This window comes from Sphingobacteriales bacterium, from assembly GCA_016711285.1.
Lineage (GTDB): Bacteria > Bacteroidota > Bacteroidia > Chitinophagales > UBA2359 > JADJTG01.
In genome coordinates this window covers 1-57,671 of record JADJTG010000010.1, presented here as the reverse complement: position 1 = coordinate 57,671, position 57,671 = coordinate 1, and the positions used below count along the sequence as shown (strand labels likewise).

51 protein-coding genes, 2 tRNA genes and 1 pseudogene are annotated in these 57,671 nt (G+C 42.5%); 28 read left to right on the top strand and 26 right to left on the bottom strand.

The genetic code is table 11. From position 1 onward, the window contains the following. The first annotated feature begins 154 nt into the window (after window positions 1-154). Both IPL35_06100 and IPL35_06095 read left to right on the top strand, forming a co-directional pair. Window positions 155-229 (top strand) — tRNA-Val (locus tag IPL35_06100). A 75-nt stretch (window positions 230-304) separates the two neighbouring features. Further along, window positions 305-379: transfer RNA gene (locus IPL35_06095), tRNA-Val, on the top strand. Between the two features lie 52 nt (window positions 380-431). On the opposite strand, the gene IPL35_06090 is transcribed toward IPL35_06095, so the two are convergent. The 3 genes from IPL35_06090 to IPL35_06080 form a co-directional block, all read right to left on the bottom strand. Continuing rightward, window positions 432-629, bottom strand: coding sequence for a transposase (locus IPL35_06090; protein MBK8442995.1), 198 nt, complete (start codon window positions 627-629; stop codon window positions 432-434). Continuing rightward, on the bottom strand, window positions 599-901 hold the full coding sequence (locus IPL35_06085) for a hypothetical protein (protein ID MBK8442994.1): 303 nt from the start codon (window positions 899-901) through the stop codon (window positions 599-601). The genes IPL35_06090 and IPL35_06085 overlap by 31 nt, the downstream gene beginning before the upstream one ends. A 112-nt stretch (window positions 902-1,013) precedes the next feature. Further along, window positions 1,014-1,166 (bottom strand): hypothetical protein, encoded by a 153-nt coding sequence (locus tag IPL35_06080; GenBank protein MBK8442993.1) that lies wholly within the window; start codon window positions 1,164-1,166, stop codon window positions 1,014-1,016. 460 nt (window positions 1,167-1,626) lie between these two features. Here IPL35_06080 and IPL35_06075 point away from each other — a divergent pair, with 460 nt between their 5' ends. From IPL35_06075 to IPL35_06065, 3 genes are all read left to right on the top strand, one after another. After that, complete coding sequence (locus IPL35_06075; protein MBK8442992.1) at window positions 1,627-2,271, top strand: hemolysin III family protein; 645 nt, start codon at window positions 1,627-1,629, stop codon at window positions 2,269-2,271. Between the two features lie 367 nt (window positions 2,272-2,638). Next, window positions 2,639-2,848 (top strand): DUF2892 domain-containing protein, encoded by a 210-nt coding sequence (locus IPL35_06070; GenBank protein MBK8442991.1) that lies wholly within the window; start codon window positions 2,639-2,641, stop codon window positions 2,846-2,848. A 172-nt stretch (window positions 2,849-3,020) separates the two neighbouring features. After that, on the top strand, window positions 3,021-4,031 hold the full coding sequence (locus tag IPL35_06065; GenBank protein ID MBK8442990.1) for a flippase-like domain-containing protein: 1,011 nt from the start codon (window positions 3,021-3,023) through the stop codon (window positions 4,029-4,031). Here IPL35_06065 and IPL35_06060 read toward each other — a convergent pair. From IPL35_06060 to gcvP, 3 genes are all read right to left on the bottom strand, one after another. Further along, window positions 4,026-4,787 carry a polysaccharide pyruvyl transferase family protein gene (locus tag IPL35_06060; GenBank protein ID MBK8442989.1) on the bottom strand — a complete coding sequence of 254 codons (762 nt, stop codon included), beginning with the start codon at window positions 4,785-4,787 and terminating at the stop codon, window positions 4,026-4,028. The two genes, IPL35_06065 and IPL35_06060, sit on opposite strands and share 6 nt — an antisense overlap. Before the next feature lie 506 nt (window positions 4,788-5,293). Continuing rightward, a complete protein-coding gene (locus IPL35_06055; protein ID MBK8442988.1) occupies window positions 5,294-7,237 on the bottom strand; it encodes a DNA primase in 1,944 nt (647 codons plus the stop codon). A gap of 226 nt (window positions 7,238-7,463) precedes the next feature. Beyond that, complete coding sequence (gene gcvP / locus IPL35_06050; protein ID MBK8442987.1) at window positions 7,464-10,367, bottom strand: aminomethyl-transferring glycine dehydrogenase; 2,904 nt, start codon at window positions 10,365-10,367, stop codon at window positions 7,464-7,466. 420 nt (window positions 10,368-10,787) lie between these two features. On the opposite strand from gcvP, the gene clpX reads away from it, so the two are divergent. Beyond that, the gene (gene clpX / locus IPL35_06045) at window positions 10,788-12,032 is read left to right on the top strand and encodes an ATP-dependent Clp protease ATP-binding subunit ClpX (protein ID MBK8442986.1); all 1,245 of its coding nucleotides are present in this window, start codon (window positions 10,788-10,790) and stop codon (window positions 12,030-12,032) included. Between the two features lie 201 nt (window positions 12,033-12,233). Here clpX and IPL35_06040 read toward each other — a convergent pair whose 3' ends face one another. From IPL35_06040 to IPL35_06030, 3 genes are all read right to left on the bottom strand, one after another. Continuing rightward, a complete protein-coding gene (locus tag IPL35_06040) occupies window positions 12,234-12,872 on the bottom strand; it encodes an RDD family protein (GenBank protein ID MBK8442985.1) in 639 nt (212 codons plus the stop codon). 293 nt (window positions 12,873-13,165) lie between these two features. After that, window positions 13,166-13,993 carry a hypothetical protein gene (locus IPL35_06035; protein ID MBK8442984.1) on the bottom strand — a complete coding sequence of 276 codons (828 nt, stop codon included), beginning with the start codon at window positions 13,991-13,993 and terminating at the stop codon, window positions 13,166-13,168. A 34-nt stretch (window positions 13,994-14,027) separates the two neighbouring features. Continuing rightward, window positions 14,028-14,399 carry a hypothetical protein gene (locus tag IPL35_06030; GenBank protein MBK8442983.1) on the bottom strand — a complete coding sequence of 124 codons (372 nt, stop codon included), beginning with the start codon at window positions 14,397-14,399 and terminating at the stop codon, window positions 14,028-14,030. Between the two features lie 285 nt (window positions 14,400-14,684). Here IPL35_06030 and IPL35_06025 point away from each other — a divergent pair, with 285 nt between their 5' ends. Further along, window positions 14,685-16,607 carry an alpha/beta hydrolase gene (locus IPL35_06025; protein MBK8442982.1) on the top strand — a complete coding sequence of 641 codons (1,923 nt, stop codon included), beginning with the start codon at window positions 14,685-14,687 and terminating at the stop codon, window positions 16,605-16,607. Here the strand turns inward: IPL35_06025 and IPL35_06020 are convergent. From IPL35_06020 to IPL35_06005, 4 genes are all read right to left on the bottom strand, one after another. Continuing rightward, complete coding sequence (locus IPL35_06020) at window positions 16,604-17,014, bottom strand: transposase (protein ID MBK8442981.1); 411 nt, start codon at window positions 17,012-17,014, stop codon at window positions 16,604-16,606. The two genes, IPL35_06025 and IPL35_06020, sit on opposite strands and share 4 nt — an antisense overlap. Before the next feature lie 144 nt (window positions 17,015-17,158). Beyond that, a complete protein-coding gene (locus IPL35_06015; GenBank protein MBK8442980.1) occupies window positions 17,159-17,656 on the bottom strand; it encodes a winged helix-turn-helix domain-containing protein in 498 nt (165 codons plus the stop codon). 271 nt (window positions 17,657-17,927) lie between these two features. Further along, window positions 17,928-19,160, bottom strand: a complete 1,233-nt coding sequence (locus IPL35_06010) for a hypothetical protein (GenBank protein ID MBK8442979.1) — start codon at window positions 19,158-19,160, stop codon at window positions 17,928-17,930. A gap of 88 nt (window positions 19,161-19,248) precedes the next feature. Next, window positions 19,249-19,785 carry an RsmD family RNA methyltransferase gene (locus IPL35_06005; GenBank protein ID MBK8442978.1) on the bottom strand — a complete coding sequence of 179 codons (537 nt, stop codon included), beginning with the start codon at window positions 19,783-19,785 and terminating at the stop codon, window positions 19,249-19,251. Between the two features lie 182 nt (window positions 19,786-19,967). On the opposite strand from IPL35_06005, the gene IPL35_06000 reads away from it, so the two are divergent. The 6 genes from IPL35_06000 to IPL35_05975 all read left to right on the top strand — a co-directional run bounded on the left by IPL35_06000 (window position 19,968) and on the right by IPL35_05975 (window position 26,790). Further along, window positions 19,968-20,150, top strand: a complete 183-nt coding sequence (locus tag IPL35_06000; protein ID MBK8442977.1) for a hypothetical protein — start codon at window positions 19,968-19,970, stop codon at window positions 20,148-20,150. Between the two features lie 14 nt (window positions 20,151-20,164). Then, window positions 20,165-23,635, top strand: a complete 3,471-nt coding sequence (locus tag IPL35_05995; GenBank protein ID MBK8442976.1) for a hypothetical protein — start codon at window positions 20,165-20,167, stop codon at window positions 23,633-23,635. Window positions 23,636-23,929: 294 nt separating this feature from the next. Then, the gene (locus tag IPL35_05990; GenBank protein MBK8442975.1) at window positions 23,930-24,703 is read left to right on the top strand and encodes a ParA family protein; all 774 of its coding nucleotides are present in this window, start codon (window positions 23,930-23,932) and stop codon (window positions 24,701-24,703) included. Between the two features lie 134 nt (window positions 24,704-24,837). Continuing rightward, entirely contained in the window at window positions 24,838-25,728 is an 891-nt protein-coding gene (locus IPL35_05985; GenBank protein ID MBK8442974.1) for a ParB/RepB/Spo0J family partition protein, read from the top strand. A 61-nt stretch (window positions 25,729-25,789) separates the two neighbouring features. Continuing rightward, window positions 25,790-25,948, top strand: coding sequence for a hypothetical protein (locus IPL35_05980; protein MBK8442973.1), 159 nt, complete (start codon window positions 25,790-25,792; stop codon window positions 25,946-25,948). Window positions 25,949-26,013: 65 nt separating this feature from the next. Beyond that, the gene (locus tag IPL35_05975; GenBank protein MBK8442972.1) at window positions 26,014-26,790 is read left to right on the top strand and encodes a hypothetical protein; all 777 of its coding nucleotides are present in this window, start codon (window positions 26,014-26,016) and stop codon (window positions 26,788-26,790) included. 309 nt (window positions 26,791-27,099) lie between these two features. Here the strand turns inward: IPL35_05975 and IPL35_05970 are convergent, their stop codons facing one another. After that, on the bottom strand, window positions 27,100-28,557 hold the full coding sequence (locus tag IPL35_05970) for a hypothetical protein (protein MBK8442971.1): 1,458 nt from the start codon (window positions 28,555-28,557) through the stop codon (window positions 27,100-27,102). A gap of 240 nt (window positions 28,558-28,797) precedes the next feature. Between IPL35_05970 and IPL35_05965 the strand changes: the two genes are divergently transcribed. The 8 genes from IPL35_05965 to IPL35_05930 all read left to right on the top strand — a co-directional run bounded on the left by IPL35_05965 (window position 28,798) and on the right by IPL35_05930 (window position 39,133). Then, window positions 28,798-29,667 (top strand): hypothetical protein, encoded by an 870-nt coding sequence (locus tag IPL35_05965; GenBank protein MBK8442970.1) that lies wholly within the window; start codon window positions 28,798-28,800, stop codon window positions 29,665-29,667. Between the two features lie 164 nt (window positions 29,668-29,831). Then, entirely contained in the window at window positions 29,832-30,716 is an 885-nt protein-coding gene (locus IPL35_05960; protein MBK8442969.1) for a tyrosine-type recombinase/integrase, read from the top strand. Window positions 30,717-30,864: 148 nt separating this feature from the next. Beyond that, entirely contained in the window at window positions 30,865-31,164 is a 300-nt protein-coding gene (raiA, locus tag IPL35_05955; GenBank protein ID MBK8442968.1) for a ribosome-associated translation inhibitor RaiA, read from the top strand. A 349-nt stretch (window positions 31,165-31,513) separates the two neighbouring features. After that, window positions 31,514-32,494, top strand: coding sequence for a substrate-binding domain-containing protein (locus IPL35_05950; protein MBK8442967.1), 981 nt, complete (start codon window positions 31,514-31,516; stop codon window positions 32,492-32,494). 210 nt (window positions 32,495-32,704) lie between these two features. Beyond that, entirely contained in the window at window positions 32,705-34,315 is a 1,611-nt protein-coding gene (locus IPL35_05945) for a tetratricopeptide repeat protein (GenBank protein MBK8442966.1), read from the top strand. Between the two features lie 404 nt (window positions 34,316-34,719). After that, window positions 34,720-35,211 (top strand): Lrp/AsnC ligand binding domain-containing protein, encoded by a 492-nt coding sequence (locus IPL35_05940; GenBank protein MBK8442965.1) that lies wholly within the window; start codon window positions 34,720-34,722, stop codon window positions 35,209-35,211. 92 nt (window positions 35,212-35,303) lie between these two features. Continuing rightward, window positions 35,304-36,587, top strand: coding sequence for a phosphopyruvate hydratase (gene eno / locus IPL35_05935; protein ID MBK8442964.1), 1,284 nt, complete (start codon window positions 35,304-35,306; stop codon window positions 36,585-36,587). Window positions 36,588-36,760: 173 nt separating this feature from the next. Next, a complete protein-coding gene (locus IPL35_05930) occupies window positions 36,761-39,133 on the top strand; it encodes a TonB-dependent receptor (GenBank protein MBK8442963.1) in 2,373 nt (790 codons plus the stop codon). Between the two features lie 195 nt (window positions 39,134-39,328). Here IPL35_05930 and IPL35_05925 read toward each other — a convergent pair whose 3' ends face one another. The 4 genes from IPL35_05925 to IPL35_05910 all read right to left on the bottom strand — a co-directional run bounded on the left by IPL35_05925 (window position 39,329) and on the right by IPL35_05910 (window position 43,121). Continuing rightward, window positions 39,329-39,787, bottom strand: a complete 459-nt coding sequence (locus IPL35_05925; GenBank protein MBK8442962.1) for an RES family NAD+ phosphorylase — start codon at window positions 39,785-39,787, stop codon at window positions 39,329-39,331. Beyond that, window positions 39,788-40,270, bottom strand: a complete 483-nt coding sequence (locus IPL35_05920) for a DUF2384 domain-containing protein (GenBank protein MBK8442961.1) — start codon at window positions 40,268-40,270, stop codon at window positions 39,788-39,790. Window positions 40,271-40,549: 279 nt separating this feature from the next. Further along, window positions 40,550-42,715 carry a helix-hairpin-helix domain-containing protein gene (locus IPL35_05915; GenBank protein MBK8442960.1) on the bottom strand — a complete coding sequence of 722 codons (2,166 nt, stop codon included), beginning with the start codon at window positions 42,713-42,715 and terminating at the stop codon, window positions 40,550-40,552. A gap of 55 nt (window positions 42,716-42,770) precedes the next feature. After that, window positions 42,771-43,121, bottom strand: a complete 351-nt coding sequence (locus IPL35_05910) for a MerR family transcriptional regulator (protein ID MBK8442959.1) — start codon at window positions 43,119-43,121, stop codon at window positions 42,771-42,773. Between the two features lie 289 nt (window positions 43,122-43,410). Here IPL35_05910 and IPL35_05905 point away from each other — a divergent pair, with 289 nt between their 5' ends. From IPL35_05905 to IPL35_05885, 5 genes are all read left to right on the top strand, one after another. After that, window positions 43,411-43,947 carry a hypothetical protein gene (locus IPL35_05905; protein MBK8442958.1) on the top strand — a complete coding sequence of 179 codons (537 nt, stop codon included), beginning with the start codon at window positions 43,411-43,413 and terminating at the stop codon, window positions 43,945-43,947. Between the two features lie 61 nt (window positions 43,948-44,008). After that, on the top strand, window positions 44,009-44,773 hold the full coding sequence (locus tag IPL35_05900) for a hypothetical protein (protein MBK8442957.1): 765 nt from the start codon (window positions 44,009-44,011) through the stop codon (window positions 44,771-44,773). After that, window positions 44,763-45,476 carry a hypothetical protein gene (locus tag IPL35_05895; GenBank protein MBK8442956.1) on the top strand — a complete coding sequence of 238 codons (714 nt, stop codon included), beginning with the start codon at window positions 44,763-44,765 and terminating at the stop codon, window positions 45,474-45,476. The genes IPL35_05900 and IPL35_05895 overlap by 11 nt, the downstream gene beginning before the upstream one ends. A 17-nt stretch (window positions 45,477-45,493) precedes the next feature. Continuing rightward, window positions 45,494-45,757, top strand: coding sequence for a hypothetical protein (locus tag IPL35_05890; protein MBK8442955.1), 264 nt, complete (start codon window positions 45,494-45,496; stop codon window positions 45,755-45,757). 461 nt (window positions 45,758-46,218) lie between these two features. Next, window positions 46,219-47,337 carry a serine hydrolase gene (locus IPL35_05885; GenBank protein ID MBK8442954.1) on the top strand — a complete coding sequence of 373 codons (1,119 nt, stop codon included), beginning with the start codon at window positions 46,219-46,221 and terminating at the stop codon, window positions 47,335-47,337. A 99-nt stretch (window positions 47,338-47,436) separates the two neighbouring features. Here IPL35_05885 and IPL35_05880 read toward each other — a convergent pair whose 3' ends face one another. The 8 genes and pseudogenes from IPL35_05880 to lon all read right to left on the bottom strand — a co-directional run bounded on the left by IPL35_05880 (window position 47,437) and on the right by lon (window position 56,653). After that, on the bottom strand, window positions 47,437-48,474 hold the full coding sequence (locus IPL35_05880; GenBank protein ID MBK8442953.1) for a HAMP domain-containing histidine kinase: 1,038 nt from the start codon (window positions 48,472-48,474) through the stop codon (window positions 47,437-47,439). A gap of 64 nt (window positions 48,475-48,538) precedes the next feature. Beyond that, the gene (locus IPL35_05875; GenBank protein ID MBK8442952.1) at window positions 48,539-50,446 is read right to left on the bottom strand and encodes a T9SS type A sorting domain-containing protein; all 1,908 of its coding nucleotides are present in this window, start codon (window positions 50,444-50,446) and stop codon (window positions 48,539-48,541) included. Between the two features lie 133 nt (window positions 50,447-50,579). Next, complete coding sequence (locus tag IPL35_05870; protein ID MBK8442951.1) at window positions 50,580-50,792, bottom strand: transposase; 213 nt, start codon at window positions 50,790-50,792, stop codon at window positions 50,580-50,582. A 470-nt stretch (window positions 50,793-51,262) separates the two neighbouring features. Next, on the bottom strand, window positions 51,263-51,808 hold the full coding sequence (locus tag IPL35_05865; GenBank protein MBK8442950.1) for a T9SS type A sorting domain-containing protein: 546 nt from the start codon (window positions 51,806-51,808) through the stop codon (window positions 51,263-51,265). Further along, window positions 51,805-52,653: a carboxypeptidase regulatory-like domain-containing protein gene (locus IPL35_05860; protein ID MBK8442949.1), complete on the bottom strand. Its 849-nt coding sequence runs from the start codon at window positions 52,651-52,653 to the stop codon at window positions 51,805-51,807. The genes IPL35_05865 and IPL35_05860 overlap by 4 nt, the downstream gene beginning before the upstream one ends. Further along, a complete protein-coding gene (locus tag IPL35_05855) occupies window positions 52,569-53,660 on the bottom strand; it encodes a choice-of-anchor B family protein (GenBank protein MBK8442948.1) in 1,092 nt (363 codons plus the stop codon). The genes IPL35_05860 and IPL35_05855 overlap by 85 nt, the downstream gene beginning before the upstream one ends. 120 nt (window positions 53,661-53,780) lie before the next feature. Next, complete coding sequence (locus IPL35_05850) at window positions 53,781-54,281, bottom strand: LptE family protein (protein MBK8442947.1); 501 nt, start codon at window positions 54,279-54,281, stop codon at window positions 53,781-53,783. Between the two features lie 12 nt (window positions 54,282-54,293). Further along, a pseudogene (gene lon, locus IPL35_05845) lies at window positions 54,294-56,653 on the bottom strand (endopeptidase La). A 412-nt stretch (window positions 56,654-57,065) separates the two neighbouring features. Between lon and IPL35_05840 the strand changes: the two are divergent. Both IPL35_05840 and IPL35_05835 read left to right on the top strand, forming a co-directional pair. Continuing rightward, entirely contained in the window at window positions 57,066-57,203 is a 138-nt protein-coding gene (locus IPL35_05840; protein ID MBK8442946.1) for a hypothetical protein, read from the top strand. Window positions 57,204-57,240: 37 nt separating this feature from the next. Further along, a complete protein-coding gene (locus tag IPL35_05835) occupies window positions 57,241-57,441 on the top strand; it encodes a hypothetical protein (protein ID MBK8442945.1) in 201 nt (66 codons plus the stop codon). Window positions 57,442-57,671 lie beyond the last annotated feature (230 nt).

The window sequence follows — 57,671 nt, the reverse complement described above, 5'->3', positions numbered from 1 at the left end:
AGATTTTCTTTCAAAGAATAAATAAAATTATCGCTACAAAATAAGGATAAAAGCTTGAATAGAAACAAGTGAAAAAATTTTTTTAAACTTTTTTTAAAAAAAATTTGCAGGATAAGAAAACGTCCGTATATTTGCACTCGCTTTTCGGCACAAGGGGCGCATAGCTCAGCTGGTTCAGAGCATCTGCCTTACAAGCAGAGGGTCCGCGGTTCGAATCCGTGTGCGCCCACCTTCTTGATAAAAGTGCTTATCGATCAACTCGGTAAGCACTTTTTTTATGTTTTAATCGCATAGCGAAAATGACGGAATCTTAGCTCAGTTGGTTTAGAGCACTACCTTGACAGGGTAGGGGTCATTGGTTCGAATCCAATAGGTTCCACATTCACTGCACCGCGCAAAAGCCGACAGTTGCTGTAATACCAAATAAACATCTAAAAGGCACAGTTTGTAAAAAGTTTCCAACCTGTAATGGATTGAATGATAACGTTACTCATATCGTTGATAATATCAGTGACTTTGGCGGAGAGTTCTTCCAGATCTTTGCAAATAATGTTAGCAGTTTTGCCCTTGATGAATCGCCATATCATCTCTGCGGGGTTTAATTCGGGAGAGTAAGGAGGAATAAACAACAGATGAATATTTTAGGAATTACCAATTGTCGGCTGTGGTGAAAAGCACCATTGTCAAGTAGAATTATCTTGAATTCTTCAGGCTTTTGTACGGAGAGTTTATCTATAAATATTTGAAAGCAGACCGTATTACAGTAAGGCATTTCTAAGGTAAGATTGTCTCCGTTGATGGGGGAATAGGCACCAAAGAGATAGAAGTTTTGGAAGCGATGTTGGTAAGCTACGATGGGTTTTACGCCCTTTGCGGTAAGGCATCGTCTTATATTGGGCAATAACCCGACCCTGCTTTCGTCAGCAACATAAATATTTATACACTGGCAGCCTGAAAGACGAAACTCCTTATTTTAATGCCTTCTAGCGTGTTTGATAAGTTTTTTAAAAGTATCAACCGCCGCTTCGTCCTTTTGATATGGCTTTTCTACCCACCTTGAGTTTTGTGCCAAAGTTTCGCTTCAGATACATCCTTACCGTATTGTATTGTTTTTCAATACCCAACTCCGACTTCAGCCACTGCTGTGCTTCTTTGTAGCTGCGCAACCCATTCTTGGGATCTTTTAGCTTTGCGATCCGCTCCTTGTCTGCTGTCTCGAGTTGGCTACGAAATCACCACCTCTATTGTCCCTGAGCAATCCATCAAGTCCTTGCGATTGGTAAGTAGATTTCCACCTGTTTATCGAACGCACAGAAGCCCCTGACTTGATGGCAAGAAGATGATTGTGGTGGATACCGCTTTGGATATTCATCAACATCTTTATTTTAGAAACGCCCTTCCTTTTGGCTTTTTATGTAGCTGTTTTAGGTAATCTGCTGACTCTTTTATGATAAGTTCTATGGGTAATGACATAATTACCATACCATAATAACTATGCCAAATAGTTGTTTTAATGGTATAATACATCATTATATCTTATATCGGCATTGATGGTATTTTTCACAACACTTCCTCAAAAAAAATACTATCTTGTTGCTTTCTAAATAAAAAGCGATACAAAAAAAGATGCGTCATCATCAGCCCTATCCTAAAAATGTAGAAATAGCCAACGTAATTACACACGGTGTAGGCATTATATTTGCTTTGTCGGCGATGCCTTTGTTGTGGTCGGCGGCGTGGCAAGTGCCGAGTATTACGTTTTGGGGAATTATTATATACGGTATTAGTTTTTTGGCAGTATTTACCACCTCTACTTTATACCATAGTTTTACGCATGTTCCCACCAAATTTTTATGGCGTAAACTCGACCATATTGCTATTTTTTATCTTATCGCCGGCACCTATACTCCTTTTTTATTGATTTTTAAAGCAGATGCCGCCGGCTATACGGTATTGGCAATACAGTGGGCTTTGGCGATAGGAGGTACTTTTTTCAAACTCTACGCCTCCATACGCTACGGCTATGTATCGGTTATTTTTTATTTGCTGATGGGGTGGTTAATAGTATTTTTGGGCAAAAGCCTTTTAGAGGTCATACCCGCTTCGGTTTTGTGGCTCATCGCTATAGGTGGTATATTATACACCATAGGAGTATTGTTTTACATCAATAAAAAATATCCCGTTATGCATGTAGTTTGGCATGTATTTGTGTTGGCTGCGGGTATTTTTCATTTTGCTGCTGTTTGGAAATCGGTGCAACTGATAGCTTGATGGGCAGAAGACGGACAGATTGATTTTTTACGCTGTATCCTTCCTGATTTTCTAAAAAAAACTCTTTTTATAATTTGGATAAGTATTGTAACTTTGTGCTTGATAAATACTCTTAAAAAATTATATATATAGAATTTTATTATTATGATATTTTTCTTTTTATCTCTTTTTGTTGCAGGTATTATAGCAGTTATTACTGCTTTGAGTTGGTTGAGCAAGCCGCGTCGTCGGGTTGGCAACTCAGGTGGCGGACATCATTAAAAAAAAACAGATTCGCTGATATGTGATGCGCATAAAGCATAATCGCAAGTATCACATATACAATAATACTGAGTATCTTTTAATAAAAAATATTTTTTCAAAAATTATGAAAAAAAATATGGGTACTACGGATAAGGCTGTCCGTATATTAGTTGCTGTTGTAATTGCTGCCTTGTATTATACCGGCACTATCAGCGGTACTTTGGCTATTGTATTATTGGCATTGGCAATTATTTTTTTGCTGACAAGTTTTCTCAATTTTTGTCCGCTTTATACGCTATTCGGTATTTCTACGCTCAAAGACAGAAATTCCTAGTGTATTGTTGATTACCTGTGTAATACTTTGTGTATATTAAAAAACACCACTTATTGTAAATTGTACAAATTTCAATGAGCAGTATTTTTGTGCGTATTTCTTTGAATGCACAAATCAATATGCTTTTGAGTACAGCTTTATTAGTTTTTGATATTATTTTTGAATAACCAAAATGAAAAAAATACGCACACAAGCGTTAAATATCGGGAAATTTGTATTGTTTTTGCTGTTAGGATTAGGCATCGCCTACTGGTCGGTGAAAGATATTGCTCCCGACAAACGGGCAGAAATGCTGGCTTCTTTTAAAGAAGTCAATTATTATTGGATGTTTTTATCTTTATTCGCGGTTTTTTTGAGTAATTGGAGTCGCTCGGTGCGCTGGCAGATGTTGTTGGAGCCTGTATCGCACAAACCACATTTATATAATACTTTTTTATCGTTGTTGGTGGCTTATTTCGTCAATCTGGCATTTCCGCGCTTGGGCGAAGCCACCCGCACCAGCTTGGTGAGTCGCTACGAAAAAATTTCTTTTGAAAAAGTACTCGGCACTACTTTCACCGACCGTATTTTAGATTTGTTGTTGCTGGCATTGCTTACGGCATTGTCGGTATTGTTGCTGTTTGGCAAAATCGGCAACTTTGCGAAGTCTTTTTTATGGGAAAATGTTTACAGCAAATTCAGTTGGTGGCAGTTGGTGGCAGTTTTGGCAGGATTTGTCATTTTTTTTGTAGCACTCAAAATATTGGCGGCGCGCGTTCATTTTGTAGAAAAGTTCAAAAATTTCCTACACCGTATGTGGGAGGGGATTTTTTCGGTGCGCCGCATCAAACAACAGGGAGCTTTTGTTTTTCATAGTTTTTTTATCTGGGCAATGTATTATATGATGATTTATTGCGCCCTGCAATCGATGGAAAGCACCCAACATCTGAGCCTTCTTGAAACCCTGAGTGTATTGGCATTCGGTACTTTTGGTTTTATTTTTACGCCGGGTGGCATCGGTGCTTATCCTTTGTTGGTGGCATCGCTGATGGTGCTGTATCAAGTACCCTACGAAAAAGGTTTGGCTTTCGGTTGGATAGTGTGGGTAATGCAAAGCATTTTTATCATCATTGCCGGTATTATTGCTTTGATATTGCTGCCACTTTTCAACAAAAAACGCCTCCCTGCTACTATTTCTTCATAACTTTTGCAAAGCTGCACTCAACAGCGCAATTTTTTGTCGTAAAAGCACGTCATCTGCCCGATATACTTGTTGAGCCGTAGAAAAATCCAACTCTTTCGCGGCAGCTCCCGTACTTTGTAAATTGATATAGCGCGACTGATAAAAAGCACCTGCACCTATTTCCTGCAAAAAGCCACTGATTTTTCCCTTTTGCGGGTCGGTATAATCCACTATATAGTTGTTGCCTTTGAGCAAAGTTTGGAACACCACTGCATGAAAACGCATACCTACATTGAGGTTCGCCTGCATAAAAGTCTGCATCGTTTGCTCCAGTGATAAAATTTCATTTTGCACCTGCACCTGCGGCAGTTGTAGGCTAAAACGGAGTTCATTTAAAAAATCGCGGTCGTCATTGCCAATATGAAAATAGTGCATCGGCACTAAGCGGAGTATATAATCGGGAAAATATATCGACATTTGTTGCAGCAATTGTTCCAAACGTTGCTGCACGGCGGCGGCTTGCACGCGCGCGTATTCGTTGGGGAAAGCTCGCAGGCTGATGGCGGCAAAAGACGGCGAAGGGGCGGCGACGGGAGTATGGGCGGTGTGGCGGTGGCGATATGCCAACAAACAAGCTACGGCGGGGTCTATGGCTACTTGCAGGGGCGGCAGCGATGAAGTATCGGCGAAGGTGCGAAAAAAATCTGCCGACAGCGCATCGCGCAGTACAACTTCATCGCTGTGCTTAAAAATCTGATACACCGCCTGACGGTGCATTTTTTCTCCAAAGGTCCGATTCCACAGCCCAAAACTGCCGTTTTTTTACCGTTTTTTCGTGCTTTTTTAAAAGCATATTCCACCATAAATAAGGTGTGAATGTGCATCAAAGGACCACCGCCCATCAGCAGCACATCGCACCAAGCAAGGGCAGCATCTAAGGATTTGCTCTCGCGCGAATTGAATAAACGCACCGGAACGGCAGCACCGCCACACATTTCGGCATACAATGCGGCATCTTCGCTTAAAGTGCGCTCGCTGAAAAAGGGATACAAACTGCCCAACTGTACTTCAAAAGAGCCGTAAGCAGTGTGCAATGCCGAAAAGATTCCTGCTAAAATAGCGCGGTCGCCGATGGTTTCAGTGCCATACCAACCAATGATGGTGATTTTCATATACGGGTACAAAATTATGCGCTATTGTTTAACTTTGAACATTACGCATTGAGCTGCTTTTATTTTTTTCTTAAAAAAGATGTAAAACATTGCACATAATATAGCTGTATTTTATCGCAAAGTATCGCTTTTCAGGTATTGCGAAAGACTTTTTTGCAATTTCAAACATTCATTTTGCAATATCAGCAAGCGCATCATTTCTGTTTCGTCTTTTTGTTCTTGTGCTTGTTTGAGGGCTTGTGCCAATTCATCGCGCCATTGCAACAAATAGCGCACTTTGTAGCGATTGAGCAAATTGAGCAATTCTTCTTTAAAACGCTCATCTTCACTTTTTACATAAATCTGGTGCATTTTTTCCCAGTTGTGGCTCAATTGGTATTTTTCGCTGAGAAGGTCGGCGGCGAGGGCGGCTATGTCACTGTTTTCGTGATATTGAAAAAAACGGGCTTCTTCCAAGCGGTCTTCGTGCAGGGCTTGTTCAAACAAAAGCAATACCTGAGCGCAGAGCGCGTTTTTAAAAGTGATTTTGGAATCCTGCAAATCGTGCAGTACAAAAGGAATTACAAAAATTTCCGGTTCTATTTCTTTTGAGCCGTGTCGCAGCAAAAGGCGCAATACTTCGCGCTCTAAATGGTCTAAGCCAACAGCATCGGTGGTGGCGGTATTGTTATTTTGCTTGGGCGGCGGTGCGGTGGCGGGCATCAAATAATCCACAGCTGCTTTATCCTGTTCGCTCACCTGTGCTTTGAACTGCTGCCGCCGTATTTTATTGCTTTCGGCAATGAGCAGGCTTTCGGGTACTTGCAAGAGTGTAGCACATTCGCGCACATACACGCTGCGCTTGATAGCATCGGGAATACGCGCTATGGAATCCACGATGCTGTGCACGAGTTCGCTGCGCTTGACGGGGTCGTGGGCAGCTTCGGCGGCAAGCAGGGCAGCTTTGTAGAAGATAAAATCTTTGGCATTTTGCTGCACATATTCCAAAAAACCGGCAGCCCCTTTTTGTCGTACCCAAGAGTCGGGGTCTTCGGTGGGCGGCAGATTAACGATTTTTACATTCATATCCGCCTCCAAAATCATATCCAAACCGCGCAAAGCCGCTTTGATACCCGCCGCATCACCGTCATACAGCACGGTGATATGAGTAGTGTAGCGTTTGATGAGTTGAATTTGCCCCTCGGTGAGCGAAGTACCTGACGAAGCTACTACATTTTCAATGCCTGCCTGATGCAGCGAAATTACATCGGTGTAGCCTTCCACCAAAAAACAAAAATCGTGCTGCTGAATGGCTTTTTTTGCCAGATGCAAGCCGTAGAGCGTTTTGCTTTTGACGTAAAGTTCGGTTTCTGGCGAATTGATGTATTTAGGCTGTGTTTTGTCGTTGTTGAGCAGGGTGCGTCCGGCAAAAGCCACCACTCTTCCGGCGGCGTTGTGGATAGGAAATATCACGCGGGCGCGAAAAAAATCGAAGCGTTTGCCGTTTTTTTCGGTTAGTAGTCCCAATTGCAGCAGGTAGTCGCTTTGGTAGCCTTTTTGGGTGGCGGCTTGGAGCAAACCGTCGAAGCTGTCGAGGCTGTAGCCAAGTTGAAACTTTTCGAGCGTACTTTGCAAAAAGCCACGTTCTTTAAAATAGCTGCCTCCAACAGATTGCCCTTCGGGGTTTTGGAGGAGGAGGTCGGAGAAATACTGCTGTGCAAACTGATTGACAAGGGCGAGGCTTTCGAGTAGATTGCGGCGTTGGCGGAGGGCTTCGTCTTCCTCCTTTTCTTCGATGGGGATATTGTAGCGTTGTGCGAGATAGCGGAGAGCGGCGGGATAATCTAATCGCTCGTGTTCCATCACAAATTGTACGGGACTGCCGCCTTTGCCACAGCCGAAGCATTTGAAAAGATTTTTGACGGGCGACACCGTAAAAGAAGGAGTGCGCTCGTTGTGGAAAGGGCACAAGCCCAAGAGGTTAGCCCCCCGTTTTCTGAGGCTCACGAAATCGCCAACCACTTCTTCAATGCGGGCGGCTTCGTGAATGGCGGCGACTGTATCGGGAGCTATCATATCATCAATTCAAAATAACAAAAAAATATGCCAAAGTGCGAAGTAATACTCAACGCAATTTGAGTTGCAAAAATTTTACCAAATAAAAAAATAAACAATCAATTAATTGTAAATTGTAAACCTATTTTTTTGCAATTCAATTTGTAGCGAGTAATCATAAGACGTATAAATAGAAAATACAGACAGAGATTCTGTTCTGTTTTCTGTTTTTAACGTATGATAGTCATCAAGTGGCTGCTGTTTCGTAGGCTTCTGTGGGGGCGCAGGTGCAAATAAGGTGGCGGTCGCCGTGCGAGCCGTTGACCCTCGCCACAAAAGCCCAGAATTTATTGTCGCGTACAAAGGGAAGCGGGAAAGCCGCTTTTTCGCGCGAGTAGGGATAATTCCAAGTATCGGCACACACTTCGTCCAAAGGGTGTGGGGCATTTTTCAGCACATTGTTATTTTTATCGGCATCGCCTTTGATAATATCCATTATTTCGGCTTTTATAGCCAACATTGCATCGCAAAAGCGGTCGAGTTCGGCTTTGCTTTCGCTTTCGGTGGGTTCTATCATCAAAGTTCCCGCCACCGGAAACGATACTGTAGGTGCGTGAAAACCATAATCCATCAGGCGTTTGGCTATATCTTCTACTTCAATATTGGCACTATTTTTAAAATCCCGCATATCCAAAATCAACTCGTGCGCCACGCGCCCTTGTTTGCCTACATACAATACCTCATATTCGTGCTGCAAGCGATTTTTGATATAATTGGCATTTAAAATGGCGTAGCGGGTGGCTTCGGTTAAGCCTTTTGCGCCCAGCAAGCGGATATAAGCATACGAAATCAGCAAAATATTGGCACTGCCCCAGGGAGCCGCCGATACTGCCGAAAAAGTTTTGAGGCGTTTATTTTTCTGTAAAAATCCGTGTGAGGGCAAATAGGGTTTCAGGTGCTTCGCCACACAAATAGGTCCTGCTCCCGGACCGCCGCCGCCATGCGGAATGGCAAAAGTTTTGTGTAAATTCAGGTGACATACATCAGCCCCGATAACACCGGGAGCTGTAAGCCCCACTTGTGCGTTCATATTGGCACCATCCATATATACTTGTCCGCCGTTTTGATGCACAATGCTGCAAATTTCCTGTGCCTGCTCTTCAAATACGCCGTGGGTAGAAGGATAAGTAAGCATCAGCACTGCCAATTTTTTGCGGTGTTGTTCGGCTTTTTGGCGCAAATCTTCCACATCAATATTGCCGTTTTCATCACATTTTACTACTACCACTTCCAAGCCACATAGCACTGCACTTGCCGGATTAGTGCCGTGTGCCGAAGAAGGAATCAGGGCAATGGTGCGCTCCGCTTGTCCGCGGGTTTTGTGGTAATTGCGAATGGTGAGCAAGCCGGCGTACTCACCTTGTGCGCCGGAGTTGGGTTGTAGGGAGCAAGCAGCCAAAGCGGTAATTTCGCACAGATATTGCTCTAACTCGGCAAAAATTTGCTGATAGCCTTTGGTTTGCGACAAAGGAGCGAAAGGGTGTAATTGTGAAAATTCAGGATAGCTCACCGGCATCAACTCTACGGCGGCGTTGAGTTTCATAGTACAAGAGCCGAGCGCAATCATAGAGTGCGTTAGCGAGAGGTCGCGGTTTTCCAGCTTTTTGATATAGCGCATCAGTTCGGTTTCGGAATGATAGCTGTTGAATATCGGCTGTTGTAAATAAGTGCTGCTACGTTGCAGGGTCGCCTGAATTTTTGCAAGCGGCGATATTGCTTTTTTTACATCAAAAACGGGGATTTTTTTTGCGGTGCTTTTGGCAAAAACAGCAACGATTTGTTCTATATCTTTTTCGGAGGTGGTTTCGTCCACACTGATGGTAATTTCGTTTTCCGATTTATAACGGAAATTTAACAGAGCTTTTTCGGCAGCTTTTTTTATTTTTAAAAAATCTTCGCTTTTTACTTTTATACTCAAAGTATCAAAATAAGCGGCATTATTTTGTTTAAAACCACATTCTTTCAATAAATGCTCCAAATATTGCGCTTTTTGATGAATGTTTTGCGCAATTTTTTTCAAGCCGTTTGCGCCGTGATACACAGCATACATACCCGCCATAATTGCGAGTAATGCCTGTGCGGTACAAATATTGGAAGTAGCTTTTTCGCGGCGGATATGCTGCTCGCGGGTTTGGAGTGCCATACGGAGGGCGCGTTGTTGGCGGCGGTCGATGGATACGCCGATAATGCGCCCGGGCAGCAGGCGTTTGAACTCGTCTCGTGTGGCAAAATAAGCGGCGTGCGGACCGCCATAGCCCATAGGTACACCAAAACGCTGTGTGCTACCTACTGCTACATCAGCCCCCCATTCACCCGGAGGACTGAGCAAAGTGAGCGACAGCAAATCGGCGGCAACGCATACATATATATCCTGCTCATGTGCATTTTGGCACAAAGTGTGATAATTATAAACGGCACCGTTGTCGGCGGGGTATTGCAACAATATGCCAAATACCTGCGCATTGAGTACAAAAGTGTCGGGCGGAGCAACGATAACATTGATACCCAAAGCGGCAGCGCGTGTTTTTACTACTTCGATGGTGGCAGGGAAACAATGCTCCGAAACCAAAAATACGGCGGCTTCGCTGTCGGCTTTTGCATTTTTATTTTTGTGCTGATAGAGCATATACATAGCTTCGGCGGCGGCGGTGGCTTCGTCGAGGAGCGAGGCATTGGCAATGGGCAGGGCGGTGAGGTCGCTGACTACCGTTTGAAAATTGAGCAAAGCCTCCAAGCGACCTTGTGCAATTTCGGCTTGATAGGGTGTATATTGTGTGTACCAACCGGGGTTTTCAAAAATATTGCGCTGGATAGCGGGCGGCGTAAAAGTGCCGTAATATCCCAAACCGATATAGGATTTGGCGATTTTATTGTGTTGGGCAATACTTCGGATATGTTGCAAATAGGCTTGTTCAGTAAGTGCTTCGGGCAGTTGCAGTGGTTTTTTGAGCCGTATGGAAGCAGGTACGGTTTGGTTGATGAGTTCATCTAAGGAAGCAGTTTGCAAATATTGCAACATAGCTTCGCTTTCGTGGAGTTCTGCCGTTCCGATATGGCGGTGTGCAAAATGATAATAGGGAAGTTGGTTCATTCCGAATAATTGAAAAATAGCAATGTATAAAAAATAAAAATAGCGCGGCAAAAATACGGACTTCCTACACAATTTTTAAGTATAAAATGATAAGTTTTAAAGTTTTACTGTCACCCAATATTTATCGGCGCAGGTTGATTTATCTAAAAATAAAAAAACACTGCATTTATTTCTGAACTTTTTAATGTTTTAGCAACTTTTATTATAACAATCAACATTTTTGGTCAATGCTGTGCTTTCAAATCAAGTATTGCGGTATAAATATTGATAAGCGTTGTAATAAGTCAATAAATTGTAAAAAATGACGATAATATCATTTAAAATACGGCGATATTGCGATGAAGACTATATCTTTACAGCTTTAATTTGCAAGCACGCCAAGTTATTGCACTCATTTTAATATCATTTATTCAGCATTTTATGGCAAAAAATAATTATGCTCAAGTTTGCTCTTTTTGCGGAAAAGGGAAAGAAGATACCATCATTTTGATAGCAGGCATAGAAGGGCACATTTGCGAAAATTGTGTAGCACAGGCGCAACAAATCATAGAGGAGGAGTTGCAAATCAACAATCAGAAATCGCACAAATTTACCACCCCAAAAATGGTAAAACCCTTGGCGATTAAGGAGTTTTTGGATTTGTATGTTGTAGGGCAAGATGAAGCCAAAAAAATCATTGCCGTAGCGGTGTATAATCATTACAAAAGACTGCAACAGCAAAACGACAACACAGAGGTAGAAATAGAAAAATCCAATATTATTTTGGTAGGTCGTACCGGAACGGGAAAAACGTTGTTGGCGCGTACCATTGCCAAGTTTTTGAATGTGCCTTTTACGATAGTTGATGCCACCGTATTTACGGAAGCGGGCTATGTGGGCGAAGATGTGGAAAGCATTTTGTCGCGTTTGCTGCAAGTATGCAACTATGACGTAAAAGCAGCCGAGCGCGGTATTATTTACATTGACGAAATAGATAAAATTTCGCGCAAAGGCGACAATCCCTCCATCACGCGCGATGTATCGGGCGAGGGCGTGCAACAGGCATTGCTCAAACTCCTTGAAGGCAGCGAAGTATTGGTGCCACCGCAAGGAGGGCGCAAACACCCCGAACAAAAAATGGTAAAAATCAACACCCAGAATATCTTGTTTATTTGCGGCGGTGCTTTTGATGGTATTGAGTCGCTTATCGCCAAACGTATGAAATCGAATAACATCGGCTACAGTGCCGTGCAAAATACGGTGACGGTGGACAAAAACAATCTGCTGCAATACGTCAATCCGCAAGATTTGCGCCATTTTGGGCTGATACCGGAATTGGTGGGACGCTTGCCAGTGGTGACTTACTTACAGCCGCTCGACAAAGCCGCCCTGCGCGACATACTCACCCGCCCGCGCAATGCACTCCTTAAACAATACGGCAAATTATTTGATTTGGAGGGTATTCATTTGGTGATAACCGATGAAGTGGTAGATTTTATTGTGGACAAAGCCATTGAATTTGAACTGGGTGCACGCGGCTTGCGCTCCATTTGCGAGGCTATCCTCACCGATGCCATGTTTGAATTACCTTCGCAAAGCGGCATCAAAGAATTTCATCTCACTTTGGATTATGCCAAAGAAAAACTATCCAAATCTAAAGTGAATATATTGCGAATGGCTTCGTAAAATTGCTTTTTAAAAAAAATACTTAAGAACCCAATCAAGTCAAAAATAATCATAAAATCAAAAAGCTATTATTTGAAAACCATTCTGATTGGAGGGTAGCTTAATTTCTTTAGGAAGTATTGTAATAGAAGTACAGATGTTCAATTACTTCCGTCTGCCCTGCTGTTGCCAAGCCGATGTTGGTGGCAGGGCTTTTACTTCCTATGCTTGCCCTATAACAATTGTTTTAGCAGCCTTGTCGTGTAGTGTTTGAACATTTTTATTTGATAAGGCAAATAAATAAATTAGTGGGAAAAAGCCACAAATTCCTTTGATTAAATTTCGTATAAAAAGATTCATAATAGTTGGCAACTTGTCTTCGTCCAATTCTGAGACTTTGATTTTTAAAATCAATTTTCCAACCGATGAACCTTCAAACATTATATCACAAGCTAAAAAGTAGATAAAATTAAAAAGTGATAAAAAGATTCCAAGTTTCATTGATGCCAATGCAATTGTTATTACCTGAATCAAAATTAAATCAATTATGTAAGCCCCTAATCTTGTCCCAAATGTGGTAGGAATCATTTCCAAATAGTTACCTGTGAAATTATTTCCTAATGGATTCTCTGGACTATATTCACCCTTACTAAGAATTGTTCCTGGAATATAACTCGTCGAACAATAATTACAGTCTAAGCTATCACCTAAATTGTCGGTTGGAATTAATGGAATAAAAAAAATGTGGAAATATTTTTTAAACCTTTTTAGCGTGTAACTTCTTTTGTCTTGGCAATTTGGACACTGAAATTCGCCAGTTTTGATAGTAGTCGGGATTGTTTTTGTTCCAAAGATAAGCATAAGTACCCTGTTAAGTGATTAAAGATTTTTTTGAATTATTTATTTAAACTTGATTTTAATATACAATGAATACGTGTTTGAAATGGACAAAGTACGATTTGAAATCCAACTATATTGTTAAATGCCTTATCTTATGATTTTCTTAGCCTTGCCACATCGTTTTGCCGCTTTGCGTTCGGGCGGGTTTCGGAGCACTAAACTGTCAACCTGCACTAAACTGGAAAAGAAGCACAAATCTCCAAGTTTGCACGTCACCCCGCCTGACGCAAAACCCGTGTTAGCGGTAGTTTTTCTCAAGTCTTGCTTATTAAATAGTTTACAAAGGCAGAACAAGCAATGAGCATAAACCTTGCTTCTTCAATATCAACGTTAACACCTGTCTCAAGTAAACTATGTCTAATTCCGCCTTCGTCAGATGTATAACCATACAATGCACTAAATGCTGACTTTAAACTTCCAGGTATGTTGTGTTTTGTTTCAATTTCTTTTAATGCTTGTCCAAGTGTTGTCTTCTCATTTTTTGTAATGATTTTTGCAAGGGACTCCACTGCAGAGATGGATTCTTTAATAGAGTTCCTATAGTCGGGTTTTTTCCTATCGGAAAGCAATTCTAAGGAAGTCTTTAAATGAGTTTTAACCGAATTAAACTTGTCCGAATTTTTAATTGCTGTCTCAATTTCTTCTATTTCTTCTTTTGAGTTCACTTCAACTAATTTACCGTCAACAAACCTGTAAGCTGACATTTCTCTTTTTAAAAAGTCATTGCATATTTGTTGAAATTTCGGGTGGAATTCAGAAGAAAACTCTATAAAGTCCAACACCAAGTCCCAATCAGATTTAAAGAACCATTCTCTAACTGTCCTTGTCGCAGAACCAGCTGAAACAGTCGAATAACTCCAAGGCAAATTGTCAATTGGCCACTTGAAAAAATGAATCCATAAAGCTCTGAAGTAAACTGATAGGTCGGAATATGCTTCACCGTAACGTTTTTCATTACTCCTTGCTTCAATAATTAATTCAAGAACTAAAGTCCATAATGAATTCCTTAATTCAATACTTAGCCCTTCTTTGTCAAGGTCTATTTTTACTTGTCTTATTCCTATTCGTTGTGAAAATCTCATTATTTTCCTGTCGTTTTAAAATTACCGCTAACATCTACTTATACGAACTAAAGTTCGCATTTTTATTATTCATCAAGCTATCTAAAGGGCTTTGTACCCTTTGTATCGTCCTATTACTTACATGGGTGTATCTTTCAGTAGTCTTGGTGCCGGAATGTCCTAAGAGTTCTTGAATGATACGAAGGTCCGTCCCTACTTCATCTATGCGCAAACTTTGTGATGGTACATTTTCATGAATGTTTGCTATATCGGTTTTATGAACTTTCGGCTCAGTCCGAGTGGGTGCGTTGTCTGCAATAATTTGGAGGTCAGTAAAATTTTCTTTGAGCAGGTCAAAAACACATTTTTCGTAAGGCAAATACCAAGTGCGGTATGTTTTGCTGTATTTGAGGGTGCCACATTTCACATTTTGCCAATGATGCCTTAGTAGAAGGATTTGGATAGGATTTTATGCCTATCTTTTTGCCTTCATCTTTATAGTACAATGGAAAAATCTGTAAACTTTGCATAGCATTGGCTTTACTATGATAAAGATAGAAAAATATTATTTTATATATATCTATTTTTTTTTTAAAAATTTCTGTATTTCTGATTTTTTTTCAAAAAAAATCCTAATGATAAAATCTGCTAATATTTGCAATAAAAATCGCTTATATTTACCTGATTTTACCACAAAATTTTCATTTTCTCTATGCGATATTTTATTATAATCATTTATGTTTTATATATTTTGACAGGTGGCGGCAATATGATAAGTGCACAAGCTCCTTCTTGCACTCAAAACCGCTATCAAACCGAAATTTTCGGCACACAATTTATCCAAGACCTTACCTATGCCATTGATGTGCCTGCCTTGTTGCCGCCCTATACTGCCGAAGGGCTTACTTTTGATGAAGATTTGCAGGTAGATGTACGTCTGCCCCAACTCTACGACAGCAACGGACAGCCCGATACTCTCACCAAAAGACCTGTTATTATTTTTGCCCATTCCGGCGGCTTTGCTTTGGGCGGCAAAGGAAATGACGATATGCAAGCCTTTATTGATACTTTTGCGCAGCGCGGCTATGTGACGGCATCTATGGAATATCGTTTAGGCATTGACCCCGCTTTTGATACCAACAGCCCTGAGCGTGCCGTTTGGCGTGCTACGCAGGATATGAGTACGGTTATACGTTTTTTTAAAGAAAACAGCACTTTGTTTCAGATAGACCCCAATTTTGTTTTTTTGTGCGGCAGCAGTGCCGGTGCTTTTGCTGCTTTTCACGAAGCCTATGCGGACAATGACGAGCGACCTTCCAGCACTTACAGCGGTTTTTTAATGCCCGATTTGGGAAATAAAGACATTTTTCCGGTGGTTAAATATACCGCACTCAATCCGCCCGCCAATGCAGGTACGGTGGCAGCCGCTCACAACAGTGCCCCCAAAGCGGTGGCTTCGTGCTGGGGAGCTATCGGTGATACGGCGTGGATAGAAAACGCCAATATTCCGATGATATTTTTTCATGGCGACCAAGACGGTATCGTACCCATAGAAGTAGGAGAACCTTTCAATATAGCGTGGTTTCCTGAGGTGTATGGTTCTATTCCTTCGCATACAAGGCTGCAAAATCAGGGTATTACAACAGAACTCAATGTTTATGTAGGCGAAGACCATATCACTTACGATGAAGGGGTAAACAATGGAAACTGGGGCAGCGATGGACCTTCTAATTTAGAAAACTGGTTAGAAATAGTGGCTAAAATCAGCGATTTCTTTTATGCCCGTATGCAGCCCACCGCTCCCATTTTTGTCGGAAACACCGCCCCCAATGCCGCCGAAGCAGAAATATATACCATCAGCAACCCCACCGCCGATACGCAATATTGCTGGGCAGCCGAAGGCGGTACAATCGTGGCGATGCATCCGCAGGGCTGGTGGGTGCAAATTTTGTGGGAAAATACAGGCGCAGGGTCAGTATCGGCGCGTACCATCAGCGAGCAGCAAGCCGAAAGCAACTGGACAACAATTACTGTGTGGATAGATTGTGCCATTACGCTGTCTGTCAGTACTTTATACGCCGACAATGATACCATTTTGCAACAGAGCCAAAACAGCATTGTTGCGAATAACATTGTACTCAATGGCGCAATGGTGGAATATAAAGCAGGCGAAAAAATAGATTTGATAGCGGGTTTTCGTGCCGATGCAGGGGCAGATTTTTGGGCGCATATCGCCGCTTGCCAGATAACGCCCGCCGCTCAGGTTGTCGCCGACAATACCCCTCAATTGCTCCCGCTTGAGCCGACCGCCAAAACCACTGCTCCGGCGACCTCTGCAAGTCCGGCTCTTTGGAGTCTTGCACCCAATCCGGCGAGCGATGTGCTGTACATCAGTGGCATTTGCCGCAGCAACGAACGCTTGCATATTACGCTCACCGACCTATATGGCAGAACCTTGGAGCAGATATATCATGCAACCGCCACTGCCAGGCGAAAATATGCTGCTGCCTTTGCAAATTGCCCATTTGCCCGCCGGTTGGTATCAAATTCATATTACAGAAGAAAACAGCACTGCCGCACCCGTATATCTGAACTGGGTGAAAATGTAAACATCTTATACCAAATAAACATCTAAATGGCACAGTTTGTAAAAAGTTTCCAACCTGTAATGGATTGAATGATAACGTTACTCATATCGTTGATAATATCAGTGACTTTGGCGGAGAGTTCTTCCAGATCTTTGCAAATAATGTTAGCAGTTTTGCCCTTGATGAATCGCCATATCATCTCTGCGGGGTTTAATTCGGGAGAGTAAGGAGGAATAAACAACAGATGAATATTTTTAGGAATTACCAATTGTCGGCTGTGGTGAAAAGCACCATTGTCAAGTAGAATTATCTTGAATTCTTCAGGCTTTTGTACGGAGAGTTTATCTATAAATATTTGAAAGCAGACCGTATTACAGTAAGGCATTTCTAAGGTAAGATTGTCTCCGTTGATGGGGGAATAGGCACCAAAGAGATAGAAAGTTTTGGAAGCGATGTTGGTAAGCTACGATGGGTTTTACGCCCTTTGCGGTAAGGCATCGTCTTATATTGGGCAATAACCCGACCCTGCTTTCGTCAGCAACATAAATATTTATACACTGGCAGCCTGAAAGACGAAACTCCTTATTTTTAATGCCTTCTAGCGTGTTTGATAAGTTTTTTTAAAAGAATCAACCGCCGCTTCGTCCTTTTTGATATGGCTTTTTCTACCCACCTTGAGTTTTGTGCCAAAGTTTCGCTTCAGATACATCCTTACCGTATTGTATTGCTTTTCAATACCCAACTCCGACTTCAGCCACTGCTGTGCTTCTTTGTAGGTGCGCAACCCATTCTTGGGATCTTTTAGCTTTTGCGATATCCGCTCCTTGTCTGCTGTCTCGAGTTGGCTACGGAAATCACCACCTCTATTGTCCCTGAGCAATCCATCAAGTCCCTGCGATTGGTAAGTAGCTTTCCACCTGTTTATCGAACGCACAGAAGCCCCTGACTTGATGGCAAGAAGATGATTGTGGTGGATACCGCTTTGGATATTCATCAACATCTTTATTTTAGAAACGCCCTTCCTTTTGGCTTTTTTATGTAGCTGTTTTAGGTAATCTGCTGACTCTTTTATGATAAGTTCTATGGGTAATGACATAATTACCATACCATAATAACTATGCCAAATAGTTGTTTTAATGGTATTATACCAAATAAAGATCTAAATGACACTAATATCATTTTGGTAAACGTTGAATTCCAGAAGGCGAAAGACCAGTGTGTCTTGTCAAAATTGGCTATGATGTTGCCATTACTTTATACTACTTTATGCCCCTGCAATGGCGACTTGTTTGCGATGTTTTTACTGGATATGACCAGAATACTTTGATATTTTTGTCGCTAAATTTTCAAGAGATGGAAATTATTTTTTAAAAGATACCTTTTTCGCAGTTTAGGAGCTGGGGGTGGTGGAGGGTATCCAATTTTCCTTTACCCCAAAAAAACGATTTTTTTAATTCTATGCCCTGCCATTTTTTGCCACATATATTATTGATTTGTGCGGCATCTAAGCGCAAAGTACCGCCCGGGCGCACAATTATTTTGGCATTTTCTGCCATATTGAGGCGGCAGGCAATGGTGAGTACAGCACCCGAATCTACCACTACATCGCCCTGCAAATCGCGGGCGGCACACCAGCGTACATCTTCGCCCCAGCGAATGGTAAGGGTTTCGGCGGCATCGTAGTTGCACCATACCGGACGCAGGAGTTTGCGTTGCGAAAAATCGGGCTGATTAAAATTATAGTGAATTTTGGAAAGTTGGCAAGGCGTATATGCACGCTGAAAAGCATTGTAATCCATTACATTATTAGATACTTCGCCCCACTCATCGCAGCCCGGGTCGTTGGGGTCTATATACCAGCAGTTTCGGTTTTTGGGGGTATCGGCGCAGCCGTCCTCGGTAGCCCATGTATGTGGCAGCCCCAGCGAGTGTCCCATTTCGTGATTAAAAAGCCGCGCAAAGTTTTCTACGGCATCTTGCATGTTGTAGTTGCTGCCATTTACAAACTGATGGTAAGCATTTGCCATTTTAAGGTATTTGCTTTTGCCCACGCCGTCCGAAGAAGTTTTGTAGGTTTTGGAAGCGATGCTGTCGGGGTGGTGTTCCAGCAAAAATACATTCAATACTTCTCCTTTGCGCACGCCATAAGCATCAAATTGTACATCAGAAAAAAGGCTAAAATCTTTGCTGCGGTGCGTTTTGTTGTAAAAACACAGCGAATCGTGGCGATGATAATAAATGCCGTCATCACCATTTTCGCCTTCAATCACATAACGAAATCGCAAAGGCAAAACAGGAGTGTTATTGTCGGGCGGTATATTCATTTTTACATTTTCGGCGAGGCGGCGGTTACATTCATCTATCAAAGCGTATGCAAAAGCTTTACCCTGCTCACGGGTAAAATTGAGTTGGGTATCGCGAGCGGCATCAATGATATGAAAATTGAGTCGTACCCAGCGCAACGGGGTGTGTTCGGGGTGGAGAGTATCAGGCGCATACGCCGATACATCGTTGCAATTGCACGAAACGGCAGCAGGGACAGGCAACTTCGGCTTTTTTTTCCAAAAAGAAAACTGAAATTGCAACAATATTAAAAGCATAGCAGAGATATGTAAGAAAAAAACCTTTATCATAATAAAGCTCAGATATAAAAATTATCTCTATTTTTTTTTGATGATGAAAAAAATATCAAGGCTGTTCAAAAATACTAAAAATGGTAGTACCGTAATTTTTCTTTTGCAAAAAATACGGGTGTTCGTCAAAATGATGCTGCGGATTGTGCTCCAATATCAGCCAGCCTTCAGCTTGGAGGCAGTGATGCTCAAAGATGAGGTCGGGAATGGTATCGAGATGAGGCAAAGGGTAGGGCGGTCCGGCAAAAATAACATCGTACTGTTCGCGGTTGTTGCGGATAAACTTAAATACATCACCTTTCACTACCTGAACAGGCAGATGCAGGGTGGCGGCGGTTTGTTTGATGAAGTCGGCATTTTTGCCAAACAGTTCTACAGTGGTCACATCTTCGCAGCCGCGCGAGCAAAACTCGTAGCTGATGCTGCCTGTGCCGCCAAATAAGTCAAGGACTTTTATCGCCGAAAATTCAAAAGTGTTGTACAACACATTAAAAAGCCCCTCTTTGGCAATGTCGGTAGTAGGGCGGGCGGGGTTATTTTTTGGAGCTTGAAAACGATAGCCTTTGTGTTTGCCGCCAATAATTCGTAGCATATAATCAGAAATCTAAAAAAACAAAATAAATACAAAGAACACCAAAATTAAGGATTTCGTTGAGTATTAGTCTAATAATATGTTTCTTACTTACAAAAGAAAGTAGTATTTCACAAACTATGTAAATTAAAATTTTTTATTGACAATAACTTTTTACTATTTTTAAATATATTTATACAGTTATGAACAACAAAGAAGAATTATTAAACAACAAGGATTTCTACAAAACCTTCAAGACCGGAGAAGATTTAACATCTTTCTTCAAACAGATGCACAAACGTGCGGTAGAACATATACTAAGCCGAATTTTATCTGTTTTCCTTTTTGGCACACCATACAATAAAAGCATAAAAGGCGGCGTTTGAAAAAAAATTGTACGATGCGGATAATTTTATTGGTTGTGGTATATTTAAGCGGGTTTGCGTGGCAGTGTACGGCTCAAAATAATTGGGCTACGTGGCGTTGCGACACACTCCGCTACCGCACCGATACCCTCCGCTTGGACACGCTCGCCTTAGAGCCTTTTTCCGAATATCTGTGGCTCAATGACACAGATACGCTCCAGCGCGGCGCAGATTATCGCCTACACTACGAAACGGCACAGCTCTACTTTATCCGCCCTTTTTCCGGTGCGCTTTCCTGCTGCTATCGCGTGCGCTACGCCCCTTTTGCAACGCCCTATTTTCACAAAGACCGCGCCGCGCTACTGCAATCCTACGACCAACAAGCCTTTGTACCCACCGCCACACGCCGCCCCACCGCCGCCGACAGCAGTTTCATTCGTTTCGGCGGGTTGGAATATAGCGGCAGTTTGTCGCGGGGCATTGCTTTCGGCAACCGCCAAGATGCCACCGTCAGTGCTTCTTTGGATTTGCGCCTAAGTGGGCAGTTAGACAACGGAATAGAAGTGCTCGCCAATATTTCCGACACCAACATTCCTTTTCAGATGCAGGGCAATACGCAGCAATTACAGGATTTTGAACGCATCTTTATTCAACTGCGCAAAGGCGGGCAGCGCGTAGTAATGGGCGATTTTGATGTATTGCTCCGCAACAGCCGTTTTTTGCCACTACAGCGCAAAATGCAAGGAGCTTTGGTGGAGCATATCAGCCGCCACCGCTACGCCGATACGCTTTTAGCTTCGGTGGCAGTGGCAGCCGCACGCGGGCGTTTTATGCGGCAGTCTTTTCAGGGCATCGAGGGCAATCAGGGACCTTATAAACTGCGTGGGCAAAACAACGAATTGTTTATTTTGGTGCTTTCGGGAACGGAGCGTATTTATATAGATGGTAACCTGCTGCTGCGTGCCGAAGATTATCAGGTAGATTACAATTTGGGTGAAATCATTTTTACCTCTAAACAATTAATCACCAAAGACAAGCGCATTGTGGTAGAGTTTGAATATGCAGAGCGCAATTATCCGCGTTATGTGTGGCTACCGCAATTGCAATGGAAAAAAAACAAATGGCGGGCGCAATGGAATTATTATACCGAGCGCGATGCAAAAAACAATCCTTTGTTGCAATCTTTTAATGCGGCACAACGCAATATATTACAACAAAGCGGCGACAGCACCGCCTATGCTTTATCCGAACAGCTCACACCTTACGATGCGAATAAGATATTGTATTATAAAAAAGATACTGTTTTCAACGGAAAAATTTACAACATTTACAAAAGAGCCACTGCCGTTATGTCAAACGACTCGCTGTATCAGTTGAGTTTTACGGAATTGGGGGCGGGCAAAGGTAACTATATCCTCATCACCAACAACCTCAACGGGCGCAGCTACGAATGGATAGCCCCCGACAGCAGCAACCAAGAGCCGCGCGGCACTTTTGAACCACTCTGGGCATTGATAGCTCCTTTTCAGCAGCAAATATCAACGGCTACCCTGCAATTCAGCGACAGCACCACCACCGCGCGTTTGGAAACGGCGTGGAGCAGCAAAGACCTCAACACTTTATCCGACAAAGACAAAGACGACAATGAAGGAACGGCACTACGGGCTGATATTTCCAAGAAAATATATGTAAATAAAGAAAAAAAAATCTATTTACAGGCAAGCACAAAATACGATGCCAACTCCACCTATTTCCAAACGCCTGAGCCTTTTTTGCCGCCCGAATTTAACCGCAACTGGAATATCATTTATCCGCAAAAATTCAGTTTTCGCCAACAAATTGCCGGCGAACTCGCTTTTTTTTACAACAATTTCCTCAACGGCAGCTATCAGGCAGAGCAACTGCAACTACAAGGCTACAAAGGAACGGCGCAAACGCTTCAAATGAACTGCAATACCTCACATATAGAAATAAAACAACGTTTGCAATGGCTCAAAACCAATCAAAATACTTTGCAATCCTCTTTTGTGCGCCCTACGGTGCAGGCGGTATATCGCTTCGGCAAAACGTGGTCGGCGGGGCTGCGCTACGCTTCCGAAAAAAACCGTTTGTATCGCCCACAAACAGACAGCCTATTGGCAGCGGCTTTTCATTTTACAGAACAAAGTATCTGGGCTGAAAAAAAAATAAGTTTTGATAAAAACCTAAAAATCAGCTATATATGGCGAGATGATAAAGTGCCGGAGCAGGAAAAATTTGCACTCGCCCAACGCGCCCGCCAGCTTGCTGCCGAAGGTGCGTGGGTACACCGCAGCCACCAATGGCGCGGAAAAATTACTTATCGCCGTTTGGAGCAAAAAATCCCCTCCGACAGCCTCCAAAATGCCCCGCCCCGCACCTTGCTCGCCTCGCTCAACTATCACGGCACTTGGCTCAAAGAAATGGCGGATATATCGGCGAACTACGAAGCTGCCACCGGACAGCAGCAGCGATTGGAAGAAGCCTACTACGAAGTACCCGCCGGACAAGGCACACATATTTTGCTGCCCAGCGGCAATTTTGTACCCGTCACCGATGCCACCCGCGATACGGCACGCTTCCGCCTGCAATGGCTGCCCACCAATTTATACGACCCCAGCAACAATGTAACTTTGTCTTATGCTCTTACCGTCAATCCTAAAAACCGTTGGAGCGATGCCAAAAACGCCGCTTACCTTCGCTTTATCAGCCGTTTTTCGCTCAACAGCAATGTAGAATCGGCGCGTGCTTTGCTCGCTGCGCCGCAAATGACGTGGCTGCTGCCCGTGGGAAAAACAACAGCGCAATTATTGGGTCGCCGCTTTTCGCAACGCCATCGGTTGCTCTACAAACACCTCAAAAACAAATGGCAAAGCGAATATTATTACGCCCAAACCGCCAATACACTGTCTTTATTGTCGGGTACAGACGACAATGACCGCCGCGAACAGGGGCTTTTTTGGCAACGCAATGCCAACAAAATCTGGACGTGGAGTTTTCGGTATGCCTACATACAGCATTTGAGCAGTTCTACGGCTTATGAGGAGCGCAATTTTAGGATACAGCAATACAAAACCGAACCTGCCTGCACCTATCAGTGGAGCAAACGCTGGCGCGTGGGTGGCTCTTACCGCTATCAGCAAAGTGAAAATACCGCCGACCAAGGCAAGGGCGAACGCGCCACCCACCATACCTTTCAGATAGAAACGCGCTACGCCGCCGTACAAAAAGGAAACCTCACGGCGCGTTTGAGTTTTTCGGATATTGCTTTCAGCGACCGCGACGGCAACATACCCGATGCGCTACTGCCTTTGAGCTATGCGATGTTGGAAGGGCTGCAAAATGGAAAAAATTATGCTTTACAAATAACAGGAAGTGTGATGCTGCCGCGTGCCCTGCAATTGAGTATTTCGTATGAGGGCAGAAAAAACGACAGAACGCCGCAAGTGGTACATAGCGCAAGAGCCGAAATTAGAGCAATTTTTTAAAATCGCAAAGGCTCGTATAAGCAAAAATAAAATCATTTAACAAAATATCCATCTGCCAAATAGCAGCTTGCAGGAATAAAACACAAAAAAGGCATAAAAAATGTATCTTTGCAGGCGCACTTGTGCCACAAACAACAGTTTTAATCGCTGTAGTTTGATTTTGAAAAAGGTATTACGCTATCCGGTTATTTCGTATCATATTGAAATTCGGGGCATTGGTTTTATTTTTCGCTAAAAAAACGAGTTTTTTACCCTGATTTAACACAATTGCCAACACACTACAAACATTATTCAATGGGAAAAATTATTGCAATTGCCAATCAAAAAGGAGGTGTGGGCAAAACCACCACCAGCATCAACCTTGCCGCCAGTTTGGGGGTTTTGGAAAATAAAATTCTGCTCATTGATGCCGACCCGCAAGCCAACGCCACTTCGGGTTTGGGCATTGACCCGCAAAGTGTAGAAAACAGCGTATATGAATGTATCATCGGCGAAAGTACGCTCGAAGAGGCAATTATGGAAACCGACTCGCCCAATGTATGGCTTTTGCCTTCGCATTTGGATTTGGTGGGTGCAGAAATAGAATTTGTCAATCAGCCCAATCGCGAGTATATTTTAAAAAGCACCTTAGAAAAAATCCGCCACCAATACGATTATATCCTCATTGATTGCTCGCCTTCGTTAGGGCTTATTACTATCAATGCGCTCACCGCCGCCGACTCGGTAATTGTTCCGGTACAATGTGAGTTTTTTGCGCTGGAAGGTTTGGGAAAATTGCTAAATACCATCAAAATCGTACAAAGCCGCATGAATCCCCAACTTACCGTCGAGGGTATTTTACTCACCATGTACGACCCGCGCCTGCGTCTATCGAATCAGGTAGTAGAAGAAGTAAAACATCATTTCAAAGATTTGGTATTTAGTAGCATTATTCAGCGCAATACCCGATTGGGCGAAGCACCGAGCTACGGACAATCTATTATTATGTACGACATTCAAAGCAAAGGCGCGCAGCATTATATCAATTTGGCAAAAGAGATTATCCGAAAAAATCGCAAAAAAGTATAAACTCTGTTTGTTTTTTTGAGGTATATTTTTTTACCGCCCTCGTTTTTTTAAAAGAACCCGTATTATATCAAGCATTGAAAACAAATAAAGGAAAAAAAGATTTCGGCAAAGGCATCAGAGCTTTGCTTCAAAATATGAATGAGGCTTCGCAGCCCGACCCTTTGTTGGACGCAGTAAGCGGCACACCCGATTTGGCTGCCGCTACGCCCACGTCTGTTGCACCGCCCGAATATACCGCCAATATTTCGTTGGAGCGCATCGAACTCAACCCTTTTCAGCCGCGCAAAACATTTGACCCAGAAGCTCTCCAAGAACTCGCCGCCTCTATCCGCACGCACGGCGTAGTGCAGCCCATCACCGTGCGACAATTAGACGGCGAGCATTATCAGCTCATCTCCGGCGAACGCCGCCTCCGCGCTGCTCAAATGGCGGGGCTTCAGGAAATACCCGCTTTTGTGCGCCGCGCCAATGATCAGGAAATGCTGGAAATCGCCCTCATTGAAAACATACAGCGCGAAGACCTCAACGCCATAGAAATTGCTCTTACTTACCAACGCCTCCTTGACGAGTGCAGCCTCACGCACGAAGTACTCGCCGAGCGTTTGGGCAAACAGCGTTCTACCGTTACCAACTATCTGCGGCTGCTGCGGCTGCCGCCCGAAGTGCAAATAGGGCTGAAGCAACAACAAATATCTATGGGGCACGCCCGCGCCATGCTCGCCACCGATGATGTAGCCATACAATTAGTGGTGTATAAAGAAATTTTAGAAAAAGATTTGTCGGTGCGCCGCGTGGAGGATTTGATGAAGGCTCTTATAAAAACCTATCATGGCACTTCGCGCGATAAAGCCAATGCCCGAAAAAATAATTTGCCCTACGCTTATCAGAAAATAATGAACGACCTTTCGCAACGCTTTGAAACCAAAGTACAGTTGCGCCTGAAAAGCGAAGGAAAAGGAGAATTACTGATTCCGTTCAATTCCGATGACGACCTCAACCGTATTTTGCAAGCTATTGAATTGTAAAGTGATGTCGTTCGTATCGTTTTTTTTTAGTTGTTTTGAAGATTATTTTACAAACAAAAAAATGAACAAGTACCCTAACAAAGGCTTGTTCAGATTGCTTTTTGTGCTTTTGTTGTTATTTGGCAGCCACGCTTGGGCGCAAGATAATGCCCAATCCGCCGCTACCGATACTTCAAGGCAGAAAAAAACAAAGTCGTCCTGCCTACGGCGGATAGCCTGAAAACCCAAACCGCCGACAGCAGCACCGTAAAAAAAACCGCCCGCAACGACTCTTCCAACATCGGGTTGCGGCGTGCGCTGCAATCGCTGGCAGTGCCCGGCTGGGGACAGTGGAAAAATCGCCAACTGCCGAAAGGTGTTGTTTTTTTGGGAACAATAACGGCAATGGGGGTGGCTTCGTGGCAGGCACAGGCACAATACAAAGATTATCGCACCGCTTTATTTGATGCTTATAACGATGAGGTTTTGAATCCTTTGGAAGCGGAATACAGCATTGCGCAACTGCACAAAAAAATGGATAAGGCCCGCATTGCCGGAAACTGGTTGCGGGCGGGGGCTTTGGTGCTGTACGCCACCAACGCCATCGATGCCTACTCCTCCTTTGAAATACGCCGCTCAAAGTTGCCACATTCGCCGCTCAAAGCTGCCACGCGCTCGGCGGCATTGCCGGGCTGGGGACAAGCCTACAACGGCAAATATTGGAAAATTCCTTTGGTATATGGTGCATTGGGCGTAGCTACTTATTTTTTGTACGACAATATTCGTTGGTATCACCGCTTTACCGATGCTTATATTTATCGTTATCGCGAAGATTTTTCTCCTTATCCTGCTATTGCCAATTATGATGAGGCTACTCTATTGCGCGGGCGAAAAATTTATCGCCGCTATGCCGAATTGTCGGTGTTGTCGTTGGTGGCGGTATATGTACTACAGATAGTAGATGCCACCGTAGATGCGCATTTGTACGGTTTTAATGTGGACGATAATTTAGAAATAGGCTACCTGCCTACGGGTATCGGCGAAGCGGCTGTGCCCTGTATAGGCGTAAAGTGGACATTTTGATGACAAAAAACTTTTTTTCAAAAGTTGTATCAGTTGTGTCTTTCGTCATTGCTTCACCTACTTTTACATTCAAAATGGCTTCGTATTCCGCAAAGCGATGCTCGCGAATGGGTTTGATGTGCGGTTCGCTACTGAAATATAAAAGCAAACAAGGGCTGATATTTTTGTATTTATCAACATACTCATACTTTATCAATTCACCGTTGCGAATACGCTGCCTGATTTTGTTGTGGTAGGGATACATATATCACCATCAACACAAAATGCCGATATTTGTTGTGCCGAACCTTGCAGCAAAGCGGCTGTACCTTATTTTTTTAAAGCCTCTACTTTCTCCAACAACCAGATTTTTTCCGGTATTATATCTGCCGAAGTAATTTTTTCCTGCAATTCTGCAATGGCTTTTGCCCGTTCGGAGCGCGTCATTACCGAAATTTGACTGCGGGTTAAAAATAAAGAATTGATGATATTGATGAACTGACGGTTTGCCTGCCAATGATTAGGCGGCAAACTACTTTTGTGATAGGTGAGTTTTCTGCCGAAACTATTGAGCAGTTTTTCAAATTCTTCGTCTTCGCCGAGTTCATAGCAGAGTTTGGCAAGCAGACGGCGTTCATCTAAACTCAAATAAATATCTTTACATTTAAAAATTTTGAGAGATTCTTTTGCTTTCAAAAATTCTTTTTTAGCTAATAAAATTTCGGCATAGCAATATAAATAAATAGCGCGGCAATCTTCAGGTTGCCCCGATATGCTGTGTTCGTGTTTTTTTATAAAATCCTCCGCCCATTTCCACTCTTTGAGGCGCGAAGCTACCACAAAAAAATTGCGAAAGGTTTTGAACTGTATCAGGTTATTTTCCACATAAACAATTTCCTCTTTTATTTCTTTTTTTATCCAGTAAAAATACTCCTGATAATGTGCCTGCGAACCCGGCTCAAAACAATCGCTCAATACGTTCCTCATTGCTGTTATAAAAACACGCAAAATATCTTTTGTAATTATTTTTTCATATTTATCAATCAAGGTTTTGCATTTATCATAATATGTTCTATCTTTGGGGTGTTGCAGAAGTAATATAATATGATACCATATATCTGTAAAGGTTTTTTTGGGGTTGTTGTATGTGCGTAGTTCTTGTATCAGATATTCTAAATGTGCTTTGGGATATTCAAATGGATATATGCGTTGCCGATTGATGATTTGTGCATAGATATACAATTGGGTACATAGGCTGTACTCTTCAAAAGTATCCAATAAATTCAGAAAATTTAATTCTCCCCCCCCATCGTCCTTGTGGAGAATGAGGAAATTTGTATAGAGATTTTCTATTTCGTATTTCCTTTGTAATGTTACAAAATTAAGATCTGCCGTTTGGCGGATTTCTTTTTTGTTTTTTTCGTAGAGTTCATCTACCCATTCCAAGATATTGTTTTTTATTGCGTATTGCATCAGGCTTTTTTGCTTGAATACCTCATCTTCTATGGCGTATTCCAAAGCAACAAAATCTTTGAGCATATTGAACAGTTGCGAAAATACCTTACTCAACTGGGTTTTGTTGTAAGGTTTTTTGGGGTATATTGCCTCAAAAGCGTTTTCGTCAGTACACAATATATTTTGAAAAGAAGGAGCAAAACGCAACAAAAAGGAACAGAGATGTTGCAGTAAAGGTCCGGCTTTGCTGTAAGGTGACGATAAATAATCCTGAAAACGTTTGAGCTTATCCGCATCAAATGTTTTGAGCAGGTCGGTACTTTTGTTTTTCATAATAAATGAGTGCGCCTTTGAACAGGACGCATTGGAATCGGACGATAAAGAAAAAGAATGAACACAGTTTTTTGTAACGGCAAGTTGGTTACAATTTATGTTTTTACTAAGAATTTATAAAAGATTGATTGACATTTTTTTATAACTTTTTATTTAAAGTAGAACGCAAAGATTAAGCAATTAAATAGACTTATCAGAACCGTAAATATAATTTTTTTCAATTATTAAAACGAATAAATCATGCAAAAAAAGATTGTTTTTTTGTCGCTGCTGTGTGCGACCCTCTTGGTGCTGTGGACTGCCTGCCAACAAACTCCAAAAAGTGTAAAAATTACAGCCCCTGATGTACAGATTCAGGTATTGGACAGCACCCGAGTGCAGGTACAATACGGTGAAGACACGGGCAACGCCGGCATTGAAGCCCGACAGAACGGTGAAGTGTTGCGGAAAGATGAAGCAAAAAATCAAAAAAACGCCGCTACCTTTTTATTACAGCCTCAAAAAAACAAGGAAAGTGATATCGTGTGGGTGGCTGCATCGGGCAAAAATACCGGTATTTCTAAAATTTTGCCCGCCGGAATTGCCGTGAAGAACATCGAAGTAAAAAACGGAAAAACTTATATTGCCTTAGATGCTGTCGCCCCCGCCGAAGCCCAAAAAACAGAAGTAGCAGTATTGGTGGGTGGTGAAAAAATCGCTGCCCAATTATCGGAAAACGGCGTAGTGGAAATTAGTGGAATATTGCCCGAAAAACAAACTATTGAATTGCAATACATCGCTGCCGCCGCAAATGCCAATCAGGATACCGTTGTTACTAAAATATCATATACCGAATTGGCACGCATACCCACGTTATGTGAAGATGTCGTGTACGGCTGTGCTTCGGGCGACCTCAATCACTTGGATAATGCACTGCGCGGCACTTGTGCCTACATCAATCTCAATGGCGGCTCTTGCGATAACCTCACCAAAACTTATTTGCGCACCGACCTAAAAACCATTTGGGACAATGTGAAGAATGATCCGGCTTATAATTGCTGCCAGAAACTTCAGCAATTGCGCACCGCACCCGAAAAACAAAGTTGTACGGCAAACTGTTCCAGTCAATAGAGATTATTTCGTTTACCCTTATTTTTTATGAACCGCCGCCCTCAAAAGCGGCGGTTTTTTTTATAAAAAAACGCCTGCTCTTATATTTTTTGTGCGTATTGTTGCCACTTCTATCGGGAATAAGTGCTATTTTTATGGTTTCTAAATGTCGCCTGTATTTTTTTATGAAAACAGACAGTTTTCTGAATTATCTTCAATTCGAAAAAGCCTACTCGCCCTATACGTTACAATCGTATCGCAGCGATTTGGAGCAGTTTTTGGCTTATTTGCAACAGACCTACGCCTTGCAGGAAGCCGCTGCCGTTGAGCATTTGCACATACGCTCGTGGATAGTGCATTTGATGAATACCGAAAAACTATCGCCGAAATCCATCAACCGCAAATTGTCGGTGCTGAAATCGTATTTCCGCTTTCTGATGCGCAATCAGGTCATAAGCAAAAACCCTGCCGCCAAAGCCATTGCCCCCAAAATTGCCAGAAAGCTGCCCGAAGTACACAACAACGAGCAAATCAACGCCATTATTACTCAACACTATTTCGCTGATGATTTTGAGGGCTGCCGCGACCGCCTCATCATTGAGCTTTTTTTCGAAACCGGCCTGCGTTTGGGGGAATTATTGGCATTGCAGGAAAAACATTTTGATACAGAAACTCAAAATGTGCGCATCTTGGGCAAAGGCAACAAAGAGCGGCGTTTGCCTTTCAGTACGCAACTGCAAAAAACACTGGAGCAATACCTCGACAAACGCAATACACTTTTTGCCGATAAAATTCCGCTACTATTGAGCAAAAAAGGAAAAAATCTGTATCCGCTTTTCGTGCATCGCCTCCTCAAAAAACACCTCAGTTTGGTGAGCCACAATCCGCACCAAAATCCCCACGCGCTGCGCCATACCTTTGCTACCGAACTGCTCAACAACGGCGGCGATTTGAGTGCCATTAAAGAGTTGCTCGGACACAGCTCGCTGGCAGCCACACAAATTTATACGCATAACTCCATAGAAAAAATAAAACGTATTTACCAAAAAGCACACCCCAAAGCCAAATAAAATATATAAGTACATCTTTTTGAATGTTTTATTAAAAAAATAAAAATGTAATCCAATGCCTATATACTTATACAATTTTAAAAAAAACTTCGTTATATTTGTTCAAGTGAATAGTGATTTGATTGTTTAACCTAAATTTTTTTAAAGTATGAACCTAAACATTCACGCCGTGCATTTTGCGGCAGATGGCAGATTATTGACTTTGATTGAGAAAAAAGTGGAGCGTTTGAGAAATTATTTTGACAAGATTTTAGATGTGGAAGTATTTTTGAAATTAGAAAACTTATCCTCGCCGGTGCGCGACAAAGTGGTTTCTATTAAAGTGCATGTACCCGGCGGGCAGTTTTTTGCCGAAGAACAGAGCAAACTATTTGAAGAAGCCGTAGAATTAAGTATGTACTCACTGCGCCGCCAAATAACCAAACACAAAGAAAAACTGAGGCCGTGAGCAAGCAGCAAGTAATATGTGCTGAATGAAAAATTAGCTATTCTCCTAAAAATTCATACTATTTACAAAAAAGGAATGTACCTCCAAAGGAATGGTACATTCCTTTTTTGATTTTTTGCGCTGTGTTCAAAATACGAATACTTTTTGTTGTTTTTATGGCAGAATAAATACCGCGTAGCACATAAATGACAAAAAAATGACAATTATTCTTTAATTTTAAACCGATATTATCGTTTTTTTATTACGAACCAAAATAATATCGGCTAATACCTGCTTATATTTATTTTGTTGTAAATATTTGGTTTTCAATAAATTAATTCAATTCAATTTTATAATTCATCAACCGATTATGCGCTATTCTCATCGTTATTTCGTTGCTGTTTTGTTTTTTATCATCACCGTAGCGGCTTGTAATTCCTCCGACTCCTCCGGCTCCAAAACCCTCGACTCTGCTACGCAAGGCAACATTTCCATTGCTGCCGACGAATCCTTTGAGCCTTTGCTACACTCCGAAATTCGGGTGTTCGAGAGCATCTACAAATATGCACACCTCCGCTTGATGAGCGGCACTGAAAACGAAGCCATACAAGCCCTGCTCAACGACAGCGTGCGGCTGGCATTTGTGGGGCGCGATTTTAATGAGCAGGAAAAAGCCGCTTTCAAACAGCAAAGCCTCCTGCCGCGCTCCAACAAATTCGCCGTTGATGCCGTGTGCTTAATCGTCAATAAAAAAAACAACGACACCCTCCTTACGCTTGCCCAAATCGCCACCCTCTTGGACGGCAAAGCCCCGCGCTGGAGCGACCTCCAACACGGCGGACTTAAAGACTCGGTGCGCATAGTGCTTGACAATAACCACTCCAGTAATTTGCACTATTTGGAGCAGCGTTTTCAAATAGCCGCCGACAACAGCGCAGCCAAACGTATTTTTGCTGCTAAATCCAACAACGAAGTGATAGAATATGTGAAAAAAAATCCCGCTGCTATGGGCATTATCGGCTTAAGCTGGATTAGCGACAAAAGCGATACCATTATGCGCAGTTTCAACAAAGACATCGGCGTGGTGGCGGTGGCAGATATGGAAAAACCCTCCTACAACAAAGACGATTACCACCGCCCTTTCCAATACGAACTCCTGCAAGGCAACTACCCGCTCACTCGCGATATATATATTTTGAGCCGCGAAGCACGCGCCGGCTTGGGTACGGGTTTTTCTTCTTTTTTGCTCGGTGATAAAGGACAACGGGTAGTGCTGCAAGCCGGACTTTTACCGGTTACACAGCCCATTCGTGCCGTACAACTCAAAAATCAGGATATAGAAGTAGAGTAAATAAATCGGCGTGTTTTTTTTGTAAAATTGAGAATTTTATTAAAAAAATGCAATTTTACACACACACTTTAAACTTTCCTTTGCTGTTTTTATTCTTAAATCTAACTTTTTTATATTTTTGCGCTTATACCATCATTGCCATAATGAATAAAAAGGCATTTGTATTTTAAAAAAAACCAATTTTCAGTTTCATCTATTTTTTTTAAGAAAATGAGAAAATTCTTGAATTCTTTTGCTTGTATCATCACATTTTTAGTATTTGCCAATGCTCAGGCACAAACTTGGCAAGATGCAATGAAAATGCTGGATATGGAGCAATACACCAATGCCGGCAAAAATTTTGAAGCCGTAGCTGCCAAAGATCCTACCCCCGAAAATTTATACTATCTGGGATATTATCACCTCAAAATGTATCCTGTGGATTCCAACGAAACACATATTGCCACCGCCAAATCCAAATTTCAGGAAGGTATCACCAAAGACCCCAAGTTTCCTTTGAACTATGTGGGATTAGGTGCGGTAGCGATGCAGGAAATGAATAAAGATGAAGCCCATAAAAACTTTGATAAGGCGATTGCAATGACCAAATACAAAGACCCCGATGTGTTGTATCGTGTGGGCGAAGCGTATTTGATGTTTGATTACAAAGAACCCGACCAAGCGGCGATTGTGCTGGAAAAAGCCCTCGAAAAACACGCCAAACGCGGCGATATTCATTTGGTGACGGGCGATGCGTATCAGGCACTCGGCAATAGCGGCAAAGCCAACGGACACTACGATCAGGCTATTTTGCTCAATCCGCAATCGGCAAGAGCCTACATTCAGTCGGGTAAAATTTTAGTGCGTGCCAAAAACTATCAGGAAGCACTCAACCTGTACAAAAAAGGCATTGCCGCCGACCCCAATTATGCACCCGGCTACCGCGAACTCGGCGAATTGTATTATGCCGCCGGACAATACAGCGAAGCCGTTGCCAACTACAAAAAATACACCGGAATGGCAGATACAAGCCCAGAAGCACGCTACAAATATGCTGCTTTCTTGTTTTTGAATAAAGACTATGCCACCGCCCTCGATGAACTCACCAAACTCAAAGGCGAATTGAATTATCCGGCGATGTATCGCTTGCTGGGCTACTCTCACTACGAGTTGGGCAATTTTGACAAAGGAGTAGAAGAATTAGAAACCTTTTTCAAAAAATCCCCCAAAGAAAAAATCCTCTCGAGCGATTACGAATATTTGGGACGTTTGCAGCTCAAAGCAGGCAAAGATACCGCACAAGCCATCTCCAATTTAGTGAAAGTAGCCCAACAAGATACCGCTAAAGTGGGCATTTGGGAAGATTTGGGCAAAATGTATTTAGATAAAAAAGATTATACCAAAGCAGCCCAATATCTGAGCGATTATTTGAAAAACTCAAAAAATGCTTCTGCCGGTTCTTATGTGCGTTTGGGTCAAAGTTATTATTTTGCCAAAGACTACACCAAATCCGACAGCGTATTTGCCACACTCAACACCGTAAAACCTGACTATGCTTATGGTTTTTACTGGAAAGCCCGCACAACAGGCAAAGTTTCTGACCCTGAAAGCTACGCTTCAGTACCCGCCTACGAAAAATTGGTGGAGTTGGTGCTGGCGCAAAATGCAAGCAATGATTATAAAAAAGAATTAGTAGAAGCCTACGCTTATTTGGGCAGCTATCAACTCAATAAAATGAACGACCGCGCCAAAGCCGAAAGTTTGTGGAACGAAGGTTTGAAAATAGACCCTGCCAACAAAGCCATCAACGACAGGCTCACCGAATTGCGCAGTGGGCAGTAAAAAAAGATTACTAAATTATATTTAAAAATAAAAAGCCACGCTACCGCAGCGTGGCTTTTCTCTTTAACCATACATCAAAAAAATTCATTACTTAAATTACAAGCTGTAGGAGAAGGACTCGAACCTTCACAGGGAGATTGGCTTTGGCACAGAATGCGCGCATGGTGGTCAACCCCTTATATGCCTAGTTTATTTCTTTATCCCCACCCCCGAGACAGGAGGGCATGGCTGCCAGTTTCAACACCCTACAGTATAAAAAGAACGTTTATTGTTGTTTGTTCAACGAGTACAAAGTTAAGCTAATTGCTATGTTTTATGCAAATTTTTTTATAAAATTATTAAAAAATTGTATTTATTTTAAATAAATCATATTTTTATTGCCAAAAATACAATTTAAATGTTTTATGGAAGCTAAAAATTATGAATTTGATAATTTGGATTTAAAGATTTTATCGCTGTTGATAGAAAACGGCAATATGCCCTATACTGAAGTGGCGCAGCAGGTGCATACTTCGGGCGGCACGGTGCATGTGCGTATGCGAAAATTGGAAGAAATAGGAATCGTAAAAAAGATGCAGTTGGTGGTAGATTATCAAAAATTAGGCTATGATGTAACGGCTTATCTGGGAATTTATCTCAACAAAAGCTCTCAATATCGCGATGTGGTGCAAGGCTTAAACGAAATTCCAGAAATTGTGGAGTGCCATTATACCACCGGCAATTACAGTATGTTTGTGAAGGTGATTTGTCGCGATACTCGCCACCTGCGCGAAGTGCTGTCTGAAAAAATTCAAACCATAGAAGGCATACAACGCACCGAAACTCTGATTTCTTTGGAAAACAGTATCGACCGCCCCCTTAAATTTTGGGACGATTCTGCTACCTCCGCATTATGATACTCCGCACTTTTGTTGTACCTTTGCGTGCAATTTTTTTCGTTTTATATCTTTTCTTATAAAAAATCTTTTATCATTTATTCTATAACGACATGAGCAATATCAGCACTATTCATGCGCGACAAATATTGGATTCGCGCGGCAACCCTACCGTAGAGGTAGAAGTATATACCGAAGATGGCTCTATGGGGCGTGCCGCCGTGCCGTCGGGGGCTTCTACCGGTGCGCACGAAGCCGTAGAATTGCGCGATGGCGGCAAAGTCTATCTGGGCAAAGGCGTTTCCAAAGCTGTTGAACACGTCAATGACCTCATCGCCGATGAACTCGAGGGTGTAGAAGTGACCGAACAACAATATATTGATAATTTATTGCTCGACCTCGACGGCACGGACAATAAAAAGAAACTCGGAGCGAATGCAATTCTCGCCGTATCGCTGGCGGTAGCAAAAGCCGCCGCCGAAGATTGCGGGCAGTCGCTATATCGTTATGTGGGCGGCGTGCAGGCGCATACGCTCCCTATTCCGATGATGAACATCATCAATGGCGGCTCTCACGCCGACAACAGCCTTGATTTTCAGGAGTTTATGATTATGCCCGTAGGTGCAGATACTTTCGGCGAAGCTCTGCGCATGGGCGTTGAAACCTTTCATCACCTCAAAAAAGTATTACACGACAAAGGCTACTCCACCAATGTAGGCGACGAAGGCGGCTTTGCGCCCAATCTTTCTTCGCACGAGGAAGCCTTAGATACCATCATGCTCGCCATAGAAAAAGCGGGCTACAAAGCCGGCTCTGATATTATGCTGGCGTTAGATGTCGCTTCTACTGAGTTTTATGACGAAAAAACAGGGATTTACCATCTCAAAGATTCCAGTGGCAAAAAACTGAAAGCAGAAGAATTGGTACAATATTATGCGGATTTGCTCAAAAAATACCCGATTGTATCTATTGAAGACGGCTTGGCGGAAGATGATTGGAAAGGTTGGAATTTGCTTACTGCCACTTTGGGTAAAAAAATGCAGTTGGTGGGTGATGATTTGTTTGTAACCAATGTAAAACGCCTTCAAAAAGGAATAGAAGCCGGTATTGCCAATGCTATTTTGGTAAAAGTAAATCAAATCGGATCGCTCACCGAAACCATCGCCGCCGTAAATTTGGCTACCCGCAACTGCTACAATAGCGTAATGAGCCACCGCAGTGGTGAAACCGAAGACAGCACCATCGCCGACTTAGCCGTAGCCCTCAACACTGGACAAATAAAAACCGGCTCGGCTTCGCGCTCCGACCGTATCGCAAAATACAACCAGTTGCTGCGTATTGAAGAGGAATTGGACGATGTCGCCTATTATCCGGGCAAAAAATACCGCTTCTTTTAATTTTATTGAAAAATAAATAATACATACCCACAACGCTTTTTCGGATTTATATAAGAAAATACTTCATCGGTTTTCTTTGTTCCATATTCCGAAAAAGCGTTTTTTTATGCCATTCTTCAACCTTCAGCTTATTGATACGTTTGTATCTGAATTATATTGATTTTTCGTTTTTTATGCGTTTTTTTTATTATATCTTTCTATGGAATTTGGTGCTGTGTGGAGCAGCATCGTCATCTGATGTGCAGGCGCAAGTTGCCAAAAATACCGTAAGCGGCTATATACGCGATGCCGAAAGCGGCGAAACTCTCATCGGAGTGGCGGTATATGCGCCGCGCTACGCACAGGGCACCAGCAGCAATGCTTATGGCTTTTACAGCCTCACTTTGCCCGCCGACACCGTGACGCTGCGGGTGAGCTATATCGGCTACCAAACTTTTACTGAAAAAATAGATTTGCGAAAAGCCCAAACCCTGAATATCAATCTGCAACCCGAAAGTGCGGAATTGGAGGAGGTAGTGATAAAAGCGGATAATTATCAGGAGCAAGTGCGCTCTACGCAAATGAGCGTAAACAAACTCACGATGCAAGATGCCAAAATGCTGCCCGCGTTGTTTGGCGAAGTGGATATTATCAAAACGCTGCAACTCAAACCCGGTGTTACCAATGCCGGCGAAGGTTCTTCGGGCATTTATGTGCGCGGCGGCGGACCTGACCAAAATTTGGTGCTGCTTGATGAAGCGCAGGTATATAATCCTTCGCATTTGTTCGGATTTTTCAGTTCTTTTAATTCCGATGCCGTAAAAAGTGTGGAGTTGTTTAAGGGCGGATTTCCGGCAGAATACGGCGGCAAGCTGAGTTCGGTATTAGATGTAAAACTCAACGAAGGCAACGACAAACGCTGGGCAGGAAGCGGCGGTATCGGCTCGGTGGCTTCGCGCCTTACTTTGGAGGGACCTATTGTAAAAGGAAAATCTTCTTTTATTGTATCGGCTCGCCGCACTTATGTAGATTTGCTCACACGCGCCATCAATAAAGCCAACGAAGATAAAGAAAGTGAGGAAGATTATGTACCGATTCCGAATTATTATTTTTATGATTTGAACATCAAAACGCACTACGATTTCAGCCAAAAAGATAAATTGTATGCCAGTGCTTTTTTCAGCCGCGATGTATTTACTTTTGCTTTGCAGGATTTAAGATTTAAATTTTCGTGGGGCAACCGCGCTGCCACTTTGCGCTGGAATCATGTATTTAATCCAAAATTATTCCTCAATACTACGCTCACTTACTCCGGCTACGATTATGAAATAGATAATAAATTTGGTGATTTCAGTTTTTTGCTGGGGTCGGGTATTAAAGATGTAGCACTTAAAACCGACTTTTTATATGCTCCGAGTGCCAAGCATACCGTTAAATTCGGAGCTGTTGCCAATCATCGTATTTTTGATGTGTCGCGCTTGAGTACCGACAGCCCCAATGATGAATTTGAAGTGGATTTGGGCGAAACCTTAGAAGCTCAGGAATACGGCGTTTATATATCAGACGACATCGTGCTGAGTAGCCGCGTGCAACTCAATACCGGTTTGCGGCTTTCGGGTTTTTCCAGCGATAGCAAATTTTATAGCGGAGCAGAGCCGCGTTTTTCGCTGCGCTATTCGCTCTCCGAAAATGTGTCGTTCAAAGCCGCCTATACTCAAATGTATCAGTATGTGCATTTGGTGGCTAATTCGGCGGCTTCTTTGCCAACCGATGTGTGGTATCCCTCTACCCAAAAAGTAAAACCGCAAAACAGCCGACAAATAGGATTGGGCATTACATGGAAAATTAATGACCAGTGGCTTTTTACCAACGAACCTTATTATAAATGGCTCAATCAGCAAGTAGATTTTCGTGATGGCGCACAGTTGTTTGTCAATGAAAACTTGGAAGAAGAATTTGTTTTCGGAAAAGGCTACGCCTACGGCAATGAGATATATTTGGAGCGCACCGCCGGAAAATTGCGCGGTTGGGTGAGCTACACTTGGTCGCAGTCGTGGCGCGATTTTGAAGACATCAACGGTGGCAAGCGTTTTCACCCGCGCAACGACCGCACCCACGATCTTTCTGTGGTGGTGATGTACGAACTCAACAAACGCCTCACCTTCACCGGAACTTTTGTATATAATACCGGAACTGCCTACTCTTTGCCCACCGGACGCTACTATCTGCAAGACCCGCTCGCCGCCAACCCCGCCGGCTCTGATTATACTTTACCCATTTCGGTAGTACCTGTTTACGAAGGACGCAATACTTTCCGTTTGCCCGCCTATCATCGTATGGATTTGGGATTGGTATGGAAACAAAACACCAAAAAATTTCAATCGGATTTAACTTTCAGTGTTTATAATGCCTATAATCGCCGCAATCCGTATTTTATATTTTTCAAAGAAAAAACCCGTGAAGTAGAAGTAAACGGCGAAACCAAATTAGAAAGGGTCGGATTTACGCCCACGCAAGTTTCTTTATTTCCGATTATTCCGGCGGTTACTTATAATTTTAAATTTTAGAAACAGATTATTTTATAAAAAAATATAGTATAAAAAATTGATTTTCATTAGTTTATACCATAAACAAAAAAGCAGAGATGTAATTACTTTATGTCTCTGCTTTTTTGTGTTTTTATAAGAAAAATTCCGGCAATGCTATTAACGAAGCATACTGAATTATCAGTCCACCCAAAATGTAAATAGCAGCATATAGTTTTATTCAAATATTCTCTTGTCAAATGGAAATTTTTCAATTTTTGTTATTGATATTTTATTAAAGTCTTTGTGGTTAGGGTTGATAAGCAAATTAAAATCACCCTTTGTAACAACAGATGGTATTTTTAAAACACAATATTTATTTTCTGCCACGAAGTCATTCCCGATTTTTTGAGTAGAAATTGGATGCGGAAATTCCTTCCAATTCATTGGTAAGCCAGTTTCTGTTAATTCGTTTATTTCAATCTCGTCAGGAATATTTATTGTTATCATCATATAATCTTCCGGTAAAGTTGCCAGCGTAAAATGAACTGCAACTTCTGCCATCGCCAGCGACCTATTCTGAGCGGTATAAATCAACTCAACACCTATTGGATTCCATCTCGCTCCTTTAATAGCAGCTCCTTTTCCAGATAGCGGTGTCGCATATTTTTCCTGTGCAAGCCTAAATACTTCCATCTACACCAAAATTCCGTGACTGATTCGGGTTAATTCACTAATGACTAATTCTTTTCCATAAGAATCCTTCAATAATTCTATTGGTTTTAGATTTCCTAAAGCATAATTTGGAGTGTTTAACCATAGTTTTAGTTTTTCCATATTATCAAATACATCAAGTCCTGCTTTGGTAACTTCTGCCATTTCAATTATTTTTTCAGAATGTATTGGTTTGAAGCGATGATGTACAGCAGAATTTCTATACCTCTGCAATGATTTTGTCGAGATGTCAAGAAAATTAGCCCAATTGCTTTCAGAAAATGGGGTATAATCTTGAATTAAGTCAAATAATGAATACGGAATACCTACCCTGATAGACTTTATAATGAGCATTTTATCCTCTAAAAATTTCTCGTATGTAATTGGTTCACTGACTTCTATTTCACTTGATTTAAAAAAAACAACTATTTCTTCGTCAAGTTTTTCTTCATATTGTTTAATCATTGCTGCCATAATTAAAAAATTTTAGACATTTGTCTGTAAATATAAGACATATATCTTAACGAGTTAAATTTGTTTTTGTTGTGCAATCCAGAATTTTATAAAAATAGAGCCTTGGATTATGTCTTTAAACTTGTTCCTAAGCATCATACCCCGCAATACTGTACATGTTAATCTGTTGTTAATTTGTATTGGTTTTATTCTAAATGATTTTTGGGGTTGATACCTATATGACCGTTATTCCGTTTTTATACAAAAAAAACACCACTCCCCAATTCCTCTTTAAAATTTCCAGCGGATTTGTGCGCGTACATCATCGCGGGCAGAGCCGTTGATTTGGTTGTTGCCCGAGCTAATAACAGTGCGGTCGTCGAAGTCGGTGCGGGCATAGCGCAACCATATATCTAAATTGCGGAGCACTTTATAGCGCAGCACCGCATACCAGCGCGTGCCTCTGCCATAGTAGGGCGGCACGGAATAGCTGTACAGAACATCATTTTCGTAGGCGTAGATGCGGGTATTGTAAGTGGGCGTATCAAAAAAGGCATAGCGTGCTTTGATGGAGTATCTTTTGCCGAAAGGATGCCAGTCTATATCCTGAAACAGCAAATAGCCGTGTTCTTTTTCGGTGGAGGCGCGGTCGTAGCCGCTGATGGCGATACGGCTTTTGAGCGTGAGCGATTTATTGAGTTTGTACGCCACATTTACCCGAAAATTATCTATTGTTTCTTCTTCCAAATAGGTCATTTGTGCCCCTTCGAGCACTTGAGTAAGGCTGTTTACATTTTTTTGTTTGGTTTCGGATTTATAACGCACCTGAATTTCTAAAATTTTATTGGGTGCATAAGTGGCTTGCACCAATTGGTCGTAGCCGTAGGCGGGCGCATCGGAGTCGGAGCGCAGCCAGCGATTGCGAAACATATCAAAGTAGCCGTTGATGCGCCAGTTGCGAATGGGTGTAAAAGAAAATCCAATATAAGTGCCTTGCTCGCCCATACCGCCCACCGACTCGGCAAAAGGTGTGGCGTAAAAAGTGAAATAATCTTTGGATATATTGCGATACAACAAAGACATATCAAAAGAAGGGTGCAAACTCGCCATCATTCCGTTTACAAAGGCGGTGCCGCCTTTATCCGTCATTGCTGCCTCGCCGAAAAAGTGCACATTGCGCCACGTCCAGCGATAATCTACACTGCCGCCCAACAGAGCCTCACCTTTGAAACGGTACTGGCTATAAGTTTGTCCGTTACTCAAATCCAGATTTTCGTCAAAAGACGTGCGCAAACCCGAAGCTCCCACCTGAAATTGTCTGCCTTTGTAGCGCACATGTGCTGCTATATCGGTTTGTTGGAGCGCATTTTTATTATCTATATCCGTCAAGGTATTGTGCAAACCGTCTTCTACTATATTATACAGCACATCACCATCTTGAAATTCATCATCAATGATAATACCGTCATCATCAATGCGCACGGTATCCGATTTAGAGCCTCTGTCAATGGCTTTGCGCGAAGCCAATACCGTACATTCTATGTTTTTGAATTGAAAAGTGGCGGCAGCACCGCGCAAAAACTGATACTCTGCCACCGAAGTATAAGGGCGCAAGCGCGTTCCCTGCCGCGAAATGCGGATACTCTCTGCTGACTTCCCAAATGCCAAACCGCTCCACATCACCAAACCCTGCCCGAAGCGGGCTTCAAAATCGCCGAGTGCCAACTGCTGCATAATACCGTTTCCTTTTACAAAAAGGTGCGCTGAATAAAAATCAAAACCCTGCGACTGCGTACCTTGAAAAAACTCCTCTCCGGCATCTTTTTCTGCCGTTATACCGTAGCTGAGGCGGTTGGCGTATTGGTGGCGATAGCGAAAATAAATTTTGTCGGGGCTGCCGAGATAGGGAGCAGCGGGCGTGCCATCGGCGAGCGTGTCGGTTTTGCGGTAGCCCTCCTGCGTTTGCAAGGTACGCGACCAACGCAATATAAGCTGGTCATCGCCCTGATAGAGTTGGCGCAACAAAGGCACTTGGTAGTCGTCCAAATCGCCTTTCACTTTTATAAAAGGAAGTATTTTACGAATGGTGGGCAAATCCCAATTCGGAACGGCTTGCATTTCGTATTGGTTGATGAGTTCGCCGACCGTTTGGCGATATTGAACCAAACTATTGACCTGAAGGTCGTTGAGCAGGCGCGTTTCGCTGAGTTCTTCGGCGGTGGCGGTGTTGAGGTCTAAAGGAGCATTTTGCAATTCGTTCAGGTATTCCAGAATAGCATCATATTCCAAACCCTCTTCGCCCAACGATAAATCCTCAGCCAACAACTCAATAAAATCGGCAGGTGCAACATCTTCTTGGGCTTGCAGAGTGCAAGCTACACATAAGGCAAATATTAACAGTAAAAAACGGCTCATCATATACAACAAAAAAAGCGGATAATCTGTCGCTTCTAACAAAGATATTAAAAAGCATTAAATTTAGTATCTTTTAAGCGCAGAAAATTATCACCTTTTAAAAATTACCGATGGCATCTTCCAACATTTTTTTTACTTGTTTCAATTGCCGTATTTTTTGTTCAATATGTTCGATTTTTGATTGGAGGAGCGATTTTTTTTGTGCTGCCGACAAAATTTTGCTGTCCCACACCTGCATCAATTCTTTGATGTCGGTGAGCGAAAAACCGATGGCTTTAGCTTCCTGAATAAAAGCGAGTTTTTCTACCACACTGTCGGGGTAATATTTGTAATTGTTGCTGCTCACTTCTGTTTTGCGCTCGCCCCGCAACAAGCCGTATTGCTCGTAGTAGCGAATGGTATGGATAGGCACACCGCTTTCTTCTGCTATTTCGTGAATGAGTTTCATTTGTATGAACTGATAATAATATTTTCGCTGTTAAAGATGCCGATTTATAGGTAAAAAAATAGCTTTGAAAAAGATTTTATATAAAACTTCAATGATTCAGGCAACCTATAACACATCTTTTATCGTATCAATAAAAGAAGTATATAAAAACAAAAAACCAATTTATACATTTCGTTTAAGATGAAGTATAAGTTTGAAATGATTTTATTTTTCAAAACATAAAATATTGATATTCATTTGTTTTTTTACACTTTATCTATTATTAAAAAATAATAAAAATTTACGAATAATGATGATGAAAGCAAAAATTTTAGCCCTGATGTTGCTCTTGGGTATGGCGGCTTGCGACAACGACTACGAAAGCACGCATACAAAAATTTTTGAAGGAATGCGTCCTATCTATGCTTCCAATGATTCTTTGTATCTTATTTATACCGGAGCACCTGAAAACATCGTAAATTTAGGAAAAATTTATCAGAAAGGAAACACCCTATTTATCGGTGAAAAAAACAGAGGCGTACACGTCATTGACAACAGCGACCCCGCCCAACCGCAACGATTGGCTTTTATCCATATCAAAGCCAACCACGATATTGCCATCAAAGGCAATTATTTGTATGCCGACAACGCCAACGATTTGGTGTGTTTAGATGTGAGCAACTGGCAAAATCTTCAGGAAGTGAGCCGCGTAAAGGATTTGTATGCCCCCGAATCTACTGCTTTTCCCGAAAACTACCACGGATATTTTGAATGTGCCGACCCCGACAAAGGTGCTATTGTGGGCTGGGAAACTGCCACACTCACCAATCCGCAGTGTTTTCGTTAGTTTTTATCCTTTTTTGTTTTTAAAAACGCTTCATTTCTTTTCAACATTTTCTTAAAAAATCATGAAAACATTTCAATATTATATCATCGCCTGCTGGATAGGCATATCTATACTGTGCCTGAGTGCCTGCAACAAAGACAGCAGCGTGGAAATGACTACTGGAAAAGGCGGTTCTTTTGCGCGTTTTGCTATTGTAGGCGATTATTTATATGCCGTCAATTACAGCGATTTGAATATTTATAATATCAGCAATGCCGCCGCCCCGATTTTTGAACACAAAGTGACCGTGGCGCAAGCGGGCGAAACCATAGAAACCATTTTTGGCTACAAACAACATTTGTTTATAGGCTCTACACAAGGCATGCATATTTTTGACATCAATAATCCCACACAGCCCCAAAACAGCAGCACCTTTGAACACGCTCAAAGTTGTGACCCTGTGGTAGTAAATGATACTTTGGCTTTCATTACTTTGCGCGGCAGCAATGAATGTACTATGTATGTAGAGAGCGGTTTGTATATCGTAGATATTAGCAATCTTCAAGAAACCAAACTCATCTCGCATCTCGCTTTGAGTTCGCCTTACGGATTGGGCTACGATGAAGAAGTGCTTTTTGTATGTGGTGGCGATAATGGATTGTATGTATTTGATTATACCAACCCGAAAGAGTTGCAGCAAATAGCGCACTTGGAGGGTTTTAATGCTTATGATGTAATTCCTGACAACGGCATTTTGTTGGTGGTGGGCAGCGATGAGTTCAGGCAGTACGATTATACCGACCTTAGCAATATCCGTCTGCTTTCTGTTTTAAAATATGAAAAATAAACTACTCTATTGCTTACTGTGCTGGGTGGCAGGAAGTTTTTTTGGAACAACGACATACGCCCAACAACAAAACCCCGATACAACAACAAACGATACCATATTACCTTTGCGGTTGCCTCCCGCTTTGGTGGTCAAATATTCGTTGTTGAGTCTGTTTGAATTTCCGAACTATATACAGGCAGGCGTTGAATATCGCCTCACTCCACAGGTGTATCTGCAACACGAAGTGGGCTTTCCTTATATCATTAACTGGAGCAATGATTATTCGGAAGTTAATGACAGTTTGTATAGAAATCTGCGGGGTATTCGTTTTCGCACGGCATTGCTCAAATACGAACCTGCTTATCAAGACATCTACAGAGATGTGTTTTATTATTGGGGACCTGAAATATTTGTAAGGCACGAAATCTGGAACAGCCCCAGATGGGTACAACGCTACGGCGGCGTATATAACCAATTATTAGATGTGCGTTATGAAAAATGGGCGTATGGATTTAATTTATTAGTGGGGCAAAAAAGCAGATTTAGTATTTTTACGATTGACGTATTGGTGGGCGGCGGTGTAGCCATAAGAAAAAAAACAACCAATATTCCTGCTGATGCAAATATATTAGAGAGAGGTTTTTGGTCGTTTGTTTCTGACGAAGGACGGGTTTTTCCCAATGTGGTATTTGGGTTTAAGATGGGGATTTGCCTGAAATAAGTATTTTTTCACTCTATTTGTACAGCGATTTTTCGGCTGGAACACTCCCAACTCGGCTGGAACACTCCCAACTCGGCTGGAACACTCCCCAACTCGGCTGGAACACTCCCCAACTCGGCTGGAACACTCCCCAACTCGGCTGGAACACTCCCCAACTCGGCTGGAACACTCCCCAACTCGGCTGGAACACTCCCCAACTCGGCTGGAACACTCCCCAACTCGGCTGGAACGCTCCCCAACTCGGCTGGAACGCTCCCCAACTCGGCTGGAACGCTCCCTGATCCGGCTGGAACCCTCCCCACCTCCGCTGGAACCCTCCCCAACTCGGCTGGAACCCTCCCCAACTCGGCTGGAACACTCCCCAACTCGGCTGGAACACTCCCCAACTCGGCTGGAACGCTCCCAACCCGGCTGGAACGCTCCCCAATCCGGCTGGAACACTCCCCACCTGGCTGGAACACTCCCCACCTGGCTGGAACACTCCCCACCTGGCTGGAACACTCCCACTCCGGCTGGAACACTCCCACCTGGCTGGAACACTCCCACCTGGCTGGAACACTCCCCAATTCGGCTGGAACACTCCCCAATTCGGCTGGAACACTCCCCAATTCGGCTGGAACACTCCCTTATTTTTATAAAAACACACATTTTTAATGTACCTTTGCGCACTTTTTATAAACTTCTTTGTTTGTAAAATCGGTAGTATTGTCAGCTATTAATATTATTGTTCTTTTACTGTTCCATGAAAAGGAATTTTTTTACGGTATTCTCTTTTTTTATTCTCTTTGTTTTATCGTTTTCTTCGTGTCATACACCGGTAGGGCGCGCTTTTAGATATAATTTTCCGGGTTTTCAGGATTACGAAATACTTCCCTACCGCACCGTAGCCGCCAGCAGCGAGCCACAGGAATTGCCCTATTCCGAATGTTTTGACCCCTATATTTCGGAAGAAATGGATAAGTTATTGCAGAAAATGCACACTTCCGCCATTTTGGTATTGCACAACGACAGTATTGTTGCCGAGTGGTACAATGAAGGAATTTCTGATACTTCCTTTTACAATACTTTTTCGCTCACCAAATCTATTATGAGCATACTCACCGGTATTGCCCTCAAAGAAGGAAAAATTAAAAGCATATCCGAACCTATCGCCACTTATTATGCACCTTATCAGGAAAACGGGCGCGACTGCATCACGTTTGAGCATTTGCTGCGTATGCAATCGGGGCTAAAATATACCGATCATTATTTTAATCCTTTTTCCAAATCTCTGGCGATTTATTACGGAAAAGATTTGCACGATTTTGCCTGCGAGTTAGAGCCGCGTGCAGAACCCGGAGCCGAAAGTTTTTACCGCAATTGCGATGCTGCCGTATTGTCGGTAGCTTTGCGCAATGCCGTAGGTGTTGATTTGAGTACCTACGCCCACGAAAAACTATGGCAGCCGCTCGGTGCTACGCAAGATGCACGCTGGCTGCTCGATGAAGAAAACGGCAACGAAAAAGGGTTTTGCTGCCTGCATACCAACGTAAAAGATTTGGCGCGGGTAGGCATCTTACACAAAAATTTGGGCTACTACAACGGCAAACAAATATTGGATTCCGCTTATGTGAAACAGTCGCTTGTGCCGAGTAAAATCAACAACCGCTTTAATGAGGTGCTGGATTACGGCTTTGGCTGGTGGCTCGATGATTATTCCGGCAAAGGCGATTATTCGGCACACGGCGCATTGGGGCAGTGGATGGTAATTGTGCCGCACAAAAATCTCATCTTTGTACATTTCGGTAAATGGGATAATTATCGCTTCCGAAAAGATTTCTTTGACCTCATTGTCAATACTTATGCTCCTGATACCTACTGATGCTCGTTTTTTAGTATCTTTTTATTTAAAGAAAAATTGAGATAAATATGATATTGGGCATAGATTGTGTATTATTATTAATATTTGATTTCCAACGCTTTATACAATGATATTATAAGCAGCGGAAGTATTGCCACTGACAGGAAAAACAAGCAGGAACACCGTGCCGCGCGGTTTATTGTCTTTGATGCTGATGCTGCCGCGCATCATGTGCACCAACTCGTGTACAATAAAAAGCCCCAAACCTGTGCCTTTGGTGCTGCGGGTGTCTTCGTTGCCCACGCGATAAAATTTTTCAAACACTTTCTTTTTGTCGGCGGCGGCAATACCAATACCGCTGTCTGCCACTTCCCAGTGCAATTCGTTACCTTTGGTAAACAGCACACACGAAATCGTATCGCCCTGCCGCGAATATTTGAGGGCGTTGTCCAACAAATTTATACATAGTGATTGCAATGCCAAAGGGTCGGCGTGTAGCCATACATCTGTTTCTATGCGGCTCTCAAAATGCCGCAAATTTTCGTATTTTTCACTAAATTCATCAAACAAAGCCTGCAACAAATCAGAAATACACAAAGGTTGCAAACTGAAAGAGGCACTTTGGCTTTCCAATTTGGCGGCGAGCAGGAGGTTTTCTACCAATTCGTGCAGGCGGTCGGTGTCGTTGAGGGCATTGTGGAGGAGTTTTTTTTGTTTTTCGGGGTCTAATTGTCGGTTGAGCAGCGTTTGTACCACCAATTTCAGGGCGGCAAGCGGCGATTTGAGTTCGTGGGTGATGGAAAGCAAAAAATTGCGCTGCTGATGATTGAGCGACAACTCCTTTTTAAAAGCTCCGTGAATACGATATACTCCCAACGACAAAATGAGCAAAAAAACAGCTCCTTCGCTCAAAATCATAGTGCGTTGCGAAGCAAAATGCTGCTCTATGTGGGCGTATTGCGGCGTGCTGCGAATAGTTTGCGGTGTTTTGCCGTATTTTTCGCCCTCCATCTCCAACAATTCTACATTGAGGCGGTACAAATCGCGGTTGTTGCGCAAGTGCAGATTAATCCACCACACCGACATGGCAAATACATACACCACTAAAGCATAAAACCACAACAAAGGCGAAAAAATATGTTTCAGATTTTTGAGCATTATTCAAAGGTAGCATTTCTTTTTTTAAAAAAACACTACCTTCAAAAACTTGCTTACAGGAAAATTATGGTCGTAAAATAATAATTTTTTCCACTGAACCCCTGCCGATTTTGGCAAAATAAACGCCCTGCGGCAAATGCGCTATATCAATAAAATTATCGCCCTGACGGATAGAGATGTCCAATATCGGTTTACTCTGAACATCTATTAATTGTAAGCGTTCGGGCGTTGCAGATTTCCATATCAAATGCAATTGAGCACGTACCGGATTTTGGGCAATGTATAATTTTTTGTTTTCAATGCTTCCTGTTGTTTCTACACCATCTGTCAATATACCTTCGCAAATACAATTTGTGTTGATTACATCATCAGTAGTCAGCGGATTCTGGTCATCGCAGGACACTGTTTCAATGAGGGTGTACTCACACTGGCAAGTGGCTAAATTAAAATAGTCGTAGGTATAAACACAACTGTCATTGCAGTAAATGGGTTCGTAGTAGCAATAACAGTAGTCCGAATTATAAGAATCGTTGGTGCTGCAATTATTGTCATCACAGTAGGGCAGCAAAATTACTGCATGGTCGCAGGAGCAGCTTTCCGAATTAAAGCTGTCAATGGTATTACAATCACCATCGTCACAATTTACGGCTTCGTGGTAGCACAGACAAGCCGCTTCGTTATATAAATCTATAGTAGCGCAATCGCTGTCATCGCAATTATATGTTATCAGGGTATGCACGCAATTGCATAAATCGGTATCATAAATATCGGCAGTATTGCAGTTGTCATCATCGCAGGCATTAGTTTGGTCGGCAGGAAAATGCTCACAGGTACAAGTAACAGCATCTAATATATCTGCCGTTGTGCAGTCGTTGTCGTTGCAATCCGGTGCAGCAACGGCAAAATGCAGGCATTGGCAAATTGCTTCATCATAAACATCTAAAGTAGTGCAGTCCCAATCGGCACAGTTGCGAGGCGGCGGCACACTGCCCGATAGCAATTTACACACACAGGAAGACTTATCCCAATATTCTACCCCATTGCTGCAAATACCATCATCACAATTGGGAATGGGTTGCGGTATATATACACATTTACACGAATCGGTATCGTAATAATCAACAGTATTGCAGTTTATATCATCGCACACATTGGGCAAACCGACATCTGCGTGTGCACATTCGCAAGTTGTCAAATCATATATTTCTGCCGTATTGCAATCACCGTCATCGCAGCCCTCTAATGTTTGTGGCGGAATAAACTCGTGAATACAATTGCAGGTAGATACATCATAACCATCAGAAGTTCTGCAATCGCCATCATCACAAGCTGGAGGAGGAGAAGGGGGATAAGTACAAGAACAAGTACTAAAATCATACGATAAATAAGCATTACAATCGTCACTGCTACAATCGGGTATAGGAATGTCTATATAATGACAACTGCAAGCGGCGGCATCGTACACATCTTTGGTGCTACAATCGCCGTCATCGCAAGCCAAAGTATCGGATACACTGCGATGCAAACACTCGCAGGTGGGGCGGTAGAATACATCGGTGGTATTACAGTCGCCATCATCACAATTGAGCGCAAAGGGCGTATGTACACAGCGGCAATTATTAAAATCATAATAATCCAGCGTATAACAAAATATGTCTTCGCAAGAAGGAACAGCAAAATTCGGAATAGGAATGTGCGTGCAAGTACAAGTATTGGAGTTATATACATCGTAGGTGCTGCATATATCATCGTTGCAAGAAGGAACAATAGCAGTACCCACACAAATACAATCTGCCGAAATGCTGTCGTCTTGCGTACTGCATAAGCCATCATCGCAGGCATCGCCTGTATTGGCTTGCAGTTCGGGGCAATCATACGTTTGTGCGATGGCGGGCTGCGGCGACATCAACAACAAAATACCGCAAATAAGCAAAGAGCAATGTATAAATGGAAAGCGCAAAAATAATTTCATATCTAAAAAATTCAGGGTGTGATAAATTTAAAAACATATTTAACAAAGTTAAGGTAGTATTTCACAAACTGTATAAGTTAAAAGGTTATACCATTAAAATATCTATTTGTTTGGGCGTGTAAAATAAACTGCGCTATCCGTAAGAAATAGGGTTATTTAAATATAAATTTGAATACTGTCTGGGAACATAATTTTGGGTTGAGCAATTCCACTTATTCTGAATATTTTTTGCCGCTAAAAAGATGAGTTTTATCAAAGCCATATCGGAGGGGAAAGCTCCCTTGTTTTTGGTAACTTTTCGGATTTGGCGATGATAACTCTCAATGGCATTGGTGGTATAGATAATCTTTCAGATAGCTTGGGGATAGTTAAAACAGGTACTCAATTTGTCCCATTTTCTTTGCCATGATTGGAAGACGAGGGGGCATTTGATACCCTATTTTTCTTCCAGTTTAGCCAATTCCAATTCTGCCAATTCCTTGGCTGCCTGATAAACAAGTCTTATAAATCCTGCATAAATTCTTTATGGTCCTTATTTTGAACATATTTTAATGAATTGCGGATTTGGTGTACGATACAACTCCGTACTTCTGTTTTAGGAAAGATGGTCGCTTTTTTAATACAATACCTCTGTTTTATCATTTATTATAAGATAAAAGGCAGACGAGCCTTAGCATATATGCCTCATCAATACGCAGTAAATAAATCGTTTTGGTATAATATGAAGTATTTTAAGGGTAAATAACTGAGAACCATATTATTAAACAATCAATATTGTTATCTGAAATTAAATATATTGTTCCAAAAAATACATCATTATTGCGTTTTTAAAAACTTAGCCCCCCAGCGTTTGCCGCTTGTGTTTTGCGCCGAAATATAGTAAATTCCCGTTGCCAAATTTTGCAAGCTCACCTCACCCAATGAAGCGGCGGGTACAAAATCGCGCTGCCATACGCATCTGCCTTGTGCATCGCTGATACGCAAACTGATATTTTCGTGCATCGCTTCGCCGGAAAAATGCACTTGCAGCATATCGGCGGTAGGATTGGGAGCTATTACAAGCGGGAGTATTGTTTGCGGCTCGTTGCCAAAGCCCACACCTGCCGCTTCTACTCTGAAATTATCAAAAGCAACTTCGGTATAAGCAGTTGCCGAAGTGTCGGTTTCGGTAACACTGATTTCAAAATAGTAAGTGGGAAAAGCGTTGGAGTTATCAGGACGGCTAAATTCAAAATATTGCCAGGTGCTGTTGGTAATATCCGTATCTGCCCATTCTTGCAGCAAAAAAGTAGTGTCGTCATTGCCCACACTGCAACGAATTACAGACGAGCCGCTGCCGCATGCCCATAAATTAAAACTCAAAGATTATCAAATCCTTGCGGATTAATCCAACCGAAATCAGGAGAACGCAGAATAGTAGTGCCTGCATCTAAATCTTGTTGTTCCAAAGCAGCGGCGGCATTGCCTGTCATATAGCAAAAACCACCATAATCATCATTTACATCGCTATAAGGCGCACAAGCAATATTGTTGTGCGTAGCCCCGTGCGGTATTCCGCGTTCCCACATACCATTTATGCTGTCGCCGCTTACCTGCCAACCATAATCAAAGAAAAAATCATCTGCGATTATATCCTGACCTCCTGTATATAAAGTTATGGAGTTTTCCTCTATTGTATAATTTTCATAGTAATATATTTCTTGCCCCCACAATCCTATATAAATATCATATTGATCCGGTACAAAATCAGGAATTTGAATAATGCCATTTTGGTCTGAAATATATAATTCTTCTTCACCTTCGGGATTGATAAGTAATACATAACAAGCAGCAGTATAAGGAATGCAAACTGCGCTTACCTGCGTTTCTATTGTCAGTGTAAATTTTTCTTTCTGAACCAACTGCACATCTAAATTGGTGTATTCGGCGGTATTGAGTGTGGTGGTGACGGTTTTGGGATAATAGCCGAATTTGCTGAACTCTACCGTATAAACACCTGCATTGGCAACGCCGCTTTTGTAAGCACCCGCTATATTGGTGGAGTCGGTGTAGGCGGTATTCAGTATTTTTACCTGTACATTATGAAGCGGTGTGCCGCTTGCCGAGTCGCTCACCATTCCTTTTATATAGGCGGCTCTTTGGTAAGTGGGCTGCACGACCCACAAGCCGGTGGCGCGGTCGGAGGCGATGATATTTCCGCTGGGCAAAAAGGATATGCGTCCCAACAGCCCTCAAAACAGCAGCCTGTGAGCGGATTGGTATCATAAAATTCTGTTTGTACCAAATTGTCAGGTTCGTGGGCATCTACAATCACTACGCCATCGTTGTAGTAGCTGGCAACAATAAAATCGTTGAACACTTTTACGTTGTGTGGTGCAGCATTGCTGCCGGCGTTGGACTGATAAATATCCAAAAGTTGCACATCGTTCAAATCTTCTATATTATAAGCTGCAATATAAGCATCGCCTTTTTCGTCAGTAGTGTAGAGGGTGTGGCTGTCGTCCGAAAGCCAGGTATTGTGTGTAAATGCGCCCGGTGTTTCTTGTGTGGTTAAAATTTGCGGTGCGCTTTTGTCGCTCACATCTACCACCGAAAAATGACCGTTGTAGATTTCGCCGCTATACAGGCGGTTGTTGCGCACATATCCATCGTGTGTGTAATAGTTGGAATAAGCCCCCACAATCGGCGGCTGCATCGGGTTGGCGTTGAGGTCAAGTATCAAAGCACCGCGTTTTCCCACAGGTACATTTTTGTTTTTGTTGTTGTAGCCGTATAAATACAGATAGCCGTCTTCATCTACCCACAGGGCGTGTACGGTAGCAATAGTATCATTGATGCCATAGTAGGATTGATAATGAATACTATCGGGCAAATATTGCAGGTCGGCGATGAGCAAACCGTCAGAACTGCCCGAAAAACCATCGTGTACAATATAGGCGTAGTGCGAAAAAGTTTTCATTTCGCGCCATATACTGTTGGCTTGAGCCGGAATAAACTGCACTTGTTCGGGCTGTTCGGGTGTGGTAACATCAACCACCGACAAACCACTTTTTAAACCCACCAAGGCATATTCTTTATCGTTGGCGGCATAGCCCCAGCAACTGCTCAACATTTCGCTGTAAGTATAATTGGAAAGGAGTTGCATTTGATTTTGTGCCGCCGTTGTTGCCCAACAGCACAGCCAAATGCTCCAAAAAAGGTGCAGTTTTCTCATGATTAAAGTGTGTATATATTTTATATGTCGTATAAATAAATACGCAAGATAGCTTATTTATTTGCAAATTTTGTCATAGGATATTCAAAATTACACACATTTTGCCGCTTTACTACCAATTTACCAAGGCTTTATTAAAAATATCATCGGTAATTTGTTTGGTGATGTTTTCAATGAGTTGGTCTTCCACTTCGCGCAGGGTAAGGGTGCTTTCAAAATCTTCGTAGCGTGTAAGGAGTTTGTCCACGTTTCCTGACTGAGGCGGTTGAGATAAGTGCAGCGCACCTCTATGGTGAGGCGGCTCAAAGAGGCACGCTCGTTGCTGTTGAGAGCCACCGGCACTACCGTATAATTCACCACCGCCCCCGAAAACTCCAAATCGCCGCCTCTGTCTTTGAGGTTCAGGCGCGTTTCGTTGACGAATTTGTTTTGCATTTTTTCGGTGAGCAAAGGACTGAGGCGCGCATTGACCAAAGAGGCTTCATTTTTAAAATACAACACCGACACCGTCTGCACCTCCGGCGGCACCGAAGCACCACTGAAAGAATAAATGCCGCAGGATTGCCACAGCAGCAGCAGTATTGGCAGGCAAGTATATAGCAAAACCCTCTTACTCATCATTGCATAATTGTTTTATTTTTTGCTCGGCAAAGCAATTTCCAATACTTCCTGCATCGTTTTTACATAATGAAATTGCAGGTTTTTGATAAAATTAGGATTGATTTTTTCCACATTTTTGCGGTTTTCCTCGCACAAAATCACTTCTTTGATACCGGCTCGCTGTGCCGCCAATATTTTTTCTTTGATACCACCCACCGGCAATACTTTGCCGCGCAATATATTTCGCCGCTCATCGCCAGATAGGGGTTTTACGGGCTGCCCCGACAACAAAGACACCAAAGCCGTGAGCAAAGTGACTCCCGCCGAGGGTCCGTCTTTCGGAATAGCTCCTTCGGGAATGTGGATATGCAGGTCGTTTTCGGAAAATATGTCTTCGTTGATGCCGAGTGTTTTACTGTTGGCTTTGATAAAACTCAACGCCGTTGTCGCCGACTCTTTCATCACATCGCCCAGATTACCCGTAAGTATTAAATTGCCTTTGCCTCTGCTGCGGTTGGTTTCTACAAATAAAATGTCGCCGCCGCTCGCCGTCCACGCCAAGCCGATAGCCACTCCTGCTGCATTGTTTCCGGTGTAGCGTTCCGGCTCCATGCGCGTGCTGATGTCCAACACCTGATGCACCATTTCCACATCTATTTTGGAGGGTATTTCTTCGTACATTGCCACCAATTTGGCAATGTGACGCATCAGGGCGGCGATTTTGCGCTCCAAATCGCGCACTCCCGACTCGTGGGTGTATTCGTCAATCATTACCGCCAGTGCTTTGTCCGAAATCTTGAACTGCTTCGGCTGTAAGCCGTGTTTTTCTGTTCGGGAATGAGGTGTTTTTTGCAATTTCTATTTTTCTTCCGTAGAATAACCGCTCAACTGAATAATTTCCATACGGTCGAGCAGGGCGGGCTGTATGGTGGATAAATTATTGGAGTGGCGATAAACATCACACGCGAGAGGTCGTATTCTAACTCCAGATAATTATCGTAAAAAGTGCTGTTTTGTTTCGGGGTCGAGTACTTCGAGCAATGCCGAAGAAGGGTCTCCGCGAAAATCATTACCTACTTTGTCTATTTCGTCCAATATAAAAACCGGATTGGAAGTACCCACGCGTAAGAGCGATTGCAAAATGCGCCCGGGCATAGCACCGATATAGGTTTTGCGGTGTCCGCGCACCTCCGATTCGTCGTGCAAGCCGCCGAGCGACATACGCACATACTTGCGTCCGAGTGCCCGCGCAATGGAGCGTCCGAGCGAAGTTTTTCCTACTCCGGGAGGTCCTACAAAGCATAAAATCGGCGATTTGAGGTCGCCTTTGAGTTTGATAAATCGCCAAATATTCCAAATGCGCTCTTTGATTTATCCAAACCATAGTGGTCATCTTCCAAAATTTTTGAAGCGCGTTTCAAATCCAAATTATCTTGACTCACTTCGTCCCAGGGCAAGTCGAGCAGCAGTTCCAAATAATTCAGGCTCACCGTATAATCCGCCATATTGGGGTTCATACGCTGTATTTTGCGCATTTCTTTGTCAAATGCTTCGCGGGCGGCGGTGGGCATCAATTTTTGTTGGCGCGTTCGCGCAGATTTTGCAGTTCGCCCACAAAAGAAGCCCCTTCGCCGAGTTCCTCCTGAATGGGTTTCATTTGTTAGTGGGAGAAAATAATCGCGTTGCTGCTTGTCTATCTACATTTACGCGCGACTGAATTTTATTTTGAGTTCCAGCAATTGTATTTCGTGATGCAGCAATGCTAATAGTTTTTCACCACGTTGCTGCAAATCGTTGATTTCTAGGAGTTTTTGTTTTTCCTCAATAGGAACATTTAAGTTAGAGCATATAAAATGCGTGAGGTGTGCATTTTTATCAATATTGCGCACCAGAAAAGTGATGTCGTTGGGAATTTGCGGCGACAACTCCAATGGCACGCACGGCACGTCTTTCAGGCTCGACATCAGAGCTTCTAAATTCGGCGTTTGCTCTTCCTTTTCTTCGGGCAGTGCTTGTATTTGTGCTTTGATATAAGGCGATAAAGTAGTTATTTTTTTTATAACAAAACGCTGCCTGCCCTGTAAAATAACCGTATGCGTATCATCGGGCAATTTCAATATTTTTACTACCCTTGCCAAAGTACCGGTGGTGTATAAATCTTTTGAAGTGGGGTCATCAACCTGTGCCGACCGCTGCGTAATTACGCCGATAAGCTGGTTGGTATCGTGGGCTTTTACGGTTTTAAGCGATTTATCGCGCCCTACACCTCTTAGGCACTACTATATTCGAAATAGCACCGTATTGCGCAAAGGCAACAAAACTACCGTTTCGGGTATTTCCATAAATTCGTTCATTTGGGAAACCTCTTCGTTAATAGATACTAAAGGGAACATTTCCGATTCTTCGTCGAAGTAATTTCAAAGTATTTTGTATTTTTAATCATAGAAACATATCTGAAAAGCTATGATTTGTTTATATACTTATCAGATTTTTTTGTCACCAGCAGCCTGTATAATAAAAGGCAAAGAAGTTAATATTCATATTTTTGCAACAAATAAGAAGGGGCGTTTTAGGCAGTAATACTACTGAAATGCTGATAATATATTGTTTTCAGGAGTATATATAGACAGTTACTATCATCACTGAAAAGTTTGCTGCATTGCGATGCTGTTCGGGCATTAATATTTTTTTTAACCATTATCATTTAGATAAGTGCATAAATATTTTTACTTTTGAAGCCACTTTCTATAAAGAAATATTTGTTTTTTATCTTTTTTGTTCAACAAACATATTATATTTTTACTTATGATTTTTCGCAATAAACTACTGCTTTTTTCTTGGATAGCGGTATGTGTGGTGTTTTTTTGCAATAATTTGGCAACAGCACAAAACAACTCCATTTTATTTACCTATGGAAAACAAGAAGTGCCTTTGTCGGTTTAATTGTATAGGGTGAAAAAACAACCGCAACGATGCCAATTTGTACAAAGAACAATCGGTGCGCGAGTATTTGATTTATTCATCAATTTTTAAATTAAAAGTGAAAGCCGCCGAAAGTATCGGTTTGGATACTTTGGCTTCGTTCAAAAATGAGTTGGAGCAATATGCCGCCAATTGGCACATAGCTACCTCACAGACCGGGATGTGGGCGAAGAACTCATCAAGAAGCCTACGAACATAGCAAAGCAGAAGAGCGCAAGAGTAGCCTATTGGTGATGTGCGCCGAAGATGCTTTTGCCCGAAGATACGCTGAAAGCCTACAACAAAGCCTTGCGGCTCAATAGATGAGATATTGTGCTCAAAGGCAAAGATTTTAATCAGGTTGCCCGCGAATCTTCTGACGACCCCTCGTGCGCGAGACAATGGCGGTGGAACAAAAACGGTTTTTGTCGGCATTTCAGACAATATACC

Excerpts from the sequence above, each read along its gene's own strand:
- IPL35_06075 (MBK8442992.1), top strand. The coding sequence starts at position 1,627 with ATGCGTCATCATCAGCCCTATCCTAAAAATGTAGAAATAGCCAACGTA.
- IPL35_06070 (MBK8442991.1), top strand. The coding sequence starts at position 2,639 with ATGAAAAAAAATATGGGTACTACGGATAAGGCTGTCCGTATATTAGTT.
- IPL35_06065 (MBK8442990.1), top strand. The coding sequence starts at position 3,021 with ATGAAAAAAATACGCACACAAGCGTTAAATATCGGGAAATTTGTATTG.
- IPL35_06060 (MBK8442989.1), bottom strand. The coding sequence starts at position 4,787 with ATGCACCGTCAGGCGGTGTATCAGATTTTTAAGCACAGCGATGAAGTT.
- IPL35_06055 (MBK8442988.1), bottom strand. The coding sequence starts at position 7,237 with ATGATAGCTCCCGATACAGTCGCCGCCATTCACGAAGCCGCCCGCATT.
- gcvP (MBK8442987.1), bottom strand. The coding sequence starts at position 10,367 with ATGAACCAACTTCCCTATTATCATTTTGCACACCGCCATATCGGAACG.
- clpX (MBK8442986.1), top strand. The coding sequence starts at position 10,788 with ATGGCAAAAAATAATTATGCTCAAGTTTGCTCTTTTTGCGGAAAAGGG.
- IPL35_06040 (MBK8442985.1), bottom strand. The coding sequence starts at position 12,872 with ATGCTTATCTTTGGAACAAAAACAATCCCGACTACTATCAAAACTGGC.
- IPL35_06035 (MBK8442984.1), bottom strand. The coding sequence starts at position 13,993 with ATGAGATTTTCACAACGAATAGGAATAAGACAAGTAAAAATAGACCTT.
- IPL35_06025 (MBK8442982.1), top strand. The coding sequence starts at position 14,685 with ATGCGATATTTTATTATAATCATTTATGTTTTATATATTTTGACAGGT.
- IPL35_06015 (MBK8442980.1), bottom strand. The coding sequence starts at position 17,656 with ATGTCATTACCCATAGAACTTATCATAAAAGAGTCAGCAGATTACCTA.
- IPL35_06010 (MBK8442979.1), bottom strand. The coding sequence starts at position 19,160 with ATGCTTTTAATATTGTTGCAATTTCAGTTTTCTTTTTGGAAAAAAAAG.
- IPL35_06005 (MBK8442978.1), bottom strand. The coding sequence starts at position 19,785 with ATGCTACGAATTATTGGCGGCAAACACAAAGGCTATCGTTTTCAAGCT.
- IPL35_06000 (MBK8442977.1), top strand. The coding sequence starts at position 19,968 with ATGAACAACAAAGAAGAATTATTAAACAACAAGGATTTCTACAAAACC.
- IPL35_05995 (MBK8442976.1), top strand. The coding sequence starts at position 20,165 with ATGCGGATAATTTTATTGGTTGTGGTATATTTAAGCGGGTTTGCGTGG.
- IPL35_05990 (MBK8442975.1), top strand. The coding sequence starts at position 23,930 with ATGGGAAAAATTATTGCAATTGCCAATCAAAAAGGAGGTGTGGGCAAA.
- IPL35_05985 (MBK8442974.1), top strand. The coding sequence starts at position 24,838 with ATGAATGAGGCTTCGCAGCCCGACCCTTTGTTGGACGCAGTAAGCGGC.
- IPL35_05980 (MBK8442973.1), top strand. The coding sequence starts at position 25,790 with ATGAACAAGTACCCTAACAAAGGCTTGTTCAGATTGCTTTTTGTGCTT.
- IPL35_05970 (MBK8442971.1), bottom strand. The coding sequence starts at position 28,557 with ATGAAAAACAAAAGTACCGACCTGCTCAAAACATTTGATGCGGATAAG.
- IPL35_05965 (MBK8442970.1), top strand. The coding sequence starts at position 28,798 with ATGCAAAAAAAGATTGTTTTTTTGTCGCTGCTGTGTGCGACCCTCTTG.
- IPL35_05960 (MBK8442969.1), top strand. The coding sequence starts at position 29,832 with ATGAAAACAGACAGTTTTCTGAATTATCTTCAATTCGAAAAAGCCTAC.
- raiA (MBK8442968.1), top strand. The coding sequence starts at position 30,865 with ATGAACCTAAACATTCACGCCGTGCATTTTGCGGCAGATGGCAGATTA.
- IPL35_05950 (MBK8442967.1), top strand. The coding sequence starts at position 31,514 with ATGCGCTATTCTCATCGTTATTTCGTTGCTGTTTTGTTTTTTATCATC.
- IPL35_05945 (MBK8442966.1), top strand. The coding sequence starts at position 32,705 with ATGAGAAAATTCTTGAATTCTTTTGCTTGTATCATCACATTTTTAGTA.
- IPL35_05940 (MBK8442965.1), top strand. The coding sequence starts at position 34,720 with ATGGAAGCTAAAAATTATGAATTTGATAATTTGGATTTAAAGATTTTA.
- eno (MBK8442964.1), top strand. The coding sequence starts at position 35,304 with ATGAGCAATATCAGCACTATTCATGCGCGACAAATATTGGATTCGCGC.
- IPL35_05930 (MBK8442963.1), top strand. The coding sequence starts at position 36,761 with ATGCGTTTTTTTTATTATATCTTTCTATGGAATTTGGTGCTGTGTGGA.
- IPL35_05925 (MBK8442962.1), bottom strand. The coding sequence starts at position 39,787 with ATGGAAGTATTTAGGCTTGCACAGGAAAAATATGCGACACCGCTATCT.
- IPL35_05920 (MBK8442961.1), bottom strand. The coding sequence starts at position 40,270 with ATGATTAAACAATATGAAGAAAAACTTGACGAAGAAATAGTTGTTTTT.
- IPL35_05910 (MBK8442959.1), bottom strand. The coding sequence starts at position 43,121 with ATGAAACTCATTCACGAAATAGCAGAAGAAAGCGGTGTGCCTATCCAT.
- IPL35_05905 (MBK8442958.1), top strand. The coding sequence starts at position 43,411 with ATGATGATGAAAGCAAAAATTTTAGCCCTGATGTTGCTCTTGGGTATG.
- IPL35_05900 (MBK8442957.1), top strand. The coding sequence starts at position 44,009 with ATGAAAACATTTCAATATTATATCATCGCCTGCTGGATAGGCATATCT.
- IPL35_05895 (MBK8442956.1), top strand. The coding sequence starts at position 44,763 with ATGAAAAATAAACTACTCTATTGCTTACTGTGCTGGGTGGCAGGAAGT.
- IPL35_05885 (MBK8442954.1), top strand. The coding sequence starts at position 46,219 with ATGAAAAGGAATTTTTTTACGGTATTCTCTTTTTTTATTCTCTTTGTT.
- IPL35_05880 (MBK8442953.1), bottom strand. The coding sequence starts at position 48,474 with ATGCTCAAAAATCTGAAACATATTTTTTCGCCTTTGTTGTGGTTTTAT.
- IPL35_05875 (MBK8442952.1), bottom strand. The coding sequence starts at position 50,446 with ATGAAATTATTTTTGCGCTTTCCATTTATACATTGCTCTTTGCTTATT.
- IPL35_05855 (MBK8442948.1), bottom strand. The coding sequence starts at position 53,660 with ATGAGAAAACTGCACCTTTTTTGGAGCATTTGGCTGTGCTGTTGGGCA.
- IPL35_05850 (MBK8442947.1), bottom strand. The coding sequence starts at position 54,281 with ATGATGAGTAAGAGGGTTTTGCTATATACTTGCCTGCCAATACTGCTG.
- IPL35_05840 (MBK8442946.1), top strand. The coding sequence starts at position 57,066 with ATGATTTTTCGCAATAAACTACTGCTTTTTTCTTGGATAGCGGTATGT.